The organism is Kitasatospora sp. NPDC101176 (assembly GCF_044768035.1).
Lineage (GTDB): Bacteria > Actinomycetota > Actinomycetes > Streptomycetales > Streptomycetaceae > Kitasatospora.
Genome location: NZ_JBIWPA010000005.1, coordinates 43,568 through 99,179 on the forward strand (window position 1 = coordinate 43,568; position 55,612 = coordinate 99,179).

Annotated in this window: 54 protein-coding genes (1 of these 54 only partly in view); 39 read left to right on the forward strand and 15 right to left on the reverse strand. The window is 74.1% G+C overall.

From position 1 onward, the window contains the following. The first annotated feature begins 160 nt into the window (after positions 1-160). The 17 genes from ACIRS1_RS09890 (at position 161) to ACIRS1_RS09970 (ending at position 15,152) form a co-directional block, all read left to right on the forward strand. Positions 161-535, forward strand: coding sequence for an FKBP-type peptidyl-prolyl cis-trans isomerase (locus ACIRS1_RS09890; RefSeq protein WP_360208614.1), 375 nt, complete (start codon positions 161-163; stop codon positions 533-535). 165 nt (positions 536-700) lie between these two features. Continuing rightward, complete coding sequence (locus tag ACIRS1_RS09895) at positions 701-1,687, forward strand: helix-turn-helix transcriptional regulator (protein ID WP_387907773.1); 987 nt, start codon at positions 701-703, stop codon at positions 1,685-1,687. After that, positions 1,684-2,658 carry a WYL domain-containing protein gene (locus ACIRS1_RS09900; protein WP_360208619.1) on the forward strand — a complete coding sequence of 325 codons (975 nt, stop codon included), beginning with the start codon at positions 1,684-1,686 and terminating at the stop codon, positions 2,656-2,658. Before ACIRS1_RS09895 ends, ACIRS1_RS09900 begins: the two co-directional genes overlap by 4 nt. Before the next feature lie 27 nt (positions 2,659-2,685). Continuing rightward, entirely contained in the window at positions 2,686-2,892 is a 207-nt protein-coding gene (locus ACIRS1_RS09905) for a hypothetical protein (protein WP_360208622.1), read from the forward strand. A gap of 20 nt (positions 2,893-2,912) precedes the next feature. Next, positions 2,913-3,089, forward strand: coding sequence for a hypothetical protein (locus tag ACIRS1_RS09910; RefSeq protein WP_360208624.1), 177 nt, complete (start codon positions 2,913-2,915; stop codon positions 3,087-3,089). A 203-nt stretch (positions 3,090-3,292) separates the two neighbouring features. Beyond that, positions 3,293-3,592 carry a Sec-independent protein translocase subunit TatA gene (gene tatA, locus ACIRS1_RS09915; protein ID WP_360208627.1) on the forward strand — a complete coding sequence of 100 codons (300 nt, stop codon included), beginning with the start codon at positions 3,293-3,295 and terminating at the stop codon, positions 3,590-3,592. A gap of 127 nt (positions 3,593-3,719) precedes the next feature. Then, positions 3,720-4,610, forward strand: a complete 891-nt coding sequence (tatC, locus tag ACIRS1_RS09920; RefSeq protein WP_402838627.1) for a twin-arginine translocase subunit TatC — start codon at positions 3,720-3,722, stop codon at positions 4,608-4,610. 191 nt (positions 4,611-4,801) lie between these two features. Then, positions 4,802-5,977 carry an FAD-dependent oxidoreductase gene (locus tag ACIRS1_RS09925; RefSeq protein WP_360208632.1) on the forward strand — a complete coding sequence of 392 codons (1,176 nt, stop codon included), beginning with the start codon at positions 4,802-4,804 and terminating at the stop codon, positions 5,975-5,977. A 124-nt stretch (positions 5,978-6,101) separates the two neighbouring features. Further along, positions 6,102-6,419, forward strand: coding sequence for a (2Fe-2S)-binding protein (locus ACIRS1_RS09930; protein WP_402838243.1), 318 nt, complete (start codon positions 6,102-6,104; stop codon positions 6,417-6,419). Further along, positions 6,400-7,851, forward strand: coding sequence for an NAD(P)/FAD-dependent oxidoreductase (locus ACIRS1_RS09935; protein WP_402838245.1), 1,452 nt, complete (start codon positions 6,400-6,402; stop codon positions 7,849-7,851). The genes ACIRS1_RS09930 and ACIRS1_RS09935 overlap by 20 nt, the downstream gene beginning before the upstream one ends. Positions 7,852-7,909: 58 nt before the next feature. After that, positions 7,910-8,845 (forward strand): dihydrodipicolinate synthase family protein, encoded by a 936-nt coding sequence (locus ACIRS1_RS09940; RefSeq protein WP_402838248.1) that lies wholly within the window; start codon positions 7,910-7,912, stop codon positions 8,843-8,845. Between the two features lie 118 nt (positions 8,846-8,963). Further along, the gene (locus ACIRS1_RS09945) at positions 8,964-9,968 is read left to right on the forward strand and encodes a proline racemase family protein (RefSeq protein WP_402838250.1); all 1,005 of its coding nucleotides are present in this window, start codon (positions 8,964-8,966) and stop codon (positions 9,966-9,968) included. 72 nt (positions 9,969-10,040) lie between these two features. After that, positions 10,041-11,405: an aldehyde dehydrogenase family protein gene (locus tag ACIRS1_RS09950; protein ID WP_402838252.1), complete on the forward strand. Its 1,365-nt coding sequence runs from the start codon at positions 10,041-10,043 to the stop codon at positions 11,403-11,405. Then, positions 11,405-12,433: a proline racemase family protein gene (locus tag ACIRS1_RS09955; protein ID WP_402838254.1), complete on the forward strand. Its 1,029-nt coding sequence runs from the start codon at positions 11,405-11,407 to the stop codon at positions 12,431-12,433. Before ACIRS1_RS09950 ends, ACIRS1_RS09955 begins: the two co-directional genes overlap by 1 nt. Then, positions 12,430-13,383, forward strand: coding sequence for an ornithine cyclodeaminase family protein (locus tag ACIRS1_RS09960; RefSeq protein WP_402838256.1), 954 nt, complete (start codon positions 12,430-12,432; stop codon positions 13,381-13,383). The genes ACIRS1_RS09955 and ACIRS1_RS09960 overlap by 4 nt, the downstream gene beginning before the upstream one ends. A gap of 359 nt (positions 13,384-13,742) precedes the next feature. After that, positions 13,743-14,453 (forward strand): GntR family transcriptional regulator, encoded by a 711-nt coding sequence (locus ACIRS1_RS09965; RefSeq protein WP_402838258.1) that lies wholly within the window; start codon positions 13,743-13,745, stop codon positions 14,451-14,453. Between the two features lie 102 nt (positions 14,454-14,555). Next, complete coding sequence (locus ACIRS1_RS09970; protein WP_402838260.1) at positions 14,556-15,152, forward strand: Uma2 family endonuclease; 597 nt, start codon at positions 14,556-14,558, stop codon at positions 15,150-15,152. A gap of 1 nt (position 15,153) precedes the next feature. On the opposite strand, the gene ACIRS1_RS09975 is transcribed toward ACIRS1_RS09970, so the two are convergent. Together ACIRS1_RS09975 and ACIRS1_RS09980 are read right to left on the reverse strand one after the other, a co-directional pair. Then, positions 15,154-15,834, reverse strand: a complete 681-nt coding sequence (locus ACIRS1_RS09975) for an ABC transporter ATP-binding protein (RefSeq protein ID WP_402838262.1) — start codon at positions 15,832-15,834, stop codon at positions 15,154-15,156. Further along, positions 15,831-16,907, reverse strand: coding sequence for an ABC transporter permease (locus tag ACIRS1_RS09980; RefSeq protein WP_402838264.1), 1,077 nt, complete (start codon positions 16,905-16,907; stop codon positions 15,831-15,833). The genes ACIRS1_RS09975 and ACIRS1_RS09980 overlap by 4 nt, the downstream gene beginning before the upstream one ends. 165 nt (positions 16,908-17,072) lie before the next feature. Between ACIRS1_RS09980 and ACIRS1_RS09985 the strand changes: the two genes are divergently transcribed. The 5 genes from ACIRS1_RS09985 to ACIRS1_RS10005 all read left to right on the forward strand — a co-directional run bounded on the left by ACIRS1_RS09985 (position 17,073) and on the right by ACIRS1_RS10005 (position 20,838). Continuing rightward, on the forward strand, positions 17,073-18,272 hold the full coding sequence (locus ACIRS1_RS09985; protein WP_402838266.1) for a sensor histidine kinase: 1,200 nt from the start codon (positions 17,073-17,075) through the stop codon (positions 18,270-18,272). Beyond that, positions 18,269-18,907 (forward strand): response regulator transcription factor, encoded by a 639-nt coding sequence (locus tag ACIRS1_RS09990; RefSeq protein ID WP_360208662.1) that lies wholly within the window; start codon positions 18,269-18,271, stop codon positions 18,905-18,907. Before ACIRS1_RS09985 ends, ACIRS1_RS09990 begins: the two co-directional genes overlap by 4 nt. A gap of 93 nt (positions 18,908-19,000) precedes the next feature. Continuing rightward, positions 19,001-20,038 (forward strand): nitronate monooxygenase, encoded by a 1,038-nt coding sequence (locus ACIRS1_RS09995; protein ID WP_402838268.1) that lies wholly within the window; start codon positions 19,001-19,003, stop codon positions 20,036-20,038. Between the two features lie 102 nt (positions 20,039-20,140). Continuing rightward, complete coding sequence (locus tag ACIRS1_RS10000) at positions 20,141-20,512, forward strand: type II toxin-antitoxin system RelE/ParE family toxin (RefSeq protein WP_402838270.1); 372 nt, start codon at positions 20,141-20,143, stop codon at positions 20,510-20,512. Continuing rightward, entirely contained in the window at positions 20,509-20,838 is a 330-nt protein-coding gene (locus tag ACIRS1_RS10005) for a helix-turn-helix domain-containing protein (protein WP_402838272.1), read from the forward strand. The genes ACIRS1_RS10000 and ACIRS1_RS10005 overlap by 4 nt, the downstream gene beginning before the upstream one ends. Before the next feature lie 29 nt (positions 20,839-20,867). On the opposite strand, the gene ACIRS1_RS10010 is transcribed toward ACIRS1_RS10005, so the two are convergent. Further along, a complete protein-coding gene (locus ACIRS1_RS10010) occupies positions 20,868-22,337 on the reverse strand; it encodes an aminopeptidase P family protein (protein WP_402838274.1) in 1,470 nt (489 codons plus the stop codon). A 214-nt stretch (positions 22,338-22,551) separates the two neighbouring features. Here ACIRS1_RS10010 and ACIRS1_RS10015 point away from each other — a divergent pair, with 214 nt between their 5' ends. Genes ACIRS1_RS10015 through ACIRS1_RS10035 form a run of 5 tightly spaced genes read left to right on the forward strand, consistent with a single transcriptional unit; the run spans position 22,552 to position 28,233 of the window. After that, a complete protein-coding gene (locus ACIRS1_RS10015) occupies positions 22,552-24,303 on the forward strand; it encodes an ABC transporter substrate-binding protein (RefSeq protein ID WP_360208676.1) in 1,752 nt (583 codons plus the stop codon). A gap of 12 nt (positions 24,304-24,315) precedes the next feature. Next, positions 24,316-25,275: an ABC transporter permease gene (locus ACIRS1_RS10020; protein WP_360208679.1), complete on the forward strand. Its 960-nt coding sequence runs from the start codon at positions 24,316-24,318 to the stop codon at positions 25,273-25,275. Beyond that, the gene (locus ACIRS1_RS10025) at positions 25,272-26,258 is read left to right on the forward strand and encodes an ABC transporter permease (RefSeq protein WP_360208681.1); all 987 of its coding nucleotides are present in this window, start codon (positions 25,272-25,274) and stop codon (positions 26,256-26,258) included. Before ACIRS1_RS10020 ends, ACIRS1_RS10025 begins: the two co-directional genes overlap by 4 nt. After that, a complete protein-coding gene (locus ACIRS1_RS10030) occupies positions 26,258-27,259 on the forward strand; it encodes an ABC transporter ATP-binding protein (protein WP_402838277.1) in 1,002 nt (333 codons plus the stop codon). Before ACIRS1_RS10025 ends, ACIRS1_RS10030 begins: the two co-directional genes overlap by 1 nt. After that, positions 27,256-28,233 (forward strand): oligopeptide/dipeptide ABC transporter ATP-binding protein, encoded by a 978-nt coding sequence (locus ACIRS1_RS10035; RefSeq protein WP_360208687.1) that lies wholly within the window; start codon positions 27,256-27,258, stop codon positions 28,231-28,233. The genes ACIRS1_RS10030 and ACIRS1_RS10035 overlap by 4 nt, the downstream gene beginning before the upstream one ends. A gap of 511 nt (positions 28,234-28,744) precedes the next feature. Here ACIRS1_RS10035 and ACIRS1_RS10040 read toward each other — a convergent pair. The 3 genes from ACIRS1_RS10040 to ACIRS1_RS10050 all read right to left on the reverse strand — a co-directional run bounded on the left by ACIRS1_RS10040 (position 28,745) and on the right by ACIRS1_RS10050 (position 33,861). Beyond that, positions 28,745-31,114 carry an immune inhibitor A domain-containing protein gene (locus ACIRS1_RS10040; RefSeq protein WP_402838280.1) on the reverse strand — a complete coding sequence of 790 codons (2,370 nt, stop codon included), beginning with the start codon at positions 31,112-31,114 and terminating at the stop codon, positions 28,745-28,747. Positions 31,115-31,257: 143 nt separating this feature from the next. Beyond that, a complete protein-coding gene (locus ACIRS1_RS10045; RefSeq protein ID WP_402838283.1) occupies positions 31,258-31,635 on the reverse strand; it encodes a YrdB family protein in 378 nt (125 codons plus the stop codon). Positions 31,636-31,776: 141 nt separating this feature from the next. Continuing rightward, positions 31,777-33,861 (reverse strand): prolyl oligopeptidase family serine peptidase, encoded by a 2,085-nt coding sequence (locus tag ACIRS1_RS10050; RefSeq protein ID WP_402838285.1) that lies wholly within the window; start codon positions 33,859-33,861, stop codon positions 31,777-31,779. Positions 33,862-33,914: 53 nt separating this feature from the next. Between ACIRS1_RS10050 and ACIRS1_RS10055 the strand changes: the two genes are divergently transcribed. After that, positions 33,915-35,117, forward strand: a complete 1,203-nt coding sequence (locus ACIRS1_RS10055) for an aminotransferase class V-fold PLP-dependent enzyme (protein ID WP_402838287.1) — start codon at positions 33,915-33,917, stop codon at positions 35,115-35,117. A gap of 49 nt (positions 35,118-35,166) precedes the next feature. On the opposite strand, the gene ACIRS1_RS10060 is transcribed toward ACIRS1_RS10055, so the two are convergent. After that, entirely contained in the window at positions 35,167-35,571 is a 405-nt protein-coding gene (locus ACIRS1_RS10060; RefSeq protein ID WP_402838289.1) for an ArsR/SmtB family transcription factor, read from the reverse strand. A 29-nt stretch (positions 35,572-35,600) separates the two neighbouring features. Then, on the reverse strand, positions 35,601-35,975 hold the full coding sequence (locus ACIRS1_RS10065; protein ID WP_360208703.1) for a hypothetical protein: 375 nt from the start codon (positions 35,973-35,975) through the stop codon (positions 35,601-35,603). Between the two features lie 254 nt (positions 35,976-36,229). Between ACIRS1_RS10065 and ACIRS1_RS10070 the strand changes: the two genes are divergently transcribed. Next, positions 36,230-39,085 carry a DEAD/DEAH box helicase gene (locus ACIRS1_RS10070; RefSeq protein WP_360208933.1) on the forward strand — a complete coding sequence of 952 codons (2,856 nt, stop codon included), beginning with the start codon at positions 36,230-36,232 and terminating at the stop codon, positions 39,083-39,085. 69 nt (positions 39,086-39,154) lie between these two features. Here the strand turns inward: ACIRS1_RS10070 and ACIRS1_RS10075 are convergent, their stop codons facing one another. The 3 genes from ACIRS1_RS10075 to ACIRS1_RS10085 all read right to left on the reverse strand — a co-directional run bounded on the left by ACIRS1_RS10075 (position 39,155) and on the right by ACIRS1_RS10085 (position 42,052). After that, positions 39,155-40,057 carry a 5'-3' exonuclease gene (locus ACIRS1_RS10075; RefSeq protein WP_360208936.1) on the reverse strand — a complete coding sequence of 301 codons (903 nt, stop codon included), beginning with the start codon at positions 40,055-40,057 and terminating at the stop codon, positions 39,155-39,157. Between the two features lie 58 nt (positions 40,058-40,115). Beyond that, the gene (locus ACIRS1_RS10080) at positions 40,116-41,171 is read right to left on the reverse strand and encodes a cation diffusion facilitator family transporter (protein ID WP_387905832.1); all 1,056 of its coding nucleotides are present in this window, start codon (positions 41,169-41,171) and stop codon (positions 40,116-40,118) included. A gap of 152 nt (positions 41,172-41,323) precedes the next feature. Continuing rightward, positions 41,324-42,052 carry a gamma-glutamyl-gamma-aminobutyrate hydrolase family protein gene (locus tag ACIRS1_RS10085; protein WP_360208707.1) on the reverse strand — a complete coding sequence of 243 codons (729 nt, stop codon included), beginning with the start codon at positions 42,050-42,052 and terminating at the stop codon, positions 41,324-41,326. A gap of 155 nt (positions 42,053-42,207) precedes the next feature. On the opposite strand from ACIRS1_RS10085, the gene ACIRS1_RS10090 reads away from it, so the two are divergent. The 3 genes from ACIRS1_RS10090 (at position 42,208) to ACIRS1_RS10100 (ending at position 45,742) form a co-directional block, all read left to right on the forward strand. Continuing rightward, positions 42,208-43,593, forward strand: coding sequence for a glutamine synthetase family protein (locus ACIRS1_RS10090; protein ID WP_402838293.1), 1,386 nt, complete (start codon positions 42,208-42,210; stop codon positions 43,591-43,593). Between the two features lie 61 nt (positions 43,594-43,654). Continuing rightward, positions 43,655-44,443 (forward strand): 3-oxoacyl-ACP reductase, encoded by a 789-nt coding sequence (locus ACIRS1_RS10095; RefSeq protein WP_402838295.1) that lies wholly within the window; start codon positions 43,655-43,657, stop codon positions 44,441-44,443. A gap of 108 nt (positions 44,444-44,551) precedes the next feature. Further along, positions 44,552-45,742, forward strand: coding sequence for a DUF2510 domain-containing protein (locus ACIRS1_RS10100; protein WP_402838297.1), 1,191 nt, complete (start codon positions 44,552-44,554; stop codon positions 45,740-45,742). A 159-nt stretch (positions 45,743-45,901) separates the two neighbouring features. Here ACIRS1_RS10100 and ACIRS1_RS10105 read toward each other — a convergent pair whose 3' ends face one another. The 3 genes from ACIRS1_RS10105 to ACIRS1_RS10115 form a co-directional block, all read right to left on the reverse strand. After that, the gene (locus ACIRS1_RS10105; protein ID WP_360208716.1) at positions 45,902-46,825 is read right to left on the reverse strand and encodes a lytic polysaccharide monooxygenase; all 924 of its coding nucleotides are present in this window, start codon (positions 46,823-46,825) and stop codon (positions 45,902-45,904) included. A gap of 240 nt (positions 46,826-47,065) precedes the next feature. Continuing rightward, positions 47,066-47,524, reverse strand: a complete 459-nt coding sequence (locus ACIRS1_RS10110) for a hypothetical protein (protein ID WP_402838299.1) — start codon at positions 47,522-47,524, stop codon at positions 47,066-47,068. 15 nt (positions 47,525-47,539) lie between these two features. Next, positions 47,540-48,751, reverse strand: coding sequence for an alanine racemase (locus ACIRS1_RS10115; protein WP_402838301.1), 1,212 nt, complete (start codon positions 48,749-48,751; stop codon positions 47,540-47,542). A 91-nt stretch (positions 48,752-48,842) separates the two neighbouring features. On the opposite strand from ACIRS1_RS10115, the gene ACIRS1_RS10120 reads away from it, so the two are divergent. Beyond that, positions 48,843-49,616, forward strand: coding sequence for an SseB family protein (locus ACIRS1_RS10120; protein ID WP_360208724.1), 774 nt, complete (start codon positions 48,843-48,845; stop codon positions 49,614-49,616). 77 nt (positions 49,617-49,693) lie between these two features. Here the strand turns inward: ACIRS1_RS10120 and ACIRS1_RS10125 are convergent, their stop codons facing one another. Continuing rightward, complete coding sequence (locus tag ACIRS1_RS10125) at positions 49,694-50,071, reverse strand: DUF1844 domain-containing protein (RefSeq protein WP_360208727.1); 378 nt, start codon at positions 50,069-50,071, stop codon at positions 49,694-49,696. A 491-nt stretch (positions 50,072-50,562) separates the two neighbouring features. Here ACIRS1_RS10125 and infC point away from each other — a divergent pair, with 491 nt between their 5' ends. From infC to pheS, 6 genes are all read left to right on the forward strand, one after another. Further along, the gene (gene infC, locus ACIRS1_RS10130) at positions 50,563-51,288 is read left to right on the forward strand and encodes a translation initiation factor IF-3 (protein WP_360208938.1); all 726 of its coding nucleotides are present in this window, start codon (positions 50,563-50,565) and stop codon (positions 51,286-51,288) included. A 139-nt stretch (positions 51,289-51,427) separates the two neighbouring features. Further along, positions 51,428-51,622, forward strand: coding sequence for a 50S ribosomal protein L35 (gene rpmI, locus ACIRS1_RS10135; protein ID WP_360208729.1), 195 nt, complete (start codon positions 51,428-51,430; stop codon positions 51,620-51,622). A gap of 109 nt (positions 51,623-51,731) precedes the next feature. Next, the gene (gene rplT / locus ACIRS1_RS10140) at positions 51,732-52,127 is read left to right on the forward strand and encodes a 50S ribosomal protein L20 (protein WP_030055649.1); all 396 of its coding nucleotides are present in this window, start codon (positions 51,732-51,734) and stop codon (positions 52,125-52,127) included. 122 nt (positions 52,128-52,249) lie between these two features. Then, positions 52,250-53,116: a TrmH family RNA methyltransferase gene (locus ACIRS1_RS10145; protein WP_402838304.1), complete on the forward strand. Its 867-nt coding sequence runs from the start codon at positions 52,250-52,252 to the stop codon at positions 53,114-53,116. Between the two features lie 145 nt (positions 53,117-53,261). Beyond that, positions 53,262-54,365, forward strand: a complete 1,104-nt coding sequence (locus ACIRS1_RS10150) for an ATP-binding protein (protein ID WP_402838306.1) — start codon at positions 53,262-53,264, stop codon at positions 54,363-54,365. Positions 54,366-54,587: 222 nt separating this feature from the next. Continuing rightward, on the forward strand, positions 54,588-55,612 hold the 5' portion of the coding sequence (gene pheS / locus ACIRS1_RS10155) for a phenylalanine--tRNA ligase subunit alpha (protein WP_360208737.1). Its footprint extends 97 nt past the window's final position; 1,025 of the gene's 1,122 nt are visible here — the first part of the coding sequence; its start codon is at positions 54,588-54,590; its stop codon lies off the right edge, out of view.

Below are 55,612 nucleotides of genomic sequence, written 5' to 3' on the forward strand. Positions count from 1 at the left end.
ATTTTTTTTTTTTTTCTGGGGGTGGGGGTGTATTGGGGGGGGGGGGGGGGGGCCGCGCCGGGGGGGGGGGGGGGGCCCGCGCGGGGGGGGGGGGGGCGGGGGGGGGGGGGGCCCCCCCGCCGCTTGGTCGTGACTGCAAGCGAATACGAGAAGAGGGACTGTGAGCCTCAACGAGAAGCCCGAGATCGACTTCCCGGTCGGCGACGCCCCGACCGAGCTGACGATCCGCGACATCGTCGTCGGTGACGGCGAGGAGGCCAAGCCGGGCCAGGTCGTCAAGGTCCACTACGTGGGCGTGACCTTCGCGACCGGCGAGGAGTTCGACGCCAGCTGGAACCGTGGCAGCGCCTTCCAGTTCCCGCTGGGCGGCGGCCGCGTCATCAAGGGCTGGGACCAGGGCGTCGTCGGCATGAAGGTCGGCGGCCGCCGCGAGCTGGTCATCCCGCCGCACCTGGCGTACGGCAACCAGTCGCCGACCCCGGCCATCCCGGCCGGCTCGACCCTGATCTTCGTGGTCGACCTGCTGGGCGTCTGACCCGGCCACGCCCGTGGGCCGGACCCCTCCGGGGGCCCGGCCCACGGGCGTTTCCGGAGGCGGCTTTTGCAGTGCGTACCGCGACCGGTACGGTCGGTCCCGCCGGGTGACGACCACCCGGCGGGCACACCCCGCGCGCGGCGCGGCACACCGGAAGGGTCAGCGATGGCGATCGCCAAGGCAGAGCGGCTGATGAATCTCGCCCTGTGCCTGATGAACACCAGACGTCCGCTCTCCAAGAAGGAGCTGCGGGAATCCATCGAGGCGTACCGCGAGGCCTGGCAGAACAGCAGCGAGGACGCCTTCAACCGGATGTTCGAGCGGGACAAGGACGACCTGCGCGAACTCGGCCTGGTGATCGACGTCGACGAGAACGCCCTGGACGGCGAGCTCGGCTACCTGGCCCGCGCCGACCGCAACCGGCTGCCCGAGATCGCGCTGGACGCCGAGGAGGCGGCCGCGCTGACCCTGGCCGCCCGGGTCTGGCAGCAGGCCAAGATGTCCGGTGCGGCCAGCGGCGCGCTGCAGAAGCTGCGCGCGGCCGGCGTGCCGTTCGCCGAGCCCGAGGGCCGCACCGCCCTGGAGCCGCGGATCCCGGCCCGGGAGGCCGCGTTCGAGCCGCTGCTCACCGCCGCCCGCGACCGCCGCGCGGTCAGCTTCGAGTACCGCAAGGCCGGTGCCGCCGCCGTCGAGCTGCGCAGCGTCGAGCCGTGGGCGCTGGAGTGCTGGCGCGGGCACTGGTACCTGGCGGGCTGGGACCGCGACCGCGGCGACGCCCGGGTGTTCCGGCTCAGCCGGATCACCGGCAAGGTCCGGGCCAGGAGCGGGGCCTTCCTCGGCACCGTGCCCGAGCACGTGGACGTCCGCGCCACCGTCGCCAAGTTCGCCGGTGAGGGCGCCACCGCCACCGCGACCGTCCGGGTCCGCCGGGGGGCCGGCTTCCCGCTGCGCACCAAGGCGCTCGCCAGCACGCGGGTCGACGACCGCTGGGACGAGCTGGAGATCCCGTACGGCAACGGGCTCGGCGCGGACCTCGCCGAGTTCGGCCCGGACGTGCTGGTGCTCGGCCCCGAGGAGCTGCGGGCCGACGTGATCGACCGGCTGCGGGCCGTGGCCGGGCTGGACGCTGTGACCGAAGGGGTCCACGCATGAGCAACGCGATCGACCAGACCAGGCGGATGCTGTCGCTGGTCACCTACCTGCGCGAGCGGCCCGGCGCCGAGGTGGCCGAGGTGGCCCGGGCGTTCGGGATCTCCGAGCGCGAGCTGATCGGCGACCTCAACGTGCTGCCGATGTGCGGCACCAGCTTCCGCGGCGGCGACCTGCTCGACATCGACACCGACGGCGAGCGGATCTGGTGGCACAACGTCGACGACGTGGCCCAGCCGCTGCGGCTGGCCGCCGACGAGGCGACCGCGCTGCTGGTGGCCGCCCGTGCGGTGGCCGGCCTGCCCGGCCTGCGGGCCGGTGACCGGGAGGCGCTCACCCGGGCCGTCGTCAAGATCGAGAACGCGGCCGGGGAGAGCGCGGCCGGCAGCGCCAGGGTCGGCGTGACCTTCGAGGCGGAGGGCCACGTGTTCGCCGACATCGACCGCGCGCTCAGCGAAGGGCGCCGGCTCTGGCTGCGCTACTACTCGCACGGGCGCGGCGGGATGACCGAGCGCGAGGTCGACCCGATCCGGCTGCTCACCGAGGGCCACACCTACCTCGAGGCCTGGTGTCGGACCTCCGAGGACCACCGGATGTTCCGGCTGGACCGGGTCGCCGAGATCCGGGTGCTGGACGTGCCGGCCGACCCGCCCCGGCGCGAGCCGCGCGACCTCAGCGGCGGGCTGGTCAACCCCTCCGCGGACGACCCCGAGGTGGTCGTCGAGGTCTCCTCGGGCGGGCGCTGGGTGGCCGAGTACTACACCCACGACCGGGCCGAGGAGCTGCCGGACGGCGGGCTGCGGATCACCCTGCGCAGCGCCGACCCCTCCCAGCTGCGCCCGCTGGCGCTGCGGCTGGGCCGGGACGGCCGGATCGTCTCGCCGCCGGAGCTGGCCGGGCAGGCGCGCTCGGCGGCGCTGGCCGCGCTGGCCGCCTACGAGGGGACGGCGGCCGAGGGGGAGGGGCGGGCCTGATCGGTGGAACCCGGGACCAGATTCAAGGTGTACTGCTCCGAGTGCCGGGAGAAGGTGGAGCTGCCGGCCGAGGAGTTCCGGCTGACCTTCGGCCGCACCCCGGCCCAGGCGCACTACAGCTTCGGCTGCCCGCTCTGCGGGGCGTCGGTGCGCAAGGCCGCCGGGGAGAAGATCGTCGCGGCGCTCACCGGGGCCGGCGTCCGCACGATGCGGCTCGTCCCGGCCGAGGGGTAGCACACCGATAGGGTGGGGCCATGTCCTGGATGCTCGTCGCCGCCGTCCTGCTCGCCACCGCGGGCCTGTTGGTCCTCGGGGTCCTCGCGATCCGGCTCTGGCTGGCCGTGCGGGCGCTGGCCGAGGGAGTGGACGCGGCCTCCCGGGCGCTGGCCGACGCGGCGGGCGAGCTGGCCGCCGCGGTACCGGGCCGGTAGCGCGCTCCGGCGGGGGCGGGAAGCGTCGGCGGTACGGGGGCTGCTGCGTGCGGGGGCGCGCGGGTTACGCTCTCAGGAGGCTCCTGCACCTGCGAGGGGGGCCGCTGTCCCTGTTCGGGCGGCCGTCGTCGTGGCGTCATCCGCAGCGGTTAGCATCCGCGGCGGACGGCCCGTCGGGCCGCCATGACTGAAGGTGGTCGCACATGCGCATCTCGATGACCGCGATCGTGGTGGTCGCGGTATTCGCCGTCCTGCTCTTCGGTGCCAAGCGACTGCCCGATCTGGCGCGTTCGCTCGGTCAGTCGATGCGGATCCTGAAGAGCGAGGCCAAGGCGATGCGCTCGGACGGCGAGTCCGCGGACACCCCGGCGCCCGCGCCCCAGCAGGTCGACGGCGCCGCGGCGCGGACCATCCAGTCCGCCCCCGGGGCGTCGGCGACGGCCCGTCCGGTGAACGAGCCGGCCGCGGGGGCCACCGCGCCTGACGGCGACCGCCCGCACTGAGCGCGGCGCACGTGACGCACGCGACCACGGAGGCCCGCCGACCGGCGGGCCTCGACGCACGAGTTGAGGACCGGGGTTGAGCAAGCTCTCCAAGGCGTCGAACGCGCCCAAGGATCCTGAGGGGCGGATGGCCCTCGCCGACCACCTGCGGGAACTGCGGAACCGCGTGGTCAAGTCGGTCCTGGCGATCGTGGTCATCACGATCATCGCCGCGGTCTACCACAAGCAGCTCGAGGACTTCCTGCTGAAGCCGCTGCCGCGGTGCACCGCGGAGACGGCGGGCCAGTACCACGGGAAGTGCGCCCAGGTCTCCAACATCGGTCTGACCGCCGGTTTCACCTGGATGCTCAAGGTCTCGCTGACGGCCGGCGTGGTCGCGACCGTGCCGATCTGGCTCTACCAGGTGTGGGCCTTCGTGGCGCCCGGTCTGCACAAGCACGAGAAGAAGTACTCGATCATCTTCATGGCGGCCGGGGCACCGCTGTTCCTGGCGGGCGTGGGCTGCGCGATCCTGGTCCTCCCGACCACGGTCGACGTGCTGATCTCGTTCACCCCGAACAACACCACGCCGATCCTGCCGCCCGAGGACTACCTCGACATCGCCACCCGGATGGTGCTGGTCTTCGGCCTGGCCTTCGAGTTCCCGCTGCTGCTGGTGATGCTGAACGTCGTCGGGATGGTCACCGGAAAGCGGCTGCTCGGCTGGTGGCGCGGGATGGTCATGGCCATCACGGTCTTCGCGGCCTTCGCGACGCCGAGCGCCGACCCGGTCAGCATGCTCACCCTGGCCGCGCCGATCTGGGCGCTGTACTTCATCGCCGTGGCGATCGCGCTGTTCAACGACCGGCGCAAGGCCCGCCGCAACCCCGACGCCGGGCTGAGCGACGAGGAGGCCTCGGCGCTGGACCTCTCGGTGCAGCCGGTGGCCGGAGTGGAGACCGTCCGGGCGTCGAGCGCGCCGACGGCGAGCGCCCCGGTGCCCGCCGCACGCGGCGAGCAGATCGACGACATCACCTGATCCGGGGCCGCAGGACCCGGTAGTGCACCGTGAGGCCCCGGCCCGCCGCCCGACGCGGCGGCCGGGGCCTTCGCGCTGGTCCGGAGCGGTTCCGGCCCGGCTCCGGTGCGGATCCGGCAGGTTCCGGGGCCGGTCGCGGACTCCGGCGGGGCGGTCTTGGCAGGGTGGATGGCATGTGACATATTACTGACGTGCTCAAGACCCAGAGACCTCCACTGGATGTCGTCGTGGTCGGCGCCGGTGTCGTCGGCGCCGCCTGCGCCTACTACGCCGCCCGCGCCGGGCTCGCCGTCGCCGTCGTCGACCGCGGGCCGGTGGCCGGCGGCACCACCGGCGCCGGCGAGGGCAACCTGCTGGTCTCCGACAAGGAGCCCGGGCCCGAACTCGACCTCGCCCTGCTCAGCACCCGGCTCTGGCGCGACCTCGCCGAACACCTCGGCCCGGCCGTGGAGTACGAACCCAAGGGTGGCGTGGTCGTCTCGGCCACCCCGGCCGGACAGGACGCCCTGCGGGCCTTCGCCGCCGGGCAGACCGCCGCCGGCGTCACCGCCGAGGAGGTCCCCGCCGAGCGGCTGCGCGAGCTGGAGCCCCACCTCGCCCGCGGCCTGGCCGGCGGCTTCCACTACCCGCAGGACGCCCAGGTCCAGCCCGCCCTCGCCGCCGCCCACCTGCTGCGCGAGGCCCGCCGCCTGGGCGCCGAGCTGCTCACCGGCGAGACCGTGACCGCCGTCGACCGAGGGCCGGACGGCGCCGTGCGCGGCGTGCGCACCGACCGGCGCCGGCTCACCGCCCCCGCCGTGGTCAACGCGGCCGGCACCTGGGGCGGCGAGCTCGCCGGGCTGGCCGGAGTGCACCTGCCGGTGATGCCCCGGCGCGGCTTCGTGCTGGTCACCGAGCCGCTGCCGCGGATCGTCCGGCACAAGGTCTACGCCGCCGACTACGTCGCCGACGTCGCCAGCGGCTCGGCCGCCCTGCAGACCTCCGCCGTGGTGGAGGGCACCCCCGGCGGGCCGGTGCTGATCGGCGCCAGCCGGGAGCGGGTCGGCTTCGACCGGACGCTCTCCCAGGAGGTGCTGCGGCGGCTCGCCGGGCAGGCCGCCGCACTCTTCCCGGTGCTGGAGGACGTCACCGTGCTGCGCACCTACCGCGGCTTCCGGCCGTACCTGCCGGACCACCTGCCGGCCGTCGGGGCGGACCCCCGGGTGCCCGGGCTGTACCACGCCTGCGGCCACGAGGGCGCCGGCATCGGGCTGGCCCCGGCCACCGGGCTGCTGATCAGCGAACAACTGACCGGAAAGCAGCCGGAGCTGGACCTCACGCCCTTCCGGCCGGACCGCTTCCCGGCGGAGTCCGCGGCCGGGGCCTGAGCGCCGCGCCCGGCCCGTACGGCCCGGCCCGTACGGCCGGGCCCGCGTGAGCGGCCGCGCCGGGCCCGACGCCCGCCCCCCCTTCCCCGACCACCCGAACGCCACCGAAACGGAGGAGCCGCCGATGCGCCGCCGCACCCCCGCCGAACTGGTCGGGGCCGAGCCCGGCCCCGACCACCACATCGAGTTCGACGGCCGCCCCGTCCCCGCCCTGCCGGGGCAGTCGATCGCCGCCGCGCTCTGGGCCGACGGCGTACTCGCCTGGCGCACCACCCGGATCGGTGGCCGCCCCCGCGGGGCGTTCTGCGGCATCGGCGCCTGCTTCGACTGCCTGGCCACCGTCGACGGCCGCCCCAACCAGCGCACCTGCCTGCTCCCCGCCGAGCCCGGCACCACCGTCACCACCCAGGAGGGCAACGGCCGTGCCAACCTCGCCGTCTGACCGGTCCACCGCCGCCGGGGAGCCCCCGCGCTACGACCTCGTGGTCGTCGGCGCCGGGCCGGCCGGCCTCGCCGCCGCCGTCACCGCCGCGGACCTCGGGCTGCACTGCGCCCTGCTGGACGGCGGGCACGACACCGGCGGCCAGTACTACCGGCACCCCGCGCCCGGGCTCGGCGCCGCCCGCCCGGACCGCCTCCACCACGGCTGGTCGGTCTACACCGGCCTGGCCGGCCGGCTCGCCGCCCACCAGGAGGCCGGCCGCGTGCGGCTGCGCACCGGTCACCAGGTGTGGGCGCTGGAGCGCACCGGGGACGGCTTCGCCGCCCACGTCTCGCGCGGGCCGGAGTCGGCCGACCGGACCACCGTCCGGGGCGCCGCCGTGCTGCTGGCGACCGGCGCGTACGAGCGGCAGCTGCCCTTCCCGGGCTGGACCCTGCCCGGGGTGGTCACCGCGGGCGGTGCCCAGGCCATGCTCAAGTCCGGGCTGGTGCTGCCCGGGCGGCGGATCGTGGTGGCCGGCAGCGGCCCGCTGCTGCTCGCGGCGGCGTCCTCGCTGGTCACCGCCGGGGCCGAGGTGCCCGCGGTGGTCGAGGCCACCGCCTACCTCGGCTACGCCCGGCGCCCCGGCGTGCTGGCGGCCGTCCCCGCCAAGCTCGTCGAGGGCGCCGGGCACGGGAGCGCGCTGCTGCGCCACGGCGTGCGGCTGCGGCCGCGCAGCGCCGTCGTCGAGGCGCACGGGACCGACCGGGTCACCGCCGTCACGGTGGCGCGGCTGGACGCCGACTGGCGTCCGGTGCCCGGCACCGGGCGCCGGATCGACTGCGACGCCGTCGCCGTGGGCCACGGCCTGCTGCCGCAGATCGACCTGGCGACCGAGCTGGGCGCGGCCACCCGCACCGCCCCCGACGGCGCGGTCGCGCTGCGGGTCGACGCCCGGCTGCGCACCACCGTGCCCGGGCTCTGGTCGGCGGGCGAGACCAACGGCGTCGGCGGCGCGGACCTCGCGATCGTCGAGGGCGAACTCGCCGCGCACGCCGTGGCCGACCGGGCTCCGGCGCCGGCCCTGCTGCGCCGCCGGTCCCGGCTGCGCGACTTCGCCGAGCTGATGGCCGCGGCGCACCGCCCCGGCCCCGGCTGGACCGGCTGGCTGACACCGGAGACCGAGGTCTGCCGGTGCGAGGAGGTCCCGGTGGCGCGGGTCCGGGAGGCCGTGGACGAGCTGGGCGCGGGCGATCCGCGCACCGTCAAGCTGCTCACCCGGGCCGGGATGGGGTGGTGCCAGGGCCGGATGTGCGGTCCGGCCGTGGCCTGCCTCTCCGGCTCGGGTGAGCCCGGGGCCGACCGCCGCCCGCTGGCCTGCCCGGTGCCGCTGGCACAGCTGGCCGCGGGGCCCGGCGGGGATCCGGGAGAGGCCGGCCCGGCCGGCGCGTAGCCCGTCGTCGAACGCGCGGGCCGGGGACCCTTGTCTCCGGCCCCGCCCGTCTAATAAAATGTCACACCTCACCAAGGAGCTCACCGTGTCCATCACCCCGAACGACACCCCCCGCCCCTGGCGCGGCGTCATGGTCGCCACCACGATCCCGCTGCGCCCGGACCTCTCCGTCGACTACGACGCCTACGCCGAGCACGTCCGCTGGCTCATCGAGTCCGGCTGCGACGGCGTCGTCCCCAACGGCTCGCTGGGCGAGTACCAGACGCTCACCGCCGAGGAGCGCGCCCGCGTCGTCGAGGTGGCCGTCGAGGCGGCCGGCGACGGCTCCCGGGTCATGCCCGGCGTGGCCGCGTACGGCAGCGCCGAGTCCCGCCGCTGGGCCGAGCAGGCCGCCGAGGCCGGCGCCGGATCCGTCCTGCTGCTGCCGCCGAACGCCTACCGGGCCGACCACTCCTCCGTGCGCGCGCACTACGCCGAGGTCGCCAGGGCCGGCCTGCCGATCGTCGCCTACAACAACCCGATCGACACCAAGGTCGACCTCGTGCCGGCACTGCTCGCGCAGCTGCACGGCGAGGGCTCGATCGTCGCGGTCAAGGAGTTCAGCGGCGACGTCCGCCGGGCCTACGAGATCGCCGAACTGGCCCCCGGGCTGGACCTGCTGATCGGCGCCGACGACGTGCTGCTGGAGCTGGCCCTGGCCGGCGCGGTCGGCTGGATCGCCGGCTACCCGAACGCGCTGCCCGAGGCCAGCGTCGCGCTCTACAAGGCCGCCGTCGCGCACGACCTGGACACCGCGCTCCCGCTGTACAAGTCGCTGCACTCGCTGCTGCGCTGGGACTCCAAGACCGAGTTCGTCCAGGCGATCAAGCTGTCGATGGACATCGCCGGACGCCCCGGCGGCCCGGTGCGCGCCCCGCGCCAGCCGCTCACCCCGGAGATCGAGGCGGCCGTCCGCGCGGCCACCGAGAAGGCGCTGGCCGAGGGCCTCGCGTAGCAGGACGCAGTCACCAGGCCGGCTGCGGGGGCAGCCGGCCCGACCCCCCACCCACCAAGCCGTACGGTCGTGCCGTCCGCGCCGTCCGTACGTCCCACCCCGACGGGAGTCGTAAGCCATGCGCAGCCGTCACGTGTTCCACGCCGTCGACTCGCACACCGAGGGCATGCCGACCCGGGTCGTCACCGGGGGCTTCGGCGTCATCCCCGGCGCCACCATGGCCGAGCGCCGGGTGCACTTCCAGCAGCACCTGGACCACTTCCGCACCCTGCTGATGTACGAGCCCCGCGGCCACGCCGCCATGAGCGGCGCGATCCTGCAGCCGCCGACCCGGCCGGACGCCGACTTCGGGGTGCTCTACATCGAGGTCTCCGGGCTGCTGCCGATGTGCGGGCACGGCACCATCGGCGTCGCCACCGTGCTCGTCGAGACCGGCATGGTGCCCGTCGTCGAACCGGTCACCACCGTGCGGCTGGACACGCCCGCCGGACTGGTGATCGCCGAGGTGCACGTCGAGGACGGCGCCGCCAAGGCGGTGACGATCCGCAACGTGCCGTCCTACTCGGTCGCCCTGGACCGCAAGGTCGACGTCCCCGGGTACGGCACCGTCGGCTACGACCTCGCGTACGGCGGCAACTTCTACGCCATCCTGCCGCTCGCCGAGTTCGGTCTGCCGTTCGAGCGCGAGCGCAAGCAGGACATCCTGGACGCCGGGCTGGCCCTGATGGACGCCATCAACGCGAGCCCCGACCGGCCGCAGCACCCGGAGGACCCCTCCATCCACAGCTGCCACCACGTCCAGCTGCTCGCCCCCGGCTCCACCGCCGAGCACTCCCGGCACGCGATGGCCATCCACCCCGGCTGGTTCGACCGCTCGCCCTGCGGCACCGGCACCTCGGCGCGGATGGCGCAGCTGCACGCGCGCGGGGAACTTCCGCTGGGGCGCGACTTCCGCAACGACTCCTTCATCGGGACGACCTTCGTCGGGCGCCTGGTCGAGGAGACCGAGGTGGCCGGGCGGCCCGCCGTGGTGCCCACCGTCACCGGGCGGGCCTGGGTCACCGGCACCGCCCAGTACTTCCTCGACCCGAGCGACCCGTTCCCCGCGGGCTTCCTGCTCTGACCCCGCCCGCCGCTGCCGCCCTCGACGCGCGGCCCCGGCGCCGGCCGAACCACCTCCGAAGGGCTGCCAGTCGTGACCATCACCTCGTACAACCCCGCCGATCCGGCGGACCTCGTCGTCGCCGTCGAGGAGCCCGGGGCCCAGGCCGTCCGGGACGCCGTCGGGCGGGCCGCGGCCGCGCAGCCCGGCTGGCTCGCGGCCGGCGCCGGCGCGCGATCGGCGGCGCTGGGCCGGATCGCCGACGCGGTCGAGGCGCACGCGGACGAGCTGGCCGCACTGATCGTGCGCGAGGTCGGCAAGCCGCTCGCCGAGGCACGCGGCGAGGTCGCCCGCACCGCGGCGATCTGGCGCTACTACGCGCAGGCGCCGTTCACGCCGTCCGGGGCGGTCCACGAGACCGCCGCCGGGCCCGGGCTGCTGCTCACCCGGCGCCGCCCGTACGGCGTGGCCGGACTGATCGCGCCGTGGAACTTCCCGCTGGCGATCCCCACCTGGAAGGCCGCACCGGCACTCGCCGTCGGCAACACCGCGGTGCTCAAGCCGGCCCCCGAGGCGACCGCCTGCGCGCTGCGGCTGGCCGAGCTGGTCGCGGCGGCCGGGCTCCCCGCGGACGTGTTCACCGTGCTGCCGGGCGGCGCCGAGGAGGGCGCGGCCCTGGTCGACGCGGCGGACGTGGTCTCCTTCACCGGCTCGACCGGAGTCGGCCGGGCCGTGGTGCGGGCCGCCACCGAACGCGGCGTGCCGGTGCAGGCCGAACTCGGCGGGCTGAACGCCGCGCTGGTGCTGCCGGACGCCGACATCGCCCTGGCCGCGAACCACATCGCCGCGGCCGTCGCCGGCTACGCGGGGCAGAAGTGCACCGCCACCAGCCGGGTGATCGCCGTCGGCGCCGCCTACGAGCCACTGCGCGATGCCCTGGTCAAGGCTCTGGAGCTGGTCGACGACAGCGTCTGCGGGCCGGTCATCAACGCCGCCGCCCGGGACCGCCTCACCGGCGCCGTCGCCACCGCGACCGCCGCCGGGGCCACCCTGCTCACCGGCGGCCGGGCGCCCGAGCGGGACGGCTGGTACGTCGAGCCCGCCCTGCTGACCGACGTGCCGGCCGAACACCCGCTGGCGCGCGAGGAGTTCTTCGGCCCGATCGCGCTGCTGCACGCCGCGGCCGACCTCGACGAGGCGATCGCGCTCGCCAACGACACCCCGCACAGCCTCTCCACCTCGGTGCACACCGGCAGCCTGGACGTCGCGCTGGCCGCGGCCGACCGGCTGGACGCGGGCATGATCCGGGTCAACGCGCCCTCCAGCGGGGTCGACTTCCACCTGCCGTTCGGCGGTGCCAAGGGCGCGAGCCACGGCGACCGCGAACAGGGCCAGGCCGCGCTCGACTTCTACACCGTCAGCCGCACCGTCAGCGTGCTTCCGGGCGGGGGCGCGTGATGTTCGTCCGCACCGTCGACTACCACGCGGCCGGCGAGCCGTTCCGGATCGTGCTGGACGGCGCCCCGGTGATCCCGGGGGACGGCGTCGCCGAGCGCCGCGCCATCGCGCTCGGCGCGGGCGGCAGCGCCACCGCCCCCCGGCCGAGCGCCCTCGACGACGTCCGGCAGCTGCTCAGCCGGGAGCCGCGCGGCCACCCCGGCATGTACGGCGGCTTCCTGGTGCCGCCGGACGACGACGAGGCGCACCTCGGGGTGCTGTTCTGGCACAAGGACGGTTACTCGACGGCCTGCGGGCACGGCACCATCGCCCTCGGCGCCTGGGCGGTCGACTCCGGGCTGGTCCCCGCCCCCGCCGACGGCGTGGCGCGGGTGCGCATCGACGTGCCGTCCGGGCGGGTCACCGCGCTGGTGCACCGGGCCGCCGGGCGGACCACCGGGGTGACCTTCCGCAACGTCCCCACCCGGGTCAGCGCGCTGAAGCTGCCGCTGGCCACCTCGCGGGGCACCGTCGAGGTCGCGGTGGCGCACTCGGGGGCCTGCTACGCCTCCGTCCCGGCCGCCGCCCTCGGGCTGTCGGTGGAGCCCGGGCAGCTGCCCGAACTCACCGCCGCCGGCCGGGAGATCAGGGACCTGCTGGCCGGTTCGGAGGCGGTGGCGCACCCGACCGACCCGCGCCTGTCCGGCGTCTACGGCGTCATCCTCCACGACGAACTCCCCTCCGCGGACGGGGTGCTGAGCCAGCGCAACGTCACGGTCTTCGCCGACGGGCAGATCGACCGCTCGCCCTGCGGCTCCGGCACCTCCGCCCGGCTCGCGGTGCTCGCCGCCGAGGGGCGGCTCGCGCCGGGGGAAAAGCTGCGGCACGAGTCCGTCATCGGGACCGTCTTCACCGGCCGCCACCTGCCCGGCGGCGACCCGTTCGGCGACGGCGTCGTCACCGAGGTCACCGGCACCGCGCACCGCACCGGCGAGCACGGCTTCGTCCTCGAGCCCGGCGACGACCTGGGCACGGGGTTCCTGCTGTGACCGCGGACGACCGCGACACGCTGCCCGGCACGGCGGCCGAGCCGCTCCGGTACGCCGTGCCGGGCGTCGGCGGCCTCACCCCCGCCGGGGCCGTGGCGGCCCTCGAACGGGTGCTGCTCGACGGGTTCGACCCGGAGGCAGCCCCGGCCCGCTCGGCCGTCCCCGTCCCGGCGGGCGAGCTGCTGATGATGCCCGCCGCGGCCGGGCCGTACGCCGGGGTCAAGATCGCCGGGGTCGCGCCGGCCAACCCCGGCCGGGGGCTGCCCCGGATCACCGGCAGCTACCTGCTGCTCGACGGGCCCACCCTGCAGCCGCTCGCGCTGCTGGACGGCGCCGCGCTCACCGCGCTGCGCACCCCCGCCGTCACCGCCGTCGCGCTGCGCCGGCTGGCCGCACCGGACGCCTCCCACCTGGTGCTCTTCGGCTCCGGGCCGCAGGCGTACGGGCACCTGGACGCGCTGCTCGCCGTCCGTCCGCTGACCCGGCTCACCGTCGTGGCGCGCAACGCCGAACGGGCGGCCGCGCTGGCCGCGTACGGGCGGGAGCTCGGGCTGTCGGCCGCGGTCGGTGGCCCGGAGGCCGTCGCCGGGGCGGACCTGGTGGTCTGCTGCACCACCGCGCGCACCCCGCTGTTCGACGGCGCCCTGGTGCCCGCGCACGCCGCCGTCGCGGCCGTCGGCTCGCACGAGCCGCAGGCGCGGGAGGTGGACGAGGTGCTGGTCCGGCGGGCCGGACTGTACGTGGAGGCGCGGGCGGTGGCGGCCCGGGAGGCCGGCGACCTGCTGCTGGCCGGCGCCGCGTTCGACGGGGTGCGGAACCTGGCCGAACTGGTGTGCGGTGAGGTGCCGCCGCCGGTGGACCGGCCGCGCTTCTTCAAGAGCGTCGGGATGGCCTGGGAGGACCTGGCCGTCGCGGCGGAGGTGTACCGCTGTGGTGGCGGTCACCGGTAGCCGCCGGTGCGGTGGCGGCTCCCCGGCCGGCCGTGTCGGGCGGCGGCCGGGGCATGGAGCCGGGGGCCGGTGCGGCGGGAAGGGATCCCCTGCCGGGCCGGCCCCCGGCGCCCGTGGGCGGTGCGCCGTGGGTGGTGCGCCACGGGTGGTGTGGCGCAGATCGCGGGTCGCCGGCCGTTGTCAGGGCCGGCGGCCGCTGCCACGATGGGCTTCGGTCCGCGGCCGCTGCCGCGCGGGGCTCCGGCCGGTGTTCGCGCAGGTTGACAGCCGCTGACAGATCGTCCGAATCACGGACTGTTGCACACTCAACGTAACGTGACATTGTACGCTGGTGTTCTGCACCCACCCGGAGGAACACCATGGCCGACCTCAAATCCCGCACTCTGATCTCCGTGCAGGAGCGGCTCCGCGACCAGGTCGCCCACGCGCTCCGGGCGGCCCTGATCTCCGGCGAACTGCGCCCCGGCGTCGTCTACTCCGCGCCCGCCCTCGCCGCCGACTTCGGCGTCTCCGCCACCCCCGTCCGCGAGGCCATGCTGGACCTCGCCCGCGAGGGCCTGGTCGAGGCCGTCCGCAACAAGGGCTTCCGGGTCACCGAGCTCACCGAGCGCGACCTCGACGACTACACCGAGATCCGCGCCCTGATCGAGGTCCCGACCGTCGGCCGGGTCACCCGCACGGCCACCAGGGAGCAGCTGGAGCGGCTGCGCCCGCAGGCCGAGGCGATCGTCGCGGCGGCGCGCAAGCACGACCTGATCGGCTACCTGGAGGCCGACCGCCAGTTCCACCTGGACCTGCTCGGGCTGGCCGGCAACGCCCGCCTCGTCGACGTGGTCGGCGACCTGCGCAAGCGCTCCCGGCTCTACGGGCTCAACCGGCTCGACGAGCGCGGCGAGCTGACCTCCTCGGCCGAGGAGCACCTGGAGCTGCTGGACCTGATGATCGCCGGCGACGCCGAGGCCGCCGAGGCCTGCATGACGCGCCACCTCAGCCACGTCCGCTCCCTCTGGGCCGGGCAGGGCGAGCCGGTCGAGGAGGAGCGCCCGGCCCTGCGCCTGCGGGCCCGCTAGGGCGGAGACCCACCCGTTTGGGTGAAGGCGTCGGCTCGGCCGGCGATCGGCGCTCCGGCTCTACGATGATGTTTCCCGACATCGGCAGTCAGGAGGAAATCCATGTCCGCCGCAGCAGTGGAAGAACCCGTCGAGCAGCCGACGCTGCTCGAGGTGGCCGATCTGATCTCTGACCAGTTCGTCGGCTACCGGGTCGAGATCATCGGGAGCGAGATCACCGTGACGCCGCCGCCGAACGCCGCACACGGAAAGTCGCTGAGCCGGCTCATGCGGACGCTGTTCGGGGCCGGTCTCGACGGTGTGGAGGTCGACGTCCTGCAGAACGTCGGCATCTGGCTGCCGGAGGGGCCGTCGGACTACGCCGTGCCCGATCTGTCGGTCGTCGACGCCGACATCGACGACCACCTGATCGAGTACAACTGCTACGACCCGGCGGTCTTCCGTCTCGTCCTCGAAGTCACGTCCTCGAACTTCGGCGACGACCTCACGAAGAAGCCCTTCGCCTACGCCACCGCGGGAGTGCCCGTCTACGTCATCGTGGACCGGACGAACCGGCGCGTCATGGTGCTCACCGACCCGCAGGACGGTGAGTACCGGCTGCACGCCGTCCACCACCCGGGGCAGTCGTTCACCCTGCCGGAGTCGATCGGGGCGTCGGTGACGCTGGTGGTGGACGAGGTGCTGGCGGCGAAGGCGTAGCTCAGGCCGGGGCCGGGACGGTGAGACGGCCGTCGTGGACCTCGGCGACCTGGTCGACGGCCGTCAGGTGGGTGCGGTCGTGGGTGACCAGCACGGTGGCCGTCGCGCGGCGGTGGGTCAGGTCGGCGATCAGGTCCAGGACGGCGGCGCCGCGTTCGTGGTCGAGCGCGCTCGTCGGCTCGTCCACCAGGAGCACCGTGGGGTCGTTCATCAGCGCCCGGGCGATGTTGACGCGCTGGCGCTGGCCGCCGGACAACTGGTGCGGGCGGCGGGCGGCCTGGTCGCGCAGGCCGACGGCGGCCAGCAGCTCCAGCGCCCGCGGCAGCGCGGCGCGCGGGGAGCCGCCGTCCAGGTGGGCCATCACCTGGAGCTGCTCGACGGCGGTGAGCGAGGGCAGCAGATTGGCCTGCTGGAACACGATGCCGATCCGGGTGCGCCGCAGGGCCGTCAGTTCGGCCCGGCCGAGCCCGGCGGTGTCGGTGCCGTCCACCACCACCCGGCCGGAGTCCGGGGCGATCAGGGTGGCGGCGACCGCCAGCAGGCTGGACTTGCCGGAGCCGGACGGTCCGACCACCGCCGTGATCGACCCCTTCGGGACGGTCAGCGAGACGTCGTCCAGCGCGGTGAGCCGGCCGTCGCCGTCCGGGTAGGTCAGGGTGACGTGGTCGAGCAGGAGACTCATCGGGCGCTCCCCAGAGCGGTCAGCGGGTCGACGGAGGTGATCCGGCGGATGGACAGGGCCGCGCCGACCGCGCCGAGCGCGATCATGACCACGGCCGGGACGAGGACGGTCGGGGCGTCCAGGACGAAGGGCACCGCGGAGCCGACCGCCGCGCCCAGGCCCGCCGCGAGGGCGGTGCCGACCGCGGTGCCGAGCACCAGCAGCAGGACGGCCTGGCCGAGCGCGTCCCGCAGCAGGTAGCGGGTCGAGGCGCCGAGCGCCTTCAGCACCGCGACGTCGCCGCTGCGCTGGATCGTCCACACGGTGAAGAACGCGCCGATCACCAGCGCCGAGATGGCGAAAAGGAAGCCGCGCATCAGCTGCAGCGAGCCGTTCTCGGAGGTGTAGGAGCCGATCGCGGCCAGGGCGTCGTCCCGGCTGCGGGTCTCGGTGCCGAGGCGGGCGTCGGCGCCGCCGAGGTCGGCCCCCTTCGCCGTGCCGAGCGCGACGACGGTGGCGTGGCCGGCACCGCCGGGGGCGAACTGCTGCCAGTCCGAGAGGCTGGTCCAGATCACCGGGGTGTGGCTGAACGCGGCGTCGCCGTCCACGGCTGCCACCCGCAGGTGGTGGCCGGCCACGGTGAGGTCGGCGCCCGGGGCGAGGCCGCCCAGGTCCTCGGCGGCCTCGCGGGAGAGCACCGCCCGGCCGGGGGCCACCGCGGCGCCCTGCGGGGCCAGTCCGGAGCCGTCCGGGACGCCGAAGGCGGACAGCGCGGCGGTGCGGGTGCCCGCGGCGGCCTTGGTCGTGGTGATGCCCAGCGGCTGGGCGGAGGTGACCCCGGGCTCACGTGCCCAGGCCTGCCACTGCTCGGGCGTCACCTGGGAGTCCGTGAAGGACAGCTGCTGCCCGTCGGCGGGCCTGGAGAAGACCAGGTGGTCCGCGGGCAGGCCGGTGATCGCGGAGGTGTTCTGCCGGCCCAGCCCGGCCGTCAGCCCGGACAGCAGGCCGACCAGCACGGTGATCAGTACGATGACGGTCCCCATCAGGGCGAACCGCCCCTTGGCGAACCCCAGATCCCTCCAGGCGACGAACACGGCGGTCCTTCCTGTCCACGGCTGATTCTGCGACGTTCCCACCGTCCCGGAGGACGGGGCCCGCCGGCATCGCACCCCGGATTGCATCCTCCGCATCGAAGGGCAGAAGCGGAGTTCAACCTTTTGATTGATGCCCGGCCCGGCCGCGGAACCTAGGCTGGACTGATGGCGACCGAACGTTCCCGCACCACCCCCGTCGCCCGCGTCCTCCAGGTCTGCCTGCACCTGCTCGTGGCGGGCCTGCTCGCCCTCGCCGTCGCCCGCGCCCTGACCGGCCGGGACGGCGACCCGGCGGCGGTCGCCGCCTCCGCCGCCGCGATGGGCGCCGTCTACGCCGTCGGCCCCAGGACCGCGGCCGTGCACCGTTCCCGACGGGCCGCCGCGCTCTGGCTCGCCCTGCTCGGCGTCAGCTGGGCGGGCGTGCTCCTCGCCACCCAGGACGGGGTCTGGCTGGCCTTTCCGCTGTACTTCCTCGAACTGCACCTGCTCGGGCGCCGCGCCGGGCTCGCCGCCGTCGGGCTGACCGCCGCCACCGCCATCGCCGCGTGGTCCTGGCACCAGCACGCCTTCAACGTGGCCGCCGCCATCGGACCCGCGCTCGGCGCGGCCGTCGCCACCGCCACCGTGCTCGGCTACCAGGCGCTGTACCGGGAGAGCGAGGAACGCCGCCGGCTCATCGACGAACTCACCGCCGCCCGGGCCGACCTCGCCGCCGCCCACCACACCGCCGGCGTGCTCGCCGAACGCGAGCGCCTCGCCCGGGAGATCCACGACACCCTCGCCCAGAGCCTCAGCTCGATCCAGCTGCTGCTGCGGGCCGCCCAGCGGGCCCTGCCCGACCGCACCGACGCGGCCGCCGGGTACGTCGAACAGGCCCGGCAGGCCGCCCAGGACAACCTCGACGAGGCCCGGCGCTTCGTCCGCGCGCTCACGCCGCCCGCCCTCGACGGCGACCCGTTGCCGGTCGCCCTGGAACGGCTGTGCGCCACCACGGCGGCGCACAGCGGCCTCCCGGTGAAACTGCACGTGTCCGGCGACCCGGTCCGGCTGCCGGTGCCGCAGGAGGTCGCCCTGCTGCGGATCGCGCAGTCCGCACTCGGCAACACCGTCCGGCACGCCGGGGCCTCGCACGCCGAGGTGACGCTCAGCTACATGGAGGACGAGGTGGCGCTCGACGTGTTCGACGACGGGGCCGGGTTCGACCCGGCGGCGGTCGCCGGCCGTACCGGCGGCGACGGCGGGTTCGGCCTGCCGTCGATGCGGGCGAGGGCCAGGGCCCTCGGCGGCACCTTCACGGTGGAGTCGGCACCCGGCGAGGGCACTGCCCTGGCCGTCCAGCTGCCGGTGACGGAGGGCGGGGCATGAGCGGGGCCGCGATCAGACTGCTGCTGGCGGACGACCACCCGGTGGTGCGGGCCGGACTGCGGGCCGTGCTGGAGGGCGAACCGGACTTCGAGATCGTCGCCGAGGCCGCGACCGCCGAACGGGCCGTCGAACTGGCGGCGCAGGGCACGGTCGACGTGGTGCTGATGGACCTCCAGTTCGGGCCGGGCTCCGCCATGAACGGCGCCCAGGCCACCGCCGCGATCACCGCCCGGGCGGGTGCGCCCCGCGTCCTCGTCGTCACCACCTACGACAGCGACGCCGACACCCTGCCCGCGCTGGAGGCCGGCGCCACCGGCTATCTGCTCAAGGACGCGCCGCCGGAGGAGCTCGCCCAGGCCGTCCGGGCGGCCGCCGCCGGCCGTTCGGCGCTGGCGCCCAGCGTCGCCGACCGGCTGCTCGAACGGATGCGGACGCCTGCGGCGGCGCTCAGCGCGCGGGAGACCGAGGTGCTGGGGCTGGTCGCGGACGGGCTGACCAACCAGCAGGTCAGCCAGCGGCTGCACCTGAGCCAGGCCACCGTGAAGTCCCATCTGGTGCACATCTACACCAAGTTGGGGGTGGACTCGCGGACGGCGGCGGTGCGGGAGGCGCGCGGCCGCGGGCTGATCCGCTAGATCGGCTCCGTCGGCTCCGTCGGCTCCGTCGGGTCCGGGGGCGCGGCATAGGCTGGGCCGGTCCGTACCCGCAGGAGTGTGGAGGAGCCCCGGATGACCGTGCCCCCGACGACCGTGCGTCTCGACGAACTCGCCGTGCCGGTGATCGGCGCGCCGATGGCGGGCGGGGCGTCCACGCCGCAGCTGGTGGCCGCGGTGAACCGGGCCGGAGGTCTCGGCTTCCTCGCCGCCGGGTACCGCGACGCCGCCGGGATGGCCGAACAGATCGCGCAGGTGCGGGCGTTGAGCGGGCGGCCGTTCGGGATGAACCTGTTCGTCCCGGCCGCCCCCGGGGACCGGGACGCCGTCGCCGCCTACCGGGAGCGGCTGCGGCCCGAGGCCCGGCGCCGGGGCGTGACGCTCCCCGAGGAGATCGGGCCCGACCGGGACGACTGGGACGCCAAACTGTCCGTGCTGCTGGCCGATCCGGTGCCGGTCGTCTCGTACACGTTCGGGCTGCCGACGGCGGCCGAGGCGGCGGCGGTCCGCGCGGCCGGGTCGCTCCAGGTCGGCACCGTCACCACGCCCGCGGAGGCGCGGGCGGCCGAGGCGGTCGGGATGGACGCGCTGTGCGTGCAGGGCCCGGAGGCCGGCGGGCACCGCGGCACCCACCGGGTGGCGGACGAACCGGGCGGGGCGCCGCTGCTCGACCTGCTGCCCGCGGTACGGGCCGTGACGGCGCTGCCGCTGATCGCGGCCGGCGGGCTCGGCGACGGCCCGGCGGTGGCGGCGGCGCTGCGGGCCGGCGCGGTCGCGGTGCAGCTGGGGACGGCCCTGCTCCGCGCCGACGAGTCCGGTGCCCCGGCCGCGCACCGGTCGGCGCTCACCGCGATGCCGGAGACGGTCGTCACCCGCGCCTTCACCGGCCGGCCGGCCCGTGGCCTGCGCAACGACTTCATCGACCGCTACGGCCGGTACGCCCCGCCCGCCTACCCCGAGGTGCACCACCTCACCCGCCCGCTGCGCGTGGCCGCCACCAGCGACGCCGACACCACCGCCATGCACCTCTGGGCCGGCACCGCCCACCGCCTCACCCGCCCGGGCCCGGCGGCGGACATCGTCGCCCGCCTCTGGCACTCCGCGCGGGGGTAGTGCGCCCAGCGCGTGCGAGGCCCGGGGGTGTCGTCCCCCGCGGGGGTGGATCGGGCGGGAAAGCGCGCGGTAGCGTATAAGGGCCGACTTAATGTCGTTCGTATGTGGGAGATCACGCTGGTTGGTCCGGTGAACGACTGGTTCCTGGACATCTGTGTCAATGATCCGAATACGGCGAACCAGATTGCCGATGCCGTCAATGTCCTCGCACGCCGGGGGCCGCTGCTGGGGCGACCGTTGGTGGACCGGATCCATGGGAGCAGATTGCACAATCTCAAGGAACTGAGGACCGGCTCGGCGGGTCGCTCGGAGATCCGGATGCTTTTCGTCTTCGACGCCGAACGGGAGGCGATCATCCTTGTCGCCGGTGACAAGGACGGCGAGTGGTCCCGATGGTACGAGACCAACATCCCGTTGGCGGAAGCGCGTTATGAGCAGTACATCGATGAGAAGGACAAGGGAGCGCGCGCATGAAGGGCCGTAGTTGGACTGAGGTCTGGGCCGAGGCCCAACGTGTCAACCCGTGGCTGGCGTCTCCGGAAGCGGAGGCGGAACGGGCGCGGATGCGGAGGGAGACGCTGGCCCGGATCCGCGGGTACGAGCTGGCGGAGCTCCGGAAGGCGGCCGGCCTGACGCAGAAGGAGGTGGCCGGGCTGATGGGCGTGAGCCAGGCGCGCGTCTCGCAGATCGAGCACGGGCAGGTGGACAGCCTGGACAACCTGCGGGCCTACGCCGCCGCGATCGGCGGCGAGGTGGAGGTCACCGTCCGGCAGGGGGAGCGGACGGTCAAGGTGGCCTGAGCTTCGCTCCCCCCCCCCCGCCGGGGTGGTCAGCGCAGGAGGTCGGACATCCAGGACTCGATGTCCGGGGCGGTCCTGGGGAGGGCGTGGGACATCAGGTGGGCGCCGTCCGGGGTGATGACGAGGTCGTCCTCGATGCGGATGCCGAGGCCGCGGAGTTCGACGGGGAGGGTCTCGTCGTCGGGCTGGAGGTAGAGGCCGGGTTCGACGGTGAGGACCATGCCGGGTTCGAGGACGCCGTCGAGGTAGCGGTCGGCGCGGGCCCTGGCGCAGTCGTGGTAGTCGAGGCCGAGCATGTGGCCGCTGCCGCAGAGGGTGTAGCGGCGGTGGAGGCCGTTGTCGTCCTCGAGGGCCTGTTCGGCGGGGATGCGCAGGACGCCCCAGTCGGCGAGGCCTTCGGCGATGACGCGCATGGCGGCGCGGTGGAAGTCGCGGAAGCGGGCGCCGGGGCGCAGTGCGGCGATGCCGGCGCTCTGGGCGGCGAGGACGAGGTCGTAGGCCTGGCGCTGGACGGGGTTGAAGGTGCCGCTGAGCGGGAGGGTGCGGGTGATGTCGGCGGCGTAGAGGGTGTCGGTCTCGACGCCGGCGTCGAGCAGGAGCAGGGAGTCCGGGTCGAGGGCGCCGTCGTTGCGGATCCAGTGCAGGACGCAGGCGTGGGCGCCGGAGGCGGCGATGGTGGTGTAGCTGGTGCCGTTGCCCTCGGCGCGGGCGCGCAGGTCGAAGACGCCCTCGATCCAGCGTTCGCCGCGGGGGTGGTGCAGGGCGGTGGGCAGCGCGCGGACGACGTCCTGGAAGCCGGTGACGGTGTGGTCGACGGCGAGTTGCAGCTGGTCGACCTCCCAGGTGTCCTTGACCAGGCGCAGTTCGGAGAGGACGGCGGCGAGTTCGCCGTCGGCGCGGGCGTGCGGGCCGGGCCGTCCGGTGGCCTCGTCGACGAGCGGGTCGGTGCCGGCCAGGACGCGGGTGGGCGGCTGGGGGCCGGTGAGGAGTTTGCCGAGGTCGTCGAGGTGTTCGGTGCGCAGCCCGGTGAGGGCGGCGGCCTCGGCGAGGTCGGGGCGGCGGCCGACCCAGAACTCGCCGTAGCGGCGGTCGCGGTAGAACTCGGAGCCGGCGGCGTGGCCGCCGCTGCGGGGGGAGCGGGGGCGCAGGTAGAGGACGGGTTCGTGGCCCGCGGGGCCGGTCGGTTCGAGGACGAGCACGTGGTCGGCCTGGTCCTCGCCGGTGAGGCAGGTGAGCCAGGCGTAGGCGCTGTGCGGCCGGAAGCGGTGGTCGAGGTCGTTGCAGCGGACCTTGAGGCGGCCGGCGGGGACGACCAGGCGTTCGCCGGGGAAGGCGGCGGAGAGCCGGGCGTGACGGCCCGGCAGGCGGTCGTGGCCGGGGGCGCGCCGGTCGGCGGGGAGAGGGGTGGGGGCCCACCGGGTGGCCATGAAGGCGTCGAGGGCGGGGGAGACGGGGAGGTCGTGGCTTCCGGTGTGGAGGCCGGTCTGGGGCGTGGTCACCGGTGAACTCCTATGCGGGGCTGGGGAGGTGCGGCACGGACACAGCTCGGTAACGAGCGGCGTCACCTCTTGTGCAGTGCAATTTCACATTACTATGTTACGGGTCACACCGCGGAGCGGCCAGGCCTTGACGGCCGCCCTCCCGGTCGGGCCCCGGACCACTGCCGGGGTGGACCACGGGCTTCACGGCAGGCCCCCCACAGCGGAGTTGCACATGACCAGGCGCACCCACGCCGCCCTCGCGGCGGCACTCGCGGCCACCCTCACCCTCGGCCTCGGGGCCTGCAAGAACGACAAGAGCGACACCGGCGGCGACGCCGCGCCCTCCAGCAGCAAGGGCCCGGGCGCGGAGTCCGGCTCGGTCATCGGCGGCACGCCGGTCAAGGGCGGCACCCTCACCGTCCTCACCAACCAGGACTTCGCCCACCTCGACCCGGCCCGCAACTGGGTGGTGCCGCACATGGACTTCGGCACCCGGCTGCTCTACCGCACGCTGACCACCTTCAAGTCCGAGCCGGGCGCGGCCGGCAGCGAGATCGTCCCGGACCTCGCCACCGACCTGGGCAAGTCCTCCGAGGGCGGCAAGGTGTGGACGTTCACCCTGAAGGACGGCCTCAAGTACGAGGACGGCAGCCCGATCAAGTCCGCCGACATCAAGTACAACGTCGAACGGTCCTTCTCCCCGGACCTCACCGGCGGCCCCGACTACGCGGCCCAGTACCTGGCCGGCGGCGAGAACTACAAGGGCCCGCTGAGCGGCGAGCACCTGGCGAGCATCGAGACGCCGGACGACCGGACCATCGTCTTCCACCTCAAGCGCCCGGTCGCCGAGTTCTCGGACACCGTCACCCTGCCGACCTTCTCCCCGGTGCCGCAGTCCCAGGAGAAGGGCACCCAGTACGACTCGCACGTGTTCTCCTCCGGGCCGTACAAGATCGAGACCTACGACCGCGGCAAGCAGCTGGTGCTGGTCCGCAACACCAACTGGGACCAGTCCACCGACACCGTCCGCAAGGCGTACCCGGACCGGATCGTGGTCACCCAGGGCATCAAGGGCGGCCAGGCCGACGACCGGATCATCGCCAGCGACGGCGCCGACGCCAACGCCATCAACATGCCCTGGATGCAGCACGAGTCGGTCGCCAAGGTGCTGCCCAAGGCGGACGTCAAGTCCCGCATGGCGGCGGAGCAGACCGGCTGCACCGACATGCTCTACATGAACACCGCCAAGGCGCCCTTCGACGACCCCAAGGTGCGCGAGGCGATGATGTGGGCGGTCGACCGCGAGGCCCAGGTGACGGCCTTCGGCGGCCCGGCGGTGACCGACGTGGCGACCTCCTTCCTGCCGCCCTCGCTGACCGGCGGGGTCAAGGCCGACCCGCTGAAGATCCCGGCGGCCGGTGACCCGCAGAAGGCCAAGGACCTGCTGAAGGCGGCGGGCAAGACCGACCTCAAGGTCGGGCTCACCGTCTCGCTCGGCGACAAGACCCGCGCCGAGGCGATCCAGCAGTCACTGGCCAAGGTCGGCGTCCAGGTCACCGTCAACACCGTGGACCCGTCCGCCTTCGCCGACACCATCGGCGACATCAAGAACGCCCCCGAGCTGACCATCAACGGCTGGTGCCCCGACTACCCGTCCGGTGCGACCTTCCTGCCGTTCCTCTTCGACGGCCGCACCATCAAGGAGAAGGGCAACCAGGGCAACTACAGCCAGTTCAAGGACCAGGCCACGATGGACCGGATGGACCAGATCGCGGCCATGACGGACGTCAACGAGGCCAACAAGGCCTGGCAGCAGCTGGACGAGGACCTGATGAAGAAGGCCCCGGCCGTCCCGCTGATGTGGCAGCGCCGCCCGCTGCTGGTCGGCACCAACGTGGCCGGCGCGTTCGGCAACTCCGGCTACGCCGGCATGATCGACCTCGCCGTGGTCGGCCTCAAGGACCCCGCCAAGGGCAAGGGCTGAGGGGCCGCACCGATGAGTACCACCACTGAGCCCGCCGCCGTGGACAGCACGGCGGCGGGCCCCGCGAAGGCCGCCGGACGCGGCCCGTGGCGGCTGGTCTGGGACCAGCTGTGGGCGAAGGGGTCGGCCCGCTTCGGCCTGATCACGGTCGGCGTGCTGCTGCTCGCCGCCGCCCTGGCCGGACCGCTGAGCTCGCTCGGCGGCTGGTCCCCCGAGGAGTTCGACAAGCGCGCCGTCGACCCGTACCTGGGCGGCATGCCCCGGGGCGACTTCGGCGGCATCGGGGCCCGGCACTGGCTGGGCGTCGAGCCGATCACCGGGCGCGACCTGTTCGCCCGGGTGCTGCACGGCGGCCAGGTCTCGCTGCTGATCGCCTTCACCGCCACCGCCGTGGTCGTGGCCACCGGCACGCTGGCCGGCATCGCCGCCGGCTACTTCGGCGGCCGGACCGACACCCTGTTGTCCCGGCTGATGGACCTCACGATGTCCTTCCCCTCGCTGATCTTCATGATCGCGATGATGTCGGTGGCCAGGGACGTCAACCGGATCCTGCTGATCACCCTGGTCATCGGCCTGTTCACCTGGCCCGGCATCGCCCGCGTGGTGCGCGGACAGACCCTGTCGCTCAAGCACCGGGAGTACGTCGAGGCCGCCAAGGTCGGCGGGGCCCGCTCCTGGCGGATCCTCACCCGGGAGATCCTGCCGAACGTCTCCGGCCCGATCATCGCCTACACCACGCTGCTCATCCCCGGCATGATCGCCACCGAGGCCGCGCTCAGCTACCTCGGCGTGGGCGTCCGCCCGCCGACGCCCTCCTGGGGCCAGATGATCGCCGAGAGCATCGTCCACTACGAGACCGACCCGACGTACTTCCTGATCCCGACGGTCTTCCTGTTCCTCGCCGTGCTCGCCTTCACCCTGCTCGGGGACGCGCTGCGCGACATCCTCGACCCCCGGGGAGGCCGGTCGTGATCCTCTACCTCGGGCGCCGCCTGCTCGGCGTGGCGGGCATCCTGCTCGCCATCTGCGCCATCACCTTCACCATCTTCTACCTGCTGCCGAACGATCCGGCCGCGGCGGCCTGCGGGAAGACCTGCAGCCCCGAGCGGCTCGCCGACGTCAAGGCCGCGATGGGCCTGGACAAGCCGGTCTGGGAGCAGTTCCTCGCCTACCTGGGCGGCATCTTCGCCGGCCGCGACTACGGCAGCGGCCCCAGCGCCGTGCACTGCGGCTTCCCGTGCCTCGGCTACTCCTACGAGTACGGCCTGCCGGTCTGGGACCTGCTCACCGACCGCCTCCCGGTCTCGATCTCGCTGGCCCTCGGCGCGGCCGTGCTCTGGCTGCTCCTCGGACTGGGCGCCGGCGTCACCTCGGCGCTGCGCAAGGGCGGGGTCACCGACCGGACCCTGATGGTGCTCTCCGTCGGCACCGCCTCGCTGCCGGTCTACTTCACCTCGATCATGCTGATCTGGGGCGTCGTGCGCACGGCCGGGCTGCTGCCCTACCCGGCGTACCACGCGTTCGGCGAGAACCCCTTCGCGTGGGCCTCCAACCTGCTGCTGCCGTGGATCGCGCTGGCCCTGCTGTACGCGGCCATGTACGCCCGGCAGAGCCGCAACTCGATGATCGAGACGATGGCCGAACCGTACATCCGCACCGCCCGGGCCAAGGGCCTGCCGGCGCGGACCGTCACCGTCAAGCACGGACTGCGCGCCGGGATGACGCCGATCCTCACCATCTTCGGCATGGACCTCGGCGGGCTGCTGGCCGGTGCCGTCATCACCGAGTCCATCTTCGGCCTGCCGGGCGTCGGCCGGCTGTTCTACGACGGCCTGGGCCGCTCCGACCAGCCCGTCATCCTCGGCGTCACCCTGCTCGCGGCCTTCTTCATCGTCGCGGCGAACCTGCTGGTCGACCTGCTCTACGCGTTCGTCGACCCGAGAGTGAGGTACTGATGACCGCACTGTTGGAGGTCGAGGACCTCGGGGTCTCCTTCGACACGCCCCGCGGCGTCGTCCGGGCGGTGGACGGCATCTCCTTCACCGTCGGGGCCGGGCGCACGCTCGGCCTGGTCGGCGAGTCCGGCAGCGGCAAGTCGGTCACCTCGCTGGCCGTCATGGGACTGCACCGCGGCGCCGCCGTCACCGGCTCGATCCGGCTGAACGGGCAGGAGCTGAACGGGCTGGGCGAGCGCGAACTCGGCGCCGTCCGGGGCCGCCGGATCGCGATGATCTTCCAGGACCCGCTGTCCAGCCTGCACCCCTTCTACACCGTCGGGGAGCAGATCGCCGAGCACTACCGGGTGCACTTCAGGGCCTCCCGCAAGGCCGGCCGCGAACGCGCGGTCGAGATGCTGGCGGAGGTCGGCATCCCGGAGCCGGCCCGCCGGGTCGACGAGTACCCGCACCAGTTCTCCGGCGGCATGCGCCAGCGCGTCATGATCGCCATGGCGCTCGCCTGCGAGCCCGAGCTGCTGATCGCCGACGAGCCCACCACGGCCCTCGACGTCACCGTCCAGGCGCAGATCCTCGACCTGATCGCCCGCATCCAGCAGGAGCGCGGCCTCGGCGTCGTCATGATCACCCACGACCTCGGCGTGGTCGCCCGGGTCGCCCACGAGGTGCTGGTGATGTACGGCGGCCGGGCCGCCGAACAAGCGCCGGTGGACCGGCTGTTCGCCACCCCCGCGCATCCCTACACCCGAGGCCTGCTGGACTCGCTGCCCCGGCTGGACGACACCGACGACGCCCCGCTGCGGGCCATCCCCGGCAGTCCGCCGTCACTGATCGCCCCCGCCCCCGGCTGCTCCTTCGCCCCGCGCTGCGCCCGCACCACCGCCGCGTCCGCCGAGGAACACGCCCGCTGCCGGGCCGAGCGCCCGCTGCTCGGCCCGCTCGCCCCCAGCCACCAGGCCGCCTGCCACCTGCCGCTGGTGCCGGAAGGAGCACGGCCATGACCGACACCCTGCTGTCCGTACGGGACCTGGTGAAGACCTTCCCCGGCCGGCGCGGGCGCACCGGCCGCCCCGGCCCCCCGGTCCGGGCCGTGGACGGCGTCAGCTTCGACGTCGGACGCGGCGAGACGCTCGGCCTGGTCGGCGAGTCCGGCTGCGGCAAGTCGACCACCGGGCGGATGATCGTCCGGCTGCTCGACCCGACCTCGGGCACCGTCACCTTCGACGGCACCGAGATCGGCGGGCTCCCGCAGGCCCGGCTGAGGCCGTACCGCAGGCACCTGCAGATGGTCTTCCAGGACCCGTACTCCTCGCTCAACCCCCGGCAGACGGTGGCCCGGATCATCTCCGAGCCGATGCTGATCCAGGGTTCGAGCGCGGCGGACGCGCGCCGGCGGGCCGGCGAGCTGATGGACCTGGTCGGGCTGATCCCCGAGCACATCGACCGCTACCCGCACGAGTTCTCCGGCGGCCAGGCGCAGCGCATCGGCATCGCCCGCTCGCTCGCCACCTCGCCCAGGCTGGTCATCGCCGACGAGCCGGTCTCCGCGCTCGACGTGTCCATCCAGGCCCAGGTGGTCAACCTGATGGAACGGCTCCAGCGGGAGCTCGGCCTGGCGTACGTGTTCATCGCGCACGACCTCTCGGTGGTCAAGCGGGTCTGCGACCGGGTGGCGGTGATGTACCTCGGGCGGATCGTCGAGATCGGCGACAAGGCCGAGGTCTACGGCAACCCCGCGCACCCGTACACCAGGGCGCTGCTGTCCGCGGTGCCGCTGCCGGACCCGGCGGCGGAGCGGGCCCGGGAACGGATCGTGCTGCTCGGCGACCCGCCGAGCCCGGCCAACCCGCCGTCCGGGTGCACCTTCCACCCGCGCTGCCCGAAGGCGCAGGAGGTCTGCCGGACGGAGCGTCCGCTGCTGCAGATCGCCGGTGCGGGCGGCCGGCAGGCGGCCTGCCACTTCCCGGAGGCCTGACTCCGGGTACGGGCCGGCCGCGGGGGCGCACCCCGCGGCCGGCCGGCACGGACCGCCGTACCGTCCCGCTGTTCCCACGCGGGGCGGTGCGGCATCCAACGGGCGAGGGGCACACCCTCGCCGTCACGCGCCCGGTCGGACGCGGCGGGGAACCTCACGAGGGCCGCGTCCGACCGGGTTCTCGCGCTGCCCGGCGGGGCCCCGGCGGGGCGCCCCGCCGGGCTTCGGTCTGCGGCCGGGCCACCGGTGGCCGAACGGCCCTTGCCCAGGTCGCCGCCGGCCGAACTCGGCCCTCTCCCTGGTCGCCGACGGCCGAACGGCCCTTGCCCGGGCGGGACGTGCGCCCGCCCGGTGCGGTGGGCGGGGCACGGAACGGCCCCGGTTCCCTTCGTCGGAAGGGAACCGGGGCCTTCGCCGTCCGGGTGCGATCCGGCGGGCCGCACCCGGACGGTCGTGGATCAGTTGTGCTCGGTGGTGTCCGACCGTGGTCCGGTCGTGGTCCGGTCGTGCCTCAGGAGGCCGGCCCCACCCGCACGGTGGTGATCCGCCCGCCCTGGGACTCCCGGACGACCTCGATCCGGGTGTTGGTGTCCGGCACCTTCACCGAGAGCTGCGGGGTTGCCGGGTCGGCGTACACGCCGGTGTGGTCGTTGAACACCGGGACGGCCGGCTCGGACGGGATCCGCACCGCGACGCCGCCCTTGTGCAGGGTGAACGGCGTGGTCGGCTTGAGCGAGAACGTCGCGTCGTAGGTCTGCGCCCGCCCGTTGACCAGGGTGCCGTCGGCGAAGCGGATCGGCGCCGGGTGGGCGTCGATCGGCAGGATCAGCCCGCCGCCGGGGTGGTCCTTGGTGTTGTTGTCGCCGTAGGAGGTGTCCCACAGCCAGAGCAGGACGCCCTCCTGGTACGGGTAGGTGTCGACGACGTTGGCCTTGCCGGTGACGCCGGTGTACCCGAAGTTGTACGGGCCGGTCTTCAGGAACGCGCCGTATCCGGTGTAGCGGCGGTTCTCGGCGATGTACGCGCGGGGGTGCTGCTTGACGGCGGTGCGGCCGGTGATGACGGTGAAGCCGGTGGCGGTCCAGCCGCCGGTGCCGTTCTCGGCGCCGTCGGCGAACAGCACGGTGCCGCCGGCGGTCAGCTGCACGGCGTCGACCAGTACGCCGCGGCCGTGGGTGTTGCCGTCCGAGGTGGCGTGGACGCGCAGCCGGACCTGCTGGCCGAGGTAGCCGTCCAGCGGGATGTGCAGCTTCCGGTAGCCGCCCGAACTGCCGCTGAGGCCGGGGGTGTTGGCGGTGGTGTTGCCGATCGGCGAGCCGTCCACGGTGCCGCCCAGTGCCGTCCAGTGCTTGCCCTGGTCGGTGGTGGCCTCGACGGTGAGGAAGTCGTAGTCCTGTTCGGTGTCGTACCAGACCGCCGCGTCCAGGGCGGCCGGTCCGGCGGCGGTGCGCAGGTCGACGTCCCGGGTGAGGGAGTTGTCGAGGTTGTCGCCGGTGTCGCTCCACCACTGCCTGCCGCCCTCGTACGGGTCGGCGAGGTCGGTGCTGGTGGTGCCGTCCGGCAGGTGGACCAGGACGGCCTGGGCCTGGTCGGTGTTGTAGCTGCTCACCCCGAGGGCGTGGCTGGACCGGGTGGCGGCCTGCGCCTCGTCGTAGTTGAGCCAGCCGAACTGGAGCTTGCTCCAGGCGTCGAGGTCGCCCGGGTAGCCGCCGGTGGTGTTCGGCCCCTTGCCGAGGTAGGAGCCGGAGGACATCAGCGACCAGAAGTTGACGCTGTTGTCGCCGCCGGTGGTGCTGTACAGGTCCGGCAGGCCGAGGTTGTGGCCGTACTCGTGGGCGAACAGGCCGACACCGCTGTTCTCGCCGGCCTGGACGTAGTCGTAGACGTAGAGGCCGGTGTCGCCGACCGGCGCGCCGCCGATCTTGTCGCCCTCCGGCCCGGTCTGGCCGGTGGCGTCCGGGAACGCCCAACTGCGGTGCGCCCACAGCGCGTCGGCGCCCTGGGCGCCGCCGCCCCAGGTCTCGTCGACGCCCGCGTGCACCACGATGACGTTGTCGAGGTAGCCGTCGGGGCGGTCGAAGTCGCCGTCCTTGTCGTGGTCGTAGCGGTCGTGCACGTCGTACTGGGCGAGCTGGGCCCTGATGTCGGCCGCGCTGCGGCCCTTGGCGATCTCACCGTCGTACCAGGCCTTGACGGCGTCCCGGACGAACTCCTGGGCCTGGGTCCAGGCGCCGGAGCCCTGCGGGCCCTTGTTGCTGCCGTAGCGGGCCTCGTTGTACGGCACGGTGACCCAGTCGCTGACGGTGCCCTGGACGTCGTACCGGCCGGAGGACTGGGTGCGGTAGTAGTTGCGCATCGACACGGCGCCCGGCGTGTCGTCGAAGAACATCTTCTGGTAGTGGTCCCGGTCGAAGTCGGCGGACCACAGGGTGTGGTTGTCGTCCCGGCCCGGCTCGGGGATCTGGTTGTGCCGCGGGCCCGGGGTGCCGCCGTAGCGGGGCTGGCCGTTGTACTCGGTGGTGTTGTCGACCTGGTCGCCGAACTGGGCGAGGATCACGAAGACCTTGTCGGTGCGCTGGTGGGCGAGCTCGACGTAGTCGTTGCCGACCTTCACCCTGGCGGGGGCCCGCTTGTCGGCGGTCTTGGCGACGGTGCCCTTGTTGAGCTGCTCCAGGGCCTTGCTGCGGAGGGCCTGGCGTTCGCGCTCCTGGGGGACGAGCGGTGCGGGCGGGGCTTCGGCGCCGCCGGCCCCGGCGCCCTGCTCGGCGGCGGCGATGGCGGCGGGTGCGGGGGGTGCGGCCTGGGCGGGGGTGCCCAAGAGGGTGGCCGCTATCGCGCTCGTGGTGAGCGCGGCCGCGAGTGCCGCGGACAGTCTGCGCAACTGACCGGTCCTTTCCGGGGGATGGGGGATCGTGCTTCGGCGAAGCGCAGGTAATATTTCACATGTCACGGGTCACGTGGAAGAGGGTCGGCGCAAGCGGAGGGGCGCCGCACCGTCGGTGCGACGCCCCTCCTGTCGGCGCGTCAGCGGGTGGTGTACTCCACCGTCACGCTCACCACCACGAGCACCCCGTACACCACCGCGAGGGTGCTGCGCCCGGCCCCGTGGAGCGCCAGCGCGGCCGAGCCGAGCACGGCCAGCTTGAGCACGATCTCCACGGCGAGCGGCTGCGGGAACCGTGGGCCGCCCGCGGCCAGGAACAGGCCCCACAGTCCGGCCGCGAGGGCGGGCGCGCCGATGCCCAGCAGCAGCCGGACGGCGAGCGTGGAGCCGGTCCTGAACCCCCAGTAGCAGAGCGCCGCCAGCATCGCGAGCTCCAGTCCGAACGCGAGCCCGCCGTTGACCGCGGTCAGCGGCGTCCACTGCCGTCGGCCGATCGGCCCGGGTCTTTCGATCCTCATCCGTCCGCTCTCCCCGTCGTCGTCGCGCCGCCCGGGCCGGGCGGCGACCACGCGGAGTGTCGCAGCCCGGCCCGGCGAACTCAACGGTCCGGCCCGGCGAGCTCAACGGTCCGGCCCGGGGAACGGCGCGGGAGGGCGGGTTCAGCCCAGGGAGGAGCGCAGGAAGGCCAGTTCGGCCAGCGCGACCTGTTCGTTCACCCCGCCCGGAGTCATGTGGGTGACGCCCGGCAGCGGCAGCACGGCGTGCGGGCGGCCCGCCCTGGTGAGGGCCTCCGACAGCAGCAGGGTGTGCGAGGGGTGGACGTTGTCGTCCGCCAGCCCGTGGATCAGCAGCAGCGGCCGGGTCAGCCCCGGGGCGTCGGTGACCAGGCAGTCGTCCGCGTAGCCCTCCGGGTTGTCCCGGGGCAGCGCCAGGTAGCGCTCGGTGTAGGCGGTGTCGTAGTGCCGGAAGTCGGTGGGCGGGGCGCCCGCGCAGGCCGCGTGGAACACGTCCGGGCGGCGCAGCACGGCGAGCGCCGCGAAGTAGCCGCCGTAGGACCAGCCGCGGACCCCGACCCGGTCGAGGTCCAGGTCGGGATGCCGCTCGGCGAGCGCGTGCAGGGCGTTCACCTGGTCGTCCAGGGCCACCCGGGAGAAGCGGCGGAAGATCGCCCGGGTGAACTCCGGCGAGACGAACGGGGTGCCGCGGTTGTCGGTGGTGACCACGGCGAAGCCCTGGTCGGCCCACCACTGGCGGAGCTGCCAGCGGCGCGGCTCGTTGGCCACGGCCTGGAAGCCGGGGCCGCCGTACACGTCCAGCAGGACCGGCAGCCGGCGGCCGGGGACGTGCCCGCGCGGGTACACCACGGCGGTGGGCAGGGCGAGTTCGGTGACCCGTGCGAGGCTCGGCCGGACCCGGAACGGCAGTGCGGCGGCGAGGTCGGTGAGCGGCAGCTCGGCGCCGTCCCCCTCCGTGCCGAAGCCCCGCAGCAGCCGGCGGCGGACGCCGTCCGCGTCGGCCGAGGTGAGCAGCAGGGTGTCGGCCGCGGCCAGCGCCGAGTGCACGCCGCCGCCGGTGCTGACGGCCTCGGGCGCGCCGCCGTCCGGGTCGACCAGGTGGACGTGCTGGTCGGCCGGATCGCCGTGGCCGGTCTCGCAGAGCAGCCGGCCGCGCAGCCGGCCGACCACCCGGCGGACCTGCAGGCCGGTGGTGTCCAGTGGCTTGCCGTCCACGGCGAGTCCGCGGGCCTGCGGGGTGTCGTGGACGGTGAGCAGCCGGCCGTCGGCCAGCCGGGCGGGCGTGCCGGGCAGGTCGTCGACCCAGAACGCGTCGGTGGTGCGGGAGAGTTCGCGGACCGCGCCGGTGGCCGGGTCGGCGGTCAGCAGCAGGACGTTCTGCTGCAGCCGGTCGGCGACGGTGAGCAGGACCTCGTCGTCCGAGGCCCACTCGGCGGCGCAGAGGTACGGGTACGCCGCGGCGTCCCACTGCAGCCGGACCTTGCCGCGGTCGAGGCCGAGGACCCAGAGCTGGACGTCGGCGTTGGGGCCGCCCGCCAGCGGGTAGGCGAAGTCCTCGGCGGGCTCGCCGGGCCGGGCCGGATCGGCGAAGTACCGCCGGGGGAGGGCGGATTCGTCGACCCGGGCGGCCAGCAGGGCGCCGCCGTCCGGGCGCCACCAGTGGCCGCGGGAGCGGCCGAGCTCCTCGGCGGCGGCGAACTCCGCGACGCCCCAGCGGGCACCGTCGGCGGGGGAGAGCGGCGCGGGGTCCGGGGTGACGTACAGGGCGTCCTCGGCGACGTAGGCGACGCGCTCCCCGGTGGCGTCCGGCCGGGGGTCGAACGCGGGCCCGGCGACGGGGAGTTCGGTGCTGGTGGCGGTGGCGGTGTCGGTGCGGAACAGTCGGCCGTCCAGGACGAACACGGCGGTCGCGAGGTCGGCGGTGGCCGCGTACCCGCCGATGCCGGCGGCGACCAGCCGGGTGCGCTCGCGCAGCCGGCGTTCGACGGCGGGCAGGTCGTCGCGGTGGCCGGTGCGCCCGGGGGCGAGCGCGGCGGGGTCGGCGACCAGCCGTTCCGTGCCGGTGGCGGTGTCGAGCAGGTGGAGGCGGTCGACCGGGTCCTCGGGGCCGGTGGAGCGGAGCAGCAGCAGCCGGGTGCCGTCCTCGGCGAGGGTGAACGCGCGCGGGGCGCCGAAGGTGAACCGGCCGGTTCGGGCGCTGCGGGACAGGAAAGGATCGGTGATGGTCACGGCCCGATGGTGGTCGCGGTGCCCGGGGCCGGACCAGTACTCTGTCATGTGAAATGTCACACATCACGACCTGGGAGGATGCCGTGATCGAGGACCTGTGGGCCGCCGAACCCCCGGCCCCGCTGCCCGCGGCCGACGGGCTGTTCAGCGTCTCGGCGGGCGCGGCGCACCTGAACCACGGCTCGTTCGGTGCGGTGCCCGTCCCGGTGCAGCGGGTGCAGGAGGAGCTGCGCACCGAGCACGAGCTCGACCCGGACGGCTTCTTCGCCGACCTGCCGGCCCGGATCGCGGCGGCCCGGATCCGGATCGCCGCCGACCTGGCGGCCGACCCGGACCGGCTCGCCCTGGTCTCCAACGTCACCGAGGCGGTCGCGATCGCCCTGGACACCGTCCCGCTCCGGCCCGGCGACCGGATCCTGGTCACCGACCACGGCTACGGCGCGGTGACCGGGGCGGCGACCCGGCGGGCCGCCGAGACCGGTGCCGAACTGGTCGTGGCCGAGGTGCCGCTGGACGCCCCGGACGAGCGGGCCGTACGGGAGGCCGTGCTCGCCGCCGTCGACGAGCGGGTCACCGTCGCCGTGCTCGACCAGCTCACCTCGCCGACCGCCCGGCTGGTGGCCGGTCCGGCCCTGCTCGCCGAGCTGCGCGCACGCGGTGTCACCACCGTCGTGGACGGCGCCCACGCGCCCGGCATGCTGCCCGCCCCGGCCGACCCGCACGCCGACTTCTGGTTCGGCAACCTGCACAAGTGGGCCTTCGCCCCGCGCGCCACCGGGGTGCTCGCCGTGGCGCCGGACTGGACGGAGCGGGTGCGTCCGCTCGCCCTGTCCTGGGAGCACGACAAGGGCTTCCCCGGCAACGTCGAATGGCGCGGCACCTGCGACTACACACCGTGGCTGGCCGCCCCGGCCGGCTTCGACCTGCTGCGCTCGCTCGACGCCGCCGCGGTGGCCGCGCACAACACCGCGCTCGCCGCGTACGGCCAGCGGGTGCTCGCCGAGCGGGCCGGCCTGCCGCCGCTGCCCGGCACGCCCGGGGTGTGGATGCGGGCCGTCCGGCTGCCGGCCGGCCGCTGCGAGACGGAGCAGGAGGCGAAGGCGCTGATGGCCGAGGTGTGGCGGCGGCTGGCCACCCGGATCGCGGTGCGCCCGTGGGCCGGCGGCGGGGTGCTGCGGGTCAGTGCGCAGCTGTACAACCGGCCGGGGGAGTACGAGCGGCTGGCCGAGGGGCTGGCCGGGCTGCTGAAGGGCTGAGCGGGCGGGGCGGGCCGGGCCCCGTCGGGCCCGCGCGCCGTTCGGCCTCCTATCCGGCGGCCTGCCCGGCACCCAACTGGGCTTCCCGGTCGGCACCCTGCTCGGGGCCCGGCTCGTCGGCCCGGTCGGCGCCGGCCCGCAGTTCGGCGAGCAGCAGGTTCTGGTCCGCGAGCAGCCCGGTGAGGATCCGCCGGGCCGCTCGCAGCAGGTCGGCCACGTCGCCGCCGGCCAGTGCGTACACCACGGTGCTGCCCTCCCGGGTGGCGGTGACGATGCCGGACCGGCGCAGCACCGCGAGCTGCTGGGAGAGGCTGGACGGTTCGACCGCCAGCTCGGCCAGCAGGTCGCGCACCGGTGTCGGGCCGGCCTGGAGCAGTTCCAGCACCCGGATCCGGACGGGATGGCCGAGCATCCGGAAGAACTCGGCCTTGGCCTGGTACAGCGCTACCGCCACGAGGCCCCCCTTCCCTGGTGTCGGCCCGCTCAGATCTCCAGCGCGACTTCGATCCGCTTGAGCTGGTGGCGGGCCATCGCCAGGTTGGAGCGGGTGCGGTTGAGGGCGAGGAACAGGAAGAGGCCGCGGCCGCTGGGCGTGGTGATCGGCCGGACCATGTGGTACTGGTTCGTGAGGCTGATCAGGATGTCCTCGATGTCGTTGTCGTGCAGGTTGAGCATCTCCATGGCCCGCATCTTGGCCCGGACCACGTCGGTGTTCCCGGCGGCGGCGACGTTGAGGTCGAGCTCCCCGCCGTCGCCGAGGCTGCCGAGCGCCATGCCGCTGCCGTAGTCGACCAGCGCGACGCCGATCGCGCCGTCGATCGCCATGGCCTCCTTGAGGGACGTCTCCAGGTTCGCCATCGTCGGTGTCCTCCCGTGAGTAGGTGGCGGTGAGCCCGCTGTGAGACCGAAGGTAAGCAGGACCGCTCGGGTTCCACCGCGAATGATCGGAGACGTTCGAAGCTGGTCGGACTCTGATCACTTGAAGACATTTGCAACTATGGATCTGAGAGAGATCTGATCTCGCAGCTCGGAAAAACGGTGCTATCGATGTCAGTGCCGCCGGGTAACCTCTCGCTGAGATGCGAGATCACACCAACCACACCCGGACGGCGATGAACACCCCTGAGCCCGAGCCCCACGACGACCGGGAGCTCAGCCCCGCCGAGGCGTACGCGGCCAGCCGCCGCCGGGCCAAGGAGCAGGCCTCCGCCCTCCACGGCTTCCGGCAGCTGTACGACTTCCCGCTGGACGACTTCCAGGTGGAGGCCTGCGAGGCGCTGGAGGCCGGCTCCGGCGTGCTCGTCGCCGCCCCCACCGGCTCGGGGAAGACCATCGTCGGCGAGTTCGCCGTCCACCTGGCCCTCCAGGCCGGCCGCAAGTGCTTCTACACCACGCCGATCAAGGCGCTGTCGAACCAGAAGTACGGGGACCTCGTCAAGCGCTACGGCGCCGCCAAGGTCGGCCTGCTCACCGGCGACAACACCGTCAACGGCGACGCCCCCGTGGTGGTCATGACCACCGAGGTGCTCCGCAACATGCTCTACGCGGGCTCCAGCACCCTCGACGGCCTCGGCTACGTCGTCATGGACGAGGTCCACTACCTCGCCGACCGCTTCCGCGGCGCCGTCTGGGAGGAGGTCATCATCCACCTCCCCGAGTCGGTCACCCTCGTCTCGCTCTCCGCGACCGTCTCCAACGCCGAGGAGTTCGGCGACTGGCTGGACACCGTCCGCGGCGGCACCAGGGTCATCGTCTCCGAGACCCGCCCGGTGCCGCTGTGGCAGCACGTGATGGCCGGGAACCGGATGTACGACCTGTTCGCCGACCCGGACCGCGACGGCCGCCCCAAGGCCGGCCCGCGCAACCCCGGCAAGCTGGTCAACCCCGAGCTCGTCCGGCTCGCCCGCTCCGAGCTCGACCGCAACCCGCGCGACCGCTTCGGCCGCGGCCGGGGCCGCAGCATGCCCAACGGGCGCCCTGGCCGGGTCTGGACCCCGGGCCGGGTGGACGTCATCGACCGGCTCGACGCCGAGGGCCTGCTCCCCGCGATCACCTTCATCTTCAGCCGGGCCGGCTGCGAGGCCGCCGTCCAGCAGTGCCTCAGCTCCGGCCTGCGGCTCAACAAGGACGGCGACCGCGCCAGGGTCCGGGCCATCGTCGAGGAGCGCTGCGCCGACATCCCCGACGAGGACCTGCACGTCCTCGGCTACTTCGAGTGGCTGGACGGCCTGGAGCGCGGCATCGCCGCCCACCACGCCGGGATGCTGCCGCGGTTCAAGGAGGTCGTCGAGGAGCTGTTCGTGAAGGGCCTGGTCAAGGCCGTCTTCGCCACCGAGACGCTGGCCCTCGGCATCAACATGCCCGCCCGCTCGGTGGTCATGGAGAAGCTCGTCAAGTGGAACGGCGAGACCCACGCCGACGTCACCCCCGGCGAGTACACCCAGCTCACCGGCCGGGCCGGGCGGCGCGGCATCGACATCGAGGGCCACGCCGTGGTGCTCTGGCAGCGCGGCCTCGACCCGGAGGCGCTGGCCGGGCTCGCCGGCACCCGCACCTACCCGCTCAAGTCCAGCTTCCGGCCCTCCTACAACATGGCCGTCAACCTGGTCTCCCAGTTCGGCCGGCACCGCTCGCGCGAACTGCTCGAGACCTCCTTCGCCCAGTTCCAGGCGGACCGCTCGGTGGTCGGCATCGCCCGCCAGGTCCAGCGCAACGAGGAGGGCCTGGACGGCTACCGGGCGTCGATGACCTGCCACCTCGGCGACTTCGACGCGTACATGGACCTGCGCCGCCGGCTCAAGGACCGCGAGAACGAGCTCGCCCGCGAGGGCAGCAGCCAGCGCCGCGCCGCCGCCGTCGAGTCCATCGAGCGGCTCAAGCCGGGCGACGTCATCCACGTCCCCACCGGCAAGTTCGCCGGTCTGGCGCTGGTCCTCGACCCGGGCCTGCCGCCGGTCGACCGCTCCGGCCGGGGCGGTTCGCGCCACCCCGACTTCCAGGACGGACCGCGCCCGGTGGTGCTCACGGCCGAGCGGCAGGTCAAGCGCCTCGCCATGATCGACTTCCCGCACCCCGTCGTCGCCGTCGAGCGGGTGCGCATCCCGAAGTCCTTCAACCCGCGCAGCCCGCAGTCCCGCCGGGACCTCGCCTCCGCGCTGCGCACCAAGGCCGGCCACCTGGAGCCCGAGCGGTTCCGCCGCGGCCGGGCCGCCGCCGCGGACGACCCGGAGATCACCCGGCTGCGCACCGAGCTGCGCCAGCACCCCTGCCACGGCTGCGACGAGCGCGAGGACCACGCCCGCTGGGCCGAGCGCTACCACCGGCTGCACCGGGACACCGAGCTGCTGGAGCGCCGGATGCGCTCCCGCACCCACACCATCGCCCGCACCTTCGACCGGGTCTGCGGACTGCTCGCCGACCTCGGCTACCTGCAGGGCGACGCCGTCACCGAGGACGGCAAGCGGCTCGGCCGGCTCTACGGCGAGCTCGACCTGCTCGCCTCCGAGTGCATCCGCGAGGGCGTCTGGAGCGGCCTGGCCGCCGCCGAGCTCGCCGCCTGCGCCTCCGCGCTCGTCTACGAGGCCCGGCAGGCCGACGACGCCGGCGCCCCCCGGGTGCCGGAGGGCGCCGCCAAGGAGGCGCTCGGCCAGATGGTCCGGATCTGGGGCCACCTCGACGCCCTGGAGGAGCAGCACCGGATCAACACCGCCGAGGGCGTCGGCCAGCGCGAGCCCGACCTCGGCTTCGCCTGGGCCGCCTACCGCTGGGCCCTCGGCCACAGCCTGGACCAGGTCCTGCGGGACGCCGACATGCCGGCCGGCGACTTCGTGCGCTGGACGAAGCAGCTGATCGACGTCCTCGGCCAGATCCAGGACGCGGCGGGCGAGGACGTCGAGCTCCGCAGGACGGCCCGCAAGGCCGTCGACGGCCTCCGCCGCGGCATCATCGCCTACTCCTCGGTGGGCTGAGCCGCACCCGGAGCGCGAAGGGCCCGCACGGAGTGATCCGTGCGGGCCCCTCGCGTCCGCGTCGCGCGGTCAGCGGGCGGCCAGGGCCTCCAGGACGCGGTCCAGGGAGGTGCCGAGGCCCCAGCGGGTGGAGAGCTCCTCCAGGGTCATCGGGTCCAGCGGCTCGTGCGGGAGGGCCGGGTCGAAGGCGGGGAGCGGGGCGTCCTCGGCGACCCGGACCACCGTGGGCGCGACGTCGAGGTAACCGGCGCCCTCGACGATGTTGCGGCGGCGGGCCGGAGTGAGCTTCGAGCCGACGTCCAGGGCGGCGGCCCGGATGGCGGCGAGGTCGCCGTACTCGTTGATCAGCTGGGCGGCGGTCTTCTCGCCGATGCCCTTGACGCCGGGCAGGCCGTCGGACGGATCCCCGCGCAGGGCCGCCATGTCGGCGTACTGCGCGCCCCGCACGCCGTACTTCCCCACCAGCAGGGCGTCGTCGGTGACCTGCAGGTTGCCCATCCCCTTGACCGGATAGAGCACGGTGATCCGCCGGGCGTCGTCGACCAGTTGGAAGAGGTCGCGGTCGCCGGTGACGATCTGCACCGGGCCCGTCGCGCGGGCGGTGAGGGTGCCGATCACGTCGTCGGCCTCGTAGCCGGGGGAGCCGACCCGGGCGATGCCGAGCGCGTCCAGCACCTGCTCGATCACCGGGACCTGCGGGGCGAGGGTGTCCGGCACCTCCTCCTCGCCGTCCTGGGCCGCCTCGGCGACCCGGTGGGTCTTGTACGAGGGGACGAGGTCGACCCGCCACTGCGGGCGCCAGTCGGCGTCCATGCAGGCGACCAGCTGGTCGGGGCGGTGGTCGTGGACCAGCCGGGCGATGAAGTCCAGCAGGCCGCGGACGGCGTTGACCGGCTCACCCTGCGGGGAGCGCAGGGTGTCCGGTACGCCGAAGTAGGCCCGGAAGTACAGGCTGGCGGAGTCGAGCAGCATCAGTCGGGGTGCGGTCACGCGTCAGATCATGCCGTACGGGGGCGACGGCGGGTGGTCTTCAGTGCTCGTGCGGGCCGGCGCGGTGGACCGGGCCGTGCGCGTCCGCGCAGTGCTCGGCCGACAGCTCGCCCGGGGCGGCGATCTGCAGCAGCGCGCCCGCCTCGTCCTCGCCGACGTGGTCGACCTGGAGCGTGCTGTGGGTGATGCCGTACTCGTCGGCCAGCCGCCGCTGCAGGGCGCGCCGCACGGCGTGGCAGTCGCCGCCCGGGGTGACCAGGATGTGCGCCGACAGGGCCGGCTGGTTGGAGGTGATCTCCCAGATGTGCAGGTCGTGGATCTCCTCGACCAGCGGCTGGGCGACCATCCGGTCGGCGACGGTGTCCGGGTCGATCCCGGCCGGGGCGGCCTCCAGGAAGATCCGGCCGGAGTCCCGGACCAGGCCCACGCCGGCCTTGAGCATCAGCGCGACCACGATCAGCGAGGCGATCGCGTCGGCCCGGACGAAACCGGTGGTCAGCATGACCACACCGGCGATGGCGGTGGCGACGAACGCGTAGAGGTCGGTGAGCACGTGCTGGAAGGCGCCCTCGACGTTCAGCGAGCTGCGGTTGGCCTTGGACATGCACCAGGTGGCGGCCAGGTTGACCACGATCCCGACCAGCGCGGTGATCAGGACCAGGGAGCCGGTGACCTCCGGCGGTTCGAGCAGGCGGGTGATCGCCTCGTAGCCCAGCCAGGCCGAGAGCACCAGCAGGGTCACGCCGTTGGCCTGCGCGGAGAGGATCTCGGCCCGCTTGAGCCCGTAGGTGTAGCCGCCGCGGGCCGGACGGGCGGACAGCCGCATCGCGACCAGGGCGAGGACGATCGAGGCGGCGTCGGTGAGCATGTGCGCGGCGTCGGAGATCAGGGCCAGCGACTGCGCGGCGAAGCCCACCACGACCTCGCCGGCCATGAAGACGACGATCAGGGCGAGTGCGCTGATCAACCAGCGGCGGTCGGCGTCGGCGGCGACGGCGTGCGAGTGGCCGCCGTGGCCGTGGCCGTGACCGCCGTGGCCGTGGGAGTGCTTGTGGTCATGCGCATGATCGTCGAGGGAGTGCTCGTGCCCGGCCATCGAAGTCCTCTCTGGACGCACGGGTGGGAGGAGACGGGCCGCGATCGCCCCGCACCCGAAGTGAACCCCAGATCGGACAAAGATCCAAAGGTTGTACTGGTGACCGTTGTCGTTGCCGTTCAGGGTGCGCCACCGGCCGGGGGAACCGGCCGCTAGAGCAGCACCGCCGCGTCCAGGTGGGCCGCGGTCGCGGCCTGGACGAGGGCCTGCATCACCCGCAGGTCCTCGCCCTGTTCCGGGTGCCACTGGACACCCAGGGTGAACCCGGGGCCCTCCACCGCCTCCACCGTGCCGTCCGGTGCGTGCGCGCCGACCCGCAGGCCGTCGCCGAGCCGGTCGACGGCCTGGTGGTGGAAGGTCGGCACCTCCAACTCGCTCTCCGGCAGCAGCCCGCCGAGCAGCGTGCCGGGCACCGGCCGCACCAGGTGGGTGCCGTACCGGCCGGGCGTCCCCGCGTGGACGTCCACCGCCACGACGTCGGGCAGGTGCTGCACGAGCGTCCCGCCGCAGACCACGTTGAGCACCTGCATGCCGCGGCAGATCCCCAGCAGCGGCATCCCCGCGGCCAGGGCGGCCCGCAGCAGCGCGACCTCCCAGCGGTCGCGCTCGGGCGAGTCCACCTCGGTCCGCGGGTGGGCGGGTTGCCCGTAGTAGGCGGGGTCGACGTCGGGCCCGCCGGCGATGACCAGTGCGTCGAGCCGGGCCAGCACCTCGGGGGCGCGCTCGGGGGCGTCGGGCGGCAGGAGGACGGCGATCCCGCCGGAGTCCTGGACGAACGCGGTGTACCGCTCGGGCACGAGGGCCACCCGGCGGTCGCGCCAGTCGCTCCAACTCGCGCCGACCACGTAGGTGCTGACGCCGATGAAAGGCCTGCGATCCATGGCGGGCATTCTCCTCCCGCACCGTTCGTTCCCCCGTCAACCACGCGTATCGGCGCGCCACACCCGCCCGCCCTCTTCCGCGCCGTCCGCCGTAGGCCGTACGGTTCGCTGTGACCGTGTGATCTCGAAGCGTGATCGAGGAGGAGGGTTCCGTCATGTCCGAGAACGCCGCCGCGGGCGCTCCGGCCCGTCCGCCGCTGACCCTGGACGAACTGCGCACGCTGGTGGACACGGGCGAGGTGCACACCGTCGCGCTCGCCTTCACCGACATGCAGGGCCGGCTGCAGGGCAAACGGTTCGCCGCCCGCTTCTTCCTGGACGAGGTCGTGGAGCACGGCGCCGAGGCCTGCGACTACCTGCTGGCCGTGGACGTGGACCTGAACACCGTGGACGGCTACGCCTTCTCCTCCTGGGCCACCGGCTACGGCGACTTCGCGATGCGCCCCGACCTCGCCACCCTGCGGCTGACCCCCTGGCAGCCGGGCACCGCGCAGGTCACCGCCGACCTGGCCCGGCACGGCGGCCACGCGGTGGACGCGGCCCCGCGCCAGATGCTGCGCCGCCAGATCGCGCGGCTGGCCGAGTACGGGCTGGCGGCCGACATCGGCACCGAGTTGGAGTTCCTGGTGTTCCGGGACACCTACGAGCAGGCCTGGCTCGGCGGCTACCGCGGCCTGACGCCCGCGAACCTCTACAACGTGGACTACTCGATGCTGGGGACGGCCAGGGTCGAGCCGCTGCTGTCCCGGATCCGCAGCGAGATGGCCGGCGCGGGCCTGGTGGTGGAGTCGGCGAAGGGCGAGTGCAACCTCGGCCAGCACGAGATCGCCTTCCGCTACGCGGACGCGCTGACCACCTGCGACCAGCACAGCGTCTACAAGACCGGCGCCAAGGAGATCGCGGCGCAGCAGGGTTGCGCGCTCACCTTCATGGCCAAGTACGACGAGCGCGAGGGCAACAGCTGCCACATCCACCTGTCACTGCGCGACGCGGTCGGCGCGCCGGCCTTCGCGGACCGGGACGGCCGGATGACCGACACCATGCGGCACTTCCTGGCCGGCCAGTTGACGGCGCTGCGCGAGTTCAGCCTGCTGTACGCGCCGAACATCAACTCCTACAAGCGGTACCGGCCGGGCTCGTTCGCGCCGACGGCGGTGGCCTGGGGCCGGGACAACCGGACCTGCGCGTACCGGGTGGTGGGCCACGGCCCGGGCCTGCGGATGGAGAACCGGGTGCCGGGCGGCGACGTCAACCCGTACCTGGCGGTGGCGGGGATGATCGCGGCGGGCCTGGACGGGCTGCAGCGGAAGCTGGAGCTGCCGGCGCCGTGCCTGGGCAACGCCTACGCGGTGGAGGAGTACGCCCGGGTGCCCGGTTCGCTGCGCGAGGCGGCCCGGTTGTGGGCGCAGAGCGAACTGGCCCGGACGGCCTTCGGGGACGACGTGGTCGACCACTACCTGAACATGGCCAGGGTCGAGCAGAGCGCGTACGACGGCTCCGTCACCGACTGGGAGCGCTACCGGTCCTTCGAGCGCCTGTGAGGCGGGCCGGCGCGCGCCCGGCCGGGGACGTCGTCATCCAGAATGAGGAGTGGGAAGCCCGATGACCGAGAAGGACGCCGCGGTGTGCCGCCGGCTGGTCGGCCGGACCGCCGTGATCACCGGTGCGGGCAGCGGGATCGGCCTGGCGGCCGCCCGCCGGCTCGCCTCCGAGGGCGCGAAGGTGGTCTGCGCCGATCTGGACGAGGAGTCCGGCCGGGCGGCGGCCGAGGAGGTCGGCGGCCTGTTCGTGCACACCGACGTCACCGACCCGTCCATGGTGGAGGCGCTGTTCGACGAGGCGTACGAGACGTACGGGAGCGTCGACGTCGCCTTCAACAACGCGGGCGTCTCGCCGCCCGAGGACGACTCGATCCTGACCACCGGCCTGGACGCCTGGCGGAAGGTGCAGGAGGTCAACCTGACCTCGGTGTACCTGTGCTGCCGGGCGGTGCTGCCGTACATGCGCCGGCACGGGCGGGGCTCGATCATCAACACGGCCAGCTTCGTGGCGCGGATGGGGGCGGCGACCTCGCAGATCTCGTACACCGCCTCCAAGGGCGGGGTGCTGGCGATGTCCCGGGAGCTGGGCGTGCAGTTCGCGCGGGAGGGGATCCGGGTGAACGCGCTGTCGCCGGGGCCGGTGGACACCCCGCTGCTGCGGGAGCTGTTCGCGAAGGACCCGGAACGGGCCGCCCGCCGGCTGGTGCACATCCCGCTCGGCCGGTTCGCCCGGGCGGAGGAGATCGCCGCCGCGGTGGCCTTCCTCGCGAGTGACGACTCGTCGTTCATGACAGCGGGCGAGTTCCTGGTCGACGGCGGGATCTCGGGGGCGTACGTCACGCCGGTGTAGCCGCGGCGCGGAGGCCGGGCCGCTTCTCACCGTAATCTCATCGAAAACCGCCGGAATTCCCTGCATCGCTGATTTCGCGTTTATCCGCGTGCCTTTAGATTCGATGTCGTGAGCGAGCAGATTCCCGCCGGGTGGTACCCGGACCCGAAGGACACCGGCGGCGACCCGAGACCGCAGCGCTGGTGGGACGGCAGGGGCTGGACGGCCAGCACCCGGCCCGCACCCTCGGACGCCCCGGAGCCGGACGCCCCGGCCGCCGGGGCTCCGGGGCCGGAGGCCGCCGAGGAGCCCACGGTGCTGGAGGGCGAGGTGCTGGACAGCGGGCCGACCGTCCGTTACCCGGAACCGCCGCCCTTCGGCGCCGCGTACGGCACCGCCGTGCCGCCGCCCCGCAAGGCCCGCCGCCGCCCCTCCCGGCTGGTGATCGCGACGGCCGTCGCGGCGCTGCTGGGCCTGGGCGCCGGCTCGGGGATCACCTACCTGGCGATGGACGGCCACACCGGTGACCGCCCGCACCGCAGCGCCCGCCCGGCCGCGCCGTACGGCGAGAACGGCCCCTGGGGCGGCCTGCCCGGCCTCGGCGGCAACGGGCGCGGTGACAACGGCGGCGGCAGCAACGACGGCAGCGGCGGCAGCGGCGGCGGGAACAACGGCAACAACGGCGGCGGCAACGGCGGGCAGGGCAACGGCGGCCAGGGGAACGGCAACGGCCGGACCAGGCCCGGCGCGGGGAACGCGGTCGACCCCGTGAACCGGCTCAGCCTGCCGGTGCCCGCCGGCTGGCAGGCCGGTTACACCCCCGACGGCTACGCCTCGATCATCATCGGCACGTACGACTGCGACGGCGGTACCGGCTCCTGTTCCCTCGGCGGGGTCACCACCGGCCGGATCGCCGGCGGCGGCACGGACGCCCAGGCGGCGGCCAAGGCCGACATCGAGAAGGCCGCCAAGGACGCGTACGGCGACATCACCGGCCACCAGGAGCTGAAGTCCGAGGCCGTGAAGGTCAGCGGCCGGGACGGCTACCTGGTCCGCTGGAAGGTGGACGCGCCCAAGGGCAACAACGGCTACGTGCAGACCGTCGTGTTCCCGTCCGCCGACGGCAAGGCGCTCATCTCCGTGCACTTCGGCTTCGACATCGCCGACAAGGCGCCGGACCCGGGCGTGATGGACACCATCGTCAGCGGCATCGCGGACTACCAGGGCAAGCTGCCCTCGCTGCCCGGCGGCGGCATCCCCGGGATGCCCGGTTCCGGCGGGGCCGGGGGCCCGGGCGGCACCGGGGGCACCACCACCTGAGCCACCCGCTCCTCACCCGGCGGCGGCCCGCCCGGAGAGTGCTCCGGGCGGGCCGCCGTGGTCGTTCCGCGGGCCGGGCGGGCGGCGCTCCGCAGGGCGGTGCCGCATGACGGAACCGGACCGGACGGGGGATTGGCCGGTCCGGCTCCGTGTCCGGCGTCAGGAGTCGCGTCGAACAGCCTCGACGCGACGGCGCCGGAGCACCATGCCGGCCCAGCCGACGCCGATCGCGGCGGCGCCGGCCAGCAGCAGCGGACCGGTGGCCGAGGTGCCGACGGCCGCCGAGGCGGTCGGGATCACCACGCCTGCGGGGGAGTTCGGGTCCCCGCCGTGGCCGTGGTGGGCGACCGTGGACCGGGGTGCGTCGGCCGCGATCTGGGCGTCGCTGGGCGCGGCCGGGGCCTGCGCGGCGAGCGCCGACACGGCCTGGGTGCCGGCCGCGGCGGTGGCGCCGAAGTCGACGTCGGAGCAGCTGTAGAACGCCTCCGGACTGTCGCTGCGCTGCCACACCGTGTACAGCAGCTGGCGGCCGGTGCGCTGCGGCAGGGTGCCGGCGTAGCTGTAGTAGCCGTCGGTGGCGGTGCGGGTGACCTGCACCTGGGCGACCGGGGTCGGGTCGAGGTCCGACCACTTCAGCGGCTTGGTGGCGTCGTAGCCCGGCTTGGTGATGTAGACGGTCTGGGTGCCGAGGTGCGGCGCGGTGGTGCGGAACTGGAAGGTGAAGGCGCCGGCCTTGACCGGGGTGGCCGGCCAGTCGGTGCGCGGCCAGTCGAGGGCCTTGTACTTGTCGCGGTTGGCCGAGCAGAGCTTGCCGTCCGGGATCAGTGCCTGGTGGTTGCCGGCGGCGTTGGCGATGTTGACCTCGTTCCAGTCGTACAGCGGCTGGGTGCCGCTGGCGGCGACGAGGTCCTTGCAGACCTGGGAGACGGGGTGCTCGGGGCCTTCGGCGTAGCAGGCCGCGATCCGGCTGACCGGGTTGGTCATGGTGCCGTGGGCGCTGGCGGTGCCGGCGGTGGACACGGCCACCGAGAGGACCGCGGCGCCGACCACGCCCACGGACAGGGCGCTTCGCTTGATGGACATGGGGTGGGGACTCCTTGACCGTCGTTCCGGGCGGGTGTGGGGGAGCGGACACGCCTGCCCGTTCGGGGGCGCCGGCCCGGACGGCGGCCCCCGGCCAGAGCGTATGATTGGTCTGGACCAGCTGGCAATAGCCCTGCGTGTCACGCTTTCTGACGGACAGTACGGCCTGGAACAGTGCAAAGGCCCGACGGATCACCCGGGTTAGGCGATCCATCGGGCCCGCTTAAGACTGCGGAAAGGTCAGCGCTCCAGCTTGTGGATGATGCCGGCCTGGATGACGCTCTCGTTGAAGGTCGAGCCCCCGCTGATCGTGTTGGTGATGTACGTCGCGCCGGGCTCCGGCGCCGGCGCCGGGCTGAACTCGTCCAGGATCGAGCGGAGTTCGGCGACCATGGCCGGATCGTCGGCCAGCAGCCGGCGCAGCTTCGGCTCCCACTCGCCCTGCGCGCTCCGGGCGGCGGCCTCGCCGTCCCCCTCTTGTGCCGCGACCAGGTCGGCCCGGGTCTCCTCCAGCGCCTCGGAGACCGCCTCGGCCCGGCGGCCGAACATCGCGGCGACCCGCGGCCTGACCCGGTCCCAGGCCGAGGTGACCATGAGGCCCGCCAGCGCGGTCGCACCCCTCGTCGCAATCTCCGTGATCTCGGCGTCCATGCCGCTCCCCTCGTCGCTGCCCGCGGTGTCGCCACCACGGTAGAGCACGGAACTGACGCGCGGTCAGAGAAAGGCCTTCCCCTCGCCCCGGTAGGTGGGGACGGTCCGCACGACGCGGTCCCCCTCGATCAGGTGCAGCTCCGCGAAGCGCTCGCACAGCTCGCCCGCCTTGGCGTGCCGGAACCACACCCGGTCGCCGATCAGCAGGTCGTCGGCGGCCGCGCCGAGCAGCGGGGTCTGCACCTCGCCGGCGCCCTCCATCGGGTCGTAGCGCAGCCCGTGCGGCAGGTACGGCTCCGGGGAGCGGTCCTGGCCGGCCGCGCCGGACGCCGGGTAGCCGCCGCCGAGCACCGTCACCACGCCGACCCCGGGCCGGCGCACCACGGGCTGGCCGAACAGCGCGGCCGGACGGCCCCGGAAGGAGCGGTAGTTGTCGAACAGCCGGGGCTGGTAGAGCCCGGAGCCGGCGGCCACCTCGGTGACGGCGCGTTCGGCCACCGTGGACTCCACGCTGCCGGTGCCGCCGCCGTTGACGAACTCCAGGTCGGCCACCCGCCGCAGCCGCCGCACCACCGCCGCGCGCCGTTCGGCGAGTTCGGCGCGGGAGCGGTCCTGCATCAGCCGGATCAGCCGGGAGCGCACCGGGCGCCCCGGCAGCCGGTCGCCCACCCCGGCGACGTGCCCCTCGTACGCCATCAGGCCGACCACCCGGAAACCCCGGCGCTGCTGGACGAGTTCGGCGAAGGCGCCGAGGTCCTCGGGGGTGCGCAGCGGGGAGCGCCGGGCGCCGACCCGCACGCGGCCGCCGAGCAGGTGCAGCGCGGTGTCCAGCTCCAGGCAGACCCGCACCTCGGCGTCGCCGCCGCGGGCCTTGTCGATCAGGTCCAGCTGGGCGGGGTCGTCGAGGACGACGGTGACCTCGCGGGCGAGCTCCGGGTCGGCGGTGAGTTCGGCGTAGCCGGACCGGTCGGCGGAGGGGTAGGCGAGCAGGACGTCGCGCACGCCGGTGCGGGCCAGCCAGAGCGACTCGTCGAGGGTGAAGCTCATCACGCCGGCGAAGCCGTCGAGGGCCAGTACCCGGTCCAGCAGGGCCCGGCAGCGCACCGACTTGCTGGCGACCCGGACCGGCTTGCCGGCGGCCCGGCGCACCAGGTCGGCGGCGTTGGCGTCGAAGGCCGCGAGGTCGACGACGGCCACCGGCCCGTCCAGGTGTGCGGTGGCCCGGTCGTACCGGAGGCGGTCGGAGACCGGGGCGGGGGCATCGAGGATGACCATGGGCGCAGGGTGCCACACCGCGCTACCGGTGGGTAGGCCCCGCGTGCAGGGAAATGGGGCCGCCCGGGTGCGGTGGCATAGGCTCGGACGGGTGGACCGCAAAGACTTCTCCAACCCGGCGTTCGTCGGCAAGAGCATCCCGAACCCCGGCTTCGGCGAGGACGACGGCACCGCCGACCCGGCCCTCGCCGACGCGCTGGCCCGCTGGTCGCAGGACCGCGCGGCGGAGCCCGCGGTGCTGGCGGCGCTGACCCCCACCCGGCTGATGGTCCCGATCGTCGCCCTGCTCGGCGAGGTCGAGGTCGACGAGCACGGGCACAAGCACGACAAGAGCAGCGACATGGCCGTCCCGGTGCTGGAGGCGCCCGACGGCCGCCGCGCGCTGCCGGCCTTCACCTCGCTGGAGACGATGGCCCGCTGGCGGGCCGACGCCCGGCCGGCGCCGGTGGCGGCCCCGCAGGCGGCGATGGTGGCCTTCTCCGAGCGCGCCGACACCCTGCTGGTCGACCCGGCCGGCCCGGTCCCCTACCGGCTGGAGGGGGCCCGGCTCCGGGCGCTGGCGGAGAACCGCCCCTACCTGCCGCCGGTGCGCGACCCCGAGGTGCGCGAGGCGGTGCGGGCGCTGCTGGCAGCCGAGCCTCAGGTGGTCACCGGGCTGCTGGCGGCCTCGGAGGGCTCGGACGGGGTGCTCGCGGTGGTCCTCGACGCGGCGCTGGACCAGGCGGGCGTGCAGGCGGCCGCGCAGCGCGTCGGCCGGGCGGTGGCCGGGGACCCGCTGCTGCGGGTGCGGCTCGACCGGGGCCTCGACCTGGCGGTGCTGCCGGCGACGGCGCAGCTGCCCGGCGAGCCGCTGTACCGGCGGTAGCGCACCCCGCGCCCCCGTGGACAAAACGGCGAGGACCCGCCCGCTCGGGTGAGCGGGCGGGTCCTCGGCCGGCGGCGTCAGGAGTAGACGGGCCCGGTGAACTTCTCGCCCGGGCCGGCGCCCGGCGCGTCCGGGACGAGCGAGGCCTCGCGGAAGGCCAGCTGCAGCGAGCGCAGGCCGTCCCGCAGCGGGGCCGCGTGGAAGTTGCTGATCTCCGGGGCGCCGGCGGTGACCAGCCCGGCCAGGGCGGTGATCAGCTTGCGTGCCTCGTCGAGGTCCTTGTCCTTCTCGCCGCCCTCGGCCAGGCCGCACTTGACCGCCGCGGCGCTCATCAGGTGCACGGCGACGGTGGTGATCACCTCGACGGCCGGGACCTCGGCGATGTCCCGGGTGAGGTCGTCGAAGCCGATCGCGTCGTCGTCCGCGCCGGGGGTCTGGGTGGGCTCGGTGCTCAAGGGGGGCTCGTTCCGTCGTGGCGTTTGTCCGTACCCCTGGAGCGTACAAGGGCTCGGATCGGGCCCCGGCGGGCAGTGCGGCGGGCGGTGCGGCGGGGCGGAATAGCGTTCGACTCCGCAGCGCTGTATGCTTCGAGACTGACCGGCCGGGATCCCTCAGGGGTGCCTGGCCAGCAAGTGGAGGCTCCACTCAGGAGGCCCGAGAGGGCAACCGCGAAAGTCTCCCACCTGATCGGCCTCGCGGTCGACGGGTCCCGGTCCGCGACGGGCGCCACGGCGTCGAGTCGCCGCAGCGCTCCTCACCAGGGCGCCGCCCCCGGTTGTGTGGAGCCCCGCTTGTACCGAGCGGGGCTTTTTTCGTGTCGCGGTGCACACGGTGCCGAAGGTACCGGGCAGCGCAGCACGAATGAAGCCCCGCCCAGTGGTCGAGTCCACTACGTGCGACCGCCGTCCGACGGCCGCATCGCAGAAGGTGCAACCGAGGAGGCCCCATCAGCACCGAGCCCCGCATCAACGACCGGATTCGCGTCCCGGAGGTGCGACTCGTCGGTCCCAGCGGCGAGCAGGTCGGCATCGTGCCGCTTGCGAAGGCGCTGGAGCTCGCGCAGGAGTACGACCTCGACCTGGTCGAGGTCGCGGCGACCGCCCGGCCGCCGGTGTGCAAGCTCATGGACTACGGCAAGTTCAAGTACGAGTCGGCCATGAAGGCCCGTGAGGCGCGCAAGAACCAGGCGCACACGGTCATCAAGGAGATGAAGCTCCGGCCGAAGATCGACCCGCACGACTATGACACCAAGAAGGGTCACGTCGTCCGGTTCCTCAAGCAGGGCGACAAGGTCAAGATCACGATCATGTTCCGTGGTCGTGAGCAGTCCCGCCCCGAGCTGGGCTTCCGTCTGCTGCAGCGGCTCGCCGACGACGTCCAGGAGCTGGGCTTCGTGGAGTCGTCGCCGAAGCAGGACGGCCGAAACATGATCATGGTTCTCGGCCCGCACAAGAAGAAGACCGAGGCCATGGCCGAGGCCCGCGCCCTCGCCGACGCCCGCAAGGCCGAGCGTCAGGGCCGCACCGTCGGCTCCGACGCCGCCCCCGCGGACGAGGACGACGTGGCGGCGGCCGACGAGGCCGTGACCGAGGCGCAGGACGCCCCGGCCGAGGCGCCGGCCGCCGAGGCCGACGCTCCGGTCGAGCAGCCGGCCGCCCCCCAGGGCGCCTGAGCCCCAGGGCCCAGGCAGTCCGGGGGTCGGCCCCCAGGGTGACGGGGCGTCCCGCCCGGTCACGCAGATCCATCCAGTTCACGCCCGCGTGGCGCAGGCCGCGCGGGCGTGAACGGGACCGACGAGGAGATACGGCGAAATGCCGAAGCAGAAGACGCACAGTGGCGCCAGCAAGCGCTTCAAGATCAGTGGCTCTGGCAAGGTGCTGCGCGAGCGCGCCGGCCGCCGCCACCTCCTGGAGCGCAAGCCCTCGACGCTGACCCGCAAGCTGGCCGGGACGATCGAGATGGCCCCCGCTGACGCCAAGAAGATCAAGAAGCTTCTCGGCAAGTGATCGCCCTCCCGCCCGGCGCGAGCCGTGAGCGGGGCAGCTGATCCTTCCCGACCCATTCGAATGACGGACCACGTGAAGTAGTCCGTGGTCCTACCCAAGGAGTAATCAAGTGGCACGCGTCAAGCGGGCAGTGAACGCCCACAAGAAGCGCCGGGTCATCCTGGAGCGCGCCAGCGGCTACCGGGGCCAGCGCTCGCGCCTGTACCGCAAGGCCAAGGAGCAGGTCACCCACTCGCTGGTCTACAACTTCAACGACCGCAAGAAGCGCAAGGGCGACTTCCGTCAGCTGTGGATCCAGCGCATCAACGCTGCGGCCCGTGCCAACGGCATCACCTACAACCGCTTCGTGCAGGGCCTGAAGGCCGCCAGCGTCGAGATCGACCGCAAGATGCTGGCCGACCTGGCCGTCAACGACCCGGGTGCGTTCGCCTCCCTGGTCGAGGTGGCCCAGAAGGCGCTGCCGGCCGACGTGAACGCCCCCAAGGCCGCCGCCGACGCCGCCTGATCTCCCCGGATCAGTTGAGCTCCGACCGGACCCGCAGGCACTCCTGCGGGTCCGGTTCTGCATTCCCCGCCGCGTTCGCCCGGCGCGGACCCTCAGCGTCACCCGTCACAGAGAACGAGACCATGCCGAGCACCGAGACCCCCCTGCTCACCTCCCTGCGCTCGCCGCGCGTCGTCGCCGCCCGCCGGCTCGCCAAGCGGAACCAGCGCACCAAGGAGCGCCGGTTCCTGGCCGAGGGCCCGCAGGCCGTCCGGGAGGCTGTGGCCTTCGGCCGGCTGCCGGACTCGGCCGACCACGCCGTGGTCGAGGTGTACGTGACCCCGGAGGCCGCCGAGCGGCACGCCGGCATCGTCGAGGAGGCCCTGGCCGAGGGGCTGCCGGTGCTGACCGCCACCGACGAGGTGATCGCCGACATCTGCGACACGGTGACCCCGCAGGGCATCGTGGCGCTCTGCCGCTTCATCGACACGCCGTTCGCCGAGGTGCTCAGGGCCCGCCCGAAGCTGGTCGCCGTGCTCGCCCACGTCCGCGACCCCGGCAACGCGGGCACCGTGCTGCGCACCGCCGACGCGGCCGGCGCGGACGCCGTGGTGCTCACCGACGCCTCCGTGGACCTCTACAACCCCAAGGCCGTCCGGGCCTCCGTCGGCAGCCTGTTCCACCTGCCGGTGGCCGTCGGCGTGCCGATCGAGGAGGCCGTCGCGCAGCTGCGGGCGGCCGGCGTCCGGGTGCTCGCCGCGGACGGTGCGGGGGAGCGCGACCTCGACCAGGAGCTCGACGAGGGCACCCTGGGCGCGCCCGGCGCGTGGGTCTTCGGCAACGAGGCGTGGGGGCTCCCGGAGGAGACCCGCGCGCTCGCCGACGAGGTGGTCCGGGTGCCGATCCACGGGCACGCCGAGAGCCTCAACCTGGCCACCGCCGCGGCCGTCTGCCTGTACGCCTCGGCCCGGGCGCAGCGATCGCCCGGGGGCTGCCGCGTGAACGCCTGACCCGCGCGCCGGGGCGCCGTCCGCCGGACACGCCCCGCGACGCGCCCGGATCACCCCGTTGCAGGCCCTACTGCCGGGGGCTGCGAGGCGCTAGGGTCTGCCTCTGTGGGGGGAACGGCACGGTGGGTAATCGGGGAGGACACCCATGGTCGGCAGCGGGCCAGAGCTCGACCCGGACGACCTGCCGGACGGCCTGGTGGTCGCCGACGCGACGGGCCTGGTGGTCCGCTTCAACCGGGCCGCGGCCCGGCTGACCGGCGTGCTCCCGCGGGCCGCGCTCGGCCGGCCGCTCGATGACGTCCTCCCGCTGGAGGACCTCGACGGCCGCCGCTGGTGGCAGCTGACCGACCCGTACGGCGGCCTGGCCATCCGCACCGGCCAGCCCGAGCGCAACCTGCTGCTGCCCGGCGGCCGGGAGGTGCTGGTCTCCGCCCGCTACGTCCGGCCCGTGCCGCTGGCGCCGCCGGAGCGCCTGGTGATCGCGCTGCGCGGCACCGAGGCCCGGCGCCGCACCGAGCGCAGCCACGCCGAGCTGATCGCCACCGTCGCGCACGAGCTGCGCTCGCCGCTGACCAGCGTCAAGGGCTTCACGGCGACCCTGCTGGCCAAGTGGGAGCGGTTCACCGACGGGCAGAAGCGGCTGATGCTGGAGACCGTCGACGCCGACGCCGACCGGGTCACCCGGCTGATCGCCGAGCTGCTGGACATCTCCCGGATCGACGCCGGGCGGCTGGAGCTGCGCAAGCAGGTCGTCGATCTGGCCGCCTCGGTGCGCCGGCACGTCGAGCGCAAGGTCGCCACCGGCATCCCCGAGGAGCGCTTCGACGTCCGGATCGGCGAGCCGCTGACCGTCCTGTGGGCCGACCCGGACAAGGTCGACCAGGTGCTGGCCAACCTGCTGGAGAACGCGGTCCGGCACGGCGAGGGGACCGTCACGATCGAGGTCGCCCCCGCCAAGGAGGTCGTCGAGGCACCGGCCTGGGAGCGCTCCGGCACCCCTCCGCGCGTCGTCGAGGGCACCGCGGTGACCGTCAGCGACGAGGGCGGCGGCATCCCCGAGGAGGCCGTGCCGCGGGTCTTCACCCGCTTCTGGCGCGGCTCCAAGCGCGGCGGCACCGGCCTCGGCCTCTACATCGTCAAGGGCATCGTGGAGGCCCACGGCGGCTCCATCCGGGTCGACCGCGCCCCCGGCGGCGGCGCCCGGTTCCGTTTCATCCTGCCCGCAGGGATCCCCGACTTCATGCTGTAGGCCCGCTCCGGACGGGCAGCGCGGCGGTCGCGCTACGCGCTGCGACTACACTCGACCTTTGGCGTTTGCGCCACGCCCTGCGCGGCTGAGCCGCGGACACCCTCCCGTGAGCCCCTCCGGTGAACGGAGACGGCCTGCCCGTGCCCCGGCCCCGCCGGGCGTGCCGCCACGGCGCGCACCCTTACCTGAGCACGGACGAGCAGGAGCACGGGAAAGATAGAGATGTCGGCACCCAACAAGTCGTACGACCCGGTCGAGGTCGAGGCCCTCAAGCCCGAGGTGGTGGAGCAGGCGCGGGACGAGGCCGTCGCCGCCTTCGCCGCCGCCAGCACGCTCGACGAGCTGAAGCAGGCCAAGGTCGCCCACACCGGCGACCGCTCCGCGCTCTCCCTCGCCAACCGCGAGATCGGCGCCCTGCCCCCGCACGCCAAGGCCGCCGCCGGCAAGCTGATCGGCCAGGCCCGCGGCGCCGTCAACCAGGCCCTCGCCCGGCGGCAGGCCGAGCTGGAGGCGGAGCGCGACGCCCGCGTGCTGGTCGAGGAGGCGGTGGACGTCACCCTGCCGTACGACCGCGCCCCGCGCGGCGCCCGGCACCCGCTGACCACGCTGGCCGAGCGCATCGAGGACACCTTCGTCGCGATGGGCTACCAGGTCGCCGAGGGCCCCGAGGTCGAGGCCGAGTGGCTCAACTTCGACGCCCTCAACCTGGGCCCGGACCACCCGGCCCGCTCGATGCAGGACACCTTCTTCGTCCGGGCCCCGGACGGCTCCGCCGACTCCGGCGTGGTGCTGCGCACCCAGACCTCCCCGGTCCAGGCCCGCACCCTGCTGGACCGCGAGCCCCCGGTCTACGTGGTCTGCCCCGGCCGGGTGTACCGCACCGACGAGCTGGACGCCACCCACACCCCGGTGTTCCGCCAGGTCGAGGGCCTCGCCGTGGACGAGGGCATCACCTTCGCCGACCTCAAGGGCACCATCGAGGTGCTCGTCGAGAAGCTCATCGGCGGCGGCCTGGAGCTGCGCTGGCGCCCCTCGTACTTCCCGTTCACCGAGCCGAGCGCCGAGATCGACCTGCAGTGCTTCGTGTGCCGCGGCGAGAGCGTCGGCAACCCGGACCGCCCGTGCCGCACCTGCTCCTCCGAGGGCTGGATCGAGCTCGGCGGCTGCGGCGTCGTCAACCCGCGGGTGCTGGTCGCCTGCGGCGTCGACCCCGACCGCTACAGCGGGTTCGCCTTCGGCCTGGGCCT

What these genes read in the sequence shown, in the direction of transcription:
- ACIRS1_RS09895 (WP_387907773.1), top strand. Translation starts at nt 701, where the DNA reads ATGGCGATCGCCAAGGCAGAGCGGCTGATGAATCTCGCCCTGTGCCTG.
- ACIRS1_RS09900 (WP_360208619.1), top strand. Translation starts at nt 1,684, where the DNA reads ATGAGCAACGCGATCGACCAGACCAGGCGGATGCTGTCGCTGGTCACC.
- ACIRS1_RS09910 (WP_360208624.1), top strand. Translation starts at nt 2,913, where the DNA reads ATGTCCTGGATGCTCGTCGCCGCCGTCCTGCTCGCCACCGCGGGCCTG.
- tatA (WP_360208627.1), top strand. Translation starts at nt 3,293, where the DNA reads ATGCGCATCTCGATGACCGCGATCGTGGTGGTCGCGGTATTCGCCGTC.
- tatC (WP_402838627.1), top strand. Translation starts at nt 3,720, where the DNA reads ATGGCCCTCGCCGACCACCTGCGGGAACTGCGGAACCGCGTGGTCAAG.
- ACIRS1_RS09930 (WP_402838243.1), top strand. Translation starts at nt 6,102, where the DNA reads ATGCGCCGCCGCACCCCCGCCGAACTGGTCGGGGCCGAGCCCGGCCCC.
- ACIRS1_RS09940 (WP_402838248.1), top strand. Translation starts at nt 7,910, where the DNA reads ATGTCACACCTCACCAAGGAGCTCACCGTGTCCATCACCCCGAACGAC.
- ACIRS1_RS09945 (WP_402838250.1), top strand. Translation starts at nt 8,964, where the DNA reads ATGCGCAGCCGTCACGTGTTCCACGCCGTCGACTCGCACACCGAGGGC.
- ACIRS1_RS09955 (WP_402838254.1), top strand. Translation starts at nt 11,405, where the DNA reads ATGTTCGTCCGCACCGTCGACTACCACGCGGCCGGCGAGCCGTTCCGG.
- ACIRS1_RS09965 (WP_402838258.1), top strand. Translation starts at nt 13,743, where the DNA reads ATGGCCGACCTCAAATCCCGCACTCTGATCTCCGTGCAGGAGCGGCTC.
- ACIRS1_RS09970 (WP_402838260.1), top strand. Translation starts at nt 14,556, where the DNA reads ATGTCCGCCGCAGCAGTGGAAGAACCCGTCGAGCAGCCGACGCTGCTC.
- ACIRS1_RS09975 (WP_402838262.1), bottom strand. Translation starts at nt 15,834, where the DNA reads ATGAGTCTCCTGCTCGACCACGTCACCCTGACCTACCCGGACGGCGAC.
- ACIRS1_RS09985 (WP_402838266.1), top strand. Translation starts at nt 17,073, where the DNA reads ATGGCGACCGAACGTTCCCGCACCACCCCCGTCGCCCGCGTCCTCCAG.
- ACIRS1_RS09990 (WP_360208662.1), top strand. Translation starts at nt 18,269, where the DNA reads ATGAGCGGGGCCGCGATCAGACTGCTGCTGGCGGACGACCACCCGGTG.
- ACIRS1_RS09995 (WP_402838268.1), top strand. Translation starts at nt 19,001, where the DNA reads ATGACCGTGCCCCCGACGACCGTGCGTCTCGACGAACTCGCCGTGCCG.
- ACIRS1_RS10000 (WP_402838270.1), top strand. Translation starts at nt 20,141, where the DNA reads ATGTGGGAGATCACGCTGGTTGGTCCGGTGAACGACTGGTTCCTGGAC.
- ACIRS1_RS10005 (WP_402838272.1), top strand. Translation starts at nt 20,509, where the DNA reads ATGAAGGGCCGTAGTTGGACTGAGGTCTGGGCCGAGGCCCAACGTGTC.
- ACIRS1_RS10015 (WP_360208676.1), top strand. Translation starts at nt 22,552, where the DNA reads ATGACCAGGCGCACCCACGCCGCCCTCGCGGCGGCACTCGCGGCCACC.
- ACIRS1_RS10020 (WP_360208679.1), top strand. Translation starts at nt 24,316, where the DNA reads ATGAGTACCACCACTGAGCCCGCCGCCGTGGACAGCACGGCGGCGGGC.
- ACIRS1_RS10030 (WP_402838277.1), top strand. Translation starts at nt 26,258, where the DNA reads ATGACCGCACTGTTGGAGGTCGAGGACCTCGGGGTCTCCTTCGACACG.
- ACIRS1_RS10035 (WP_360208687.1), top strand. Translation starts at nt 27,256, where the DNA reads ATGACCGACACCCTGCTGTCCGTACGGGACCTGGTGAAGACCTTCCCC.
- ACIRS1_RS10045 (WP_402838283.1), bottom strand. Translation starts at nt 31,635, where the DNA reads ATGAGGATCGAAAGACCCGGGCCGATCGGCCGACGGCAGTGGACGCCG.
- ACIRS1_RS10055 (WP_402838287.1), top strand. Translation starts at nt 33,915, where the DNA reads ATGTCACACATCACGACCTGGGAGGATGCCGTGATCGAGGACCTGTGG.
- ACIRS1_RS10065 (WP_360208703.1), bottom strand. Translation starts at nt 35,975, where the DNA reads ATGGCGAACCTGGAGACGTCCCTCAAGGAGGCCATGGCGATCGACGGC.
- ACIRS1_RS10070 (WP_360208933.1), top strand. Translation starts at nt 36,230, where the DNA reads ATGAACACCCCTGAGCCCGAGCCCCACGACGACCGGGAGCTCAGCCCC.
- ACIRS1_RS10075 (WP_360208936.1), bottom strand. Translation starts at nt 40,057, where the DNA reads ATGCTGCTCGACTCCGCCAGCCTGTACTTCCGGGCCTACTTCGGCGTA.
- ACIRS1_RS10080 (WP_387905832.1), bottom strand. Translation starts at nt 41,171, where the DNA reads ATGGCCGGGCACGAGCACTCCCTCGACGATCATGCGCATGACCACAAG.
- ACIRS1_RS10085 (WP_360208707.1), bottom strand. Translation starts at nt 42,052, where the DNA reads ATGGATCGCAGGCCTTTCATCGGCGTCAGCACCTACGTGGTCGGCGCG.
- ACIRS1_RS10090 (WP_402838293.1), top strand. Translation starts at nt 42,208, where the DNA reads ATGTCCGAGAACGCCGCCGCGGGCGCTCCGGCCCGTCCGCCGCTGACC.
- ACIRS1_RS10095 (WP_402838295.1), top strand. Translation starts at nt 43,655, where the DNA reads ATGACCGAGAAGGACGCCGCGGTGTGCCGCCGGCTGGTCGGCCGGACC.
- ACIRS1_RS10105 (WP_360208716.1), bottom strand. Translation starts at nt 46,825, where the DNA reads ATGTCCATCAAGCGAAGCGCCCTGTCCGTGGGCGTGGTCGGCGCCGCG.
- ACIRS1_RS10115 (WP_402838301.1), bottom strand. Translation starts at nt 48,751, where the DNA reads ATGGTCATCCTCGATGCCCCCGCCCCGGTCTCCGACCGCCTCCGGTAC.
- rpmI (WP_360208729.1), top strand. Translation starts at nt 51,428, where the DNA reads ATGCCGAAGCAGAAGACGCACAGTGGCGCCAGCAAGCGCTTCAAGATC.
- ACIRS1_RS10145 (WP_402838304.1), top strand. Translation starts at nt 52,250, where the DNA reads ATGCCGAGCACCGAGACCCCCCTGCTCACCTCCCTGCGCTCGCCGCGC.
- ACIRS1_RS10150 (WP_402838306.1), top strand. Translation starts at nt 53,262, where the DNA reads ATGGTCGGCAGCGGGCCAGAGCTCGACCCGGACGACCTGCCGGACGGC.